Annotated in this window: 56 protein-coding genes and 3 pseudogenes; 28 read left to right on the top strand and 31 right to left on the bottom strand. The window is 64.2% G+C overall.

Annotated features, from left to right (window positions below; genetic code table 11):
* Nucleotides 1–101 precede the first annotated feature (101 nt).
* Complete coding sequence (locus HNS03_RS18770) at nt 102–1,157, top strand: tyrosine-type recombinase/integrase (protein ID WP_367197604.1); 1,056 nt, start codon at nt 102–104, stop codon at nt 1,155–1,157.
* 79 nt (nt 1,158–1,236) lie between these two features.
* Here HNS03_RS18770 and repC read toward each other — a convergent pair whose 3' ends face one another.
* The 8 genes from repC to HNS03_RS18730 all read right to left on the bottom strand — a co-directional run bounded on the left by repC (nt 1,237) and on the right by HNS03_RS18730 (nt 12,472).
* A complete protein-coding gene (gene repC / locus HNS03_RS18765) occupies nt 1,237–2,454 on the bottom strand; it encodes a plasmid replication protein RepC (protein ID WP_367197543.1) in 1,218 nt (405 codons plus the stop codon).
* A gap of 204 nt (nt 2,455–2,658) precedes the next feature.
* Nucleotides 2,659–3,708: a plasmid partitioning protein RepB gene (gene repB / locus HNS03_RS18760; RefSeq protein WP_367197542.1), complete on the bottom strand. Its 1,050-nt coding sequence runs from the start codon at nt 3,706–3,708 to the stop codon at nt 2,659–2,661.
* A gap of 758 nt (nt 3,709–4,466) precedes the next feature.
* Nucleotides 4,467–5,684: a plasmid partitioning protein RepA gene (repA, locus tag HNS03_RS18755; protein ID WP_367197540.1), complete on the bottom strand. Its 1,218-nt coding sequence runs from the start codon at nt 5,682–5,684 to the stop codon at nt 4,467–4,469.
* 629 nt (nt 5,685–6,313) lie between these two features.
* Entirely contained in the window at nt 6,314–6,709 is a 396-nt protein-coding gene (locus tag HNS03_RS18750; protein ID WP_367197538.1) for a DUF2958 domain-containing protein, read from the bottom strand.
* A 634-nt stretch (nt 6,710–7,343) separates the two neighbouring features.
* Nucleotides 7,344–8,021 carry a hypothetical protein gene (locus tag HNS03_RS18745; RefSeq protein ID WP_367197536.1) on the bottom strand — a complete coding sequence of 226 codons (678 nt, stop codon included), beginning with the start codon at nt 8,019–8,021 and terminating at the stop codon, nt 7,344–7,346.
* 107 nt (nt 8,022–8,128) lie between these two features.
* Entirely contained in the window at nt 8,129–8,773 is a 645-nt protein-coding gene (locus HNS03_RS18740; protein WP_367197534.1) for an outer membrane protein, read from the bottom strand.
* A 136-nt stretch (nt 8,774–8,909) separates the two neighbouring features.
* Nucleotides 8,910–9,770: a hypothetical protein gene (locus HNS03_RS18735; RefSeq protein WP_367197533.1), complete on the bottom strand. Its 861-nt coding sequence runs from the start codon at nt 9,768–9,770 to the stop codon at nt 8,910–8,912.
* 158 nt (nt 9,771–9,928) lie between these two features.
* Entirely contained in the window at nt 9,929–12,472 is a 2,544-nt protein-coding gene (locus HNS03_RS18730; RefSeq protein ID WP_367197531.1) for a DNA topoisomerase, read from the bottom strand.
* 328 nt (nt 12,473–12,800) lie between these two features.
* Between HNS03_RS18730 and HNS03_RS18725 the strand changes: the two genes are divergently transcribed.
* The gene (locus HNS03_RS18725) at nt 12,801–13,199 is read left to right on the top strand and encodes a hypothetical protein (RefSeq protein ID WP_367197530.1); all 399 of its coding nucleotides are present in this window, start codon (nt 12,801–12,803) and stop codon (nt 13,197–13,199) included.
* 37 nt (nt 13,200–13,236) lie between these two features.
* Nucleotides 13,237–14,235, top strand: a complete 999-nt coding sequence (locus tag HNS03_RS18720) for a hypothetical protein (RefSeq protein WP_367197528.1) — start codon at nt 13,237–13,239, stop codon at nt 14,233–14,235.
* Here HNS03_RS18720 and HNS03_RS18715 read toward each other — a convergent pair.
* Nucleotides 14,229–14,732: a helix-turn-helix domain-containing protein gene (locus HNS03_RS18715; RefSeq protein WP_367197527.1), complete on the bottom strand. Its 504-nt coding sequence runs from the start codon at nt 14,730–14,732 to the stop codon at nt 14,229–14,231. The genes HNS03_RS18720 and HNS03_RS18715 overlap by 7 nt on opposite strands.
* A 15-nt stretch (nt 14,733–14,747) precedes the next feature.
* A complete protein-coding gene (locus tag HNS03_RS18710; protein ID WP_367197525.1) occupies nt 14,748–15,566 on the bottom strand; it encodes an HNH endonuclease family protein in 819 nt (272 codons plus the stop codon).
* A 109-nt stretch (nt 15,567–15,675) separates the two neighbouring features.
* Here HNS03_RS18710 and HNS03_RS18705 point away from each other — a divergent pair.
* The 5 genes and pseudogenes from HNS03_RS18705 to HNS03_RS18685 form a co-directional block, all read left to right on the top strand.
* A pseudogene (locus tag HNS03_RS18705) lies at nt 15,676–15,942 on the top strand (hypothetical protein); the annotation flags it as partial.
* Nucleotides 15,943–15,946: 4 nt separating this feature from the next.
* Nucleotides 15,947–17,353, top strand: a complete 1,407-nt coding sequence (locus tag HNS03_RS18700) for a hypothetical protein (RefSeq protein WP_367197608.1) — start codon at nt 15,947–15,949, stop codon at nt 17,351–17,353.
* A 69-nt stretch (nt 17,354–17,422) separates the two neighbouring features.
* On the top strand, nt 17,423–18,055 hold the full coding sequence (locus tag HNS03_RS18695) for a DUF2726 domain-containing protein (protein ID WP_367197523.1): 633 nt from the start codon (nt 17,423–17,425) through the stop codon (nt 18,053–18,055).
* Nucleotides 18,049–18,900, top strand: a complete 852-nt coding sequence (locus HNS03_RS18690; protein ID WP_367197521.1) for a hypothetical protein — start codon at nt 18,049–18,051, stop codon at nt 18,898–18,900. The genes HNS03_RS18695 and HNS03_RS18690 overlap by 7 nt, the downstream gene beginning before the upstream one ends.
* 360 nt (nt 18,901–19,260) lie before the next feature.
* Nucleotides 19,261–19,563 carry a hypothetical protein gene (locus tag HNS03_RS18685; RefSeq protein ID WP_367197520.1) on the top strand — a complete coding sequence of 101 codons (303 nt, stop codon included), beginning with the start codon at nt 19,261–19,263 and terminating at the stop codon, nt 19,561–19,563.
* A 61-nt stretch (nt 19,564–19,624) separates the two neighbouring features.
* Here HNS03_RS18685 and HNS03_RS18680 read toward each other — a convergent pair whose 3' ends face one another.
* The 8 genes from HNS03_RS18680 to HNS03_RS18645 all read right to left on the bottom strand — a co-directional run bounded on the left by HNS03_RS18680 (nt 19,625) and on the right by HNS03_RS18645 (nt 28,919).
* The gene (locus HNS03_RS18680; RefSeq protein WP_367197518.1) at nt 19,625–20,101 is read right to left on the bottom strand and encodes a type II toxin-antitoxin system death-on-curing family toxin; all 477 of its coding nucleotides are present in this window, start codon (nt 20,099–20,101) and stop codon (nt 19,625–19,627) included.
* A gap of 54 nt (nt 20,102–20,155) precedes the next feature.
* A complete protein-coding gene (locus HNS03_RS18675; RefSeq protein ID WP_367197517.1) occupies nt 20,156–20,374 on the bottom strand; it encodes a hypothetical protein in 219 nt (72 codons plus the stop codon).
* 800 nt (nt 20,375–21,174) lie between these two features.
* Complete coding sequence (gene pcaF / locus HNS03_RS18670) at nt 21,175–22,383, bottom strand: 3-oxoadipyl-CoA thiolase (RefSeq protein ID WP_367197516.1); 1,209 nt, start codon at nt 22,381–22,383, stop codon at nt 21,175–21,177.
* 3 nt (nt 22,384–22,386) lie between these two features.
* Nucleotides 22,387–23,535, bottom strand: a complete 1,149-nt coding sequence (locus HNS03_RS18665) for an acyl-CoA dehydrogenase family protein (RefSeq protein ID WP_367197514.1) — start codon at nt 23,533–23,535, stop codon at nt 22,387–22,389.
* Between the two features lie 37 nt (nt 23,536–23,572).
* Entirely contained in the window at nt 23,573–25,564 is a 1,992-nt protein-coding gene (locus HNS03_RS18660) for a biotin carboxylase N-terminal domain-containing protein (protein WP_367197512.1), read from the bottom strand.
* A 3-nt stretch (nt 25,565–25,567) separates the two neighbouring features.
* A complete protein-coding gene (locus HNS03_RS18655; RefSeq protein WP_367197511.1) occupies nt 25,568–27,088 on the bottom strand; it encodes a carboxyl transferase domain-containing protein in 1,521 nt (506 codons plus the stop codon).
* A 16-nt stretch (nt 27,089–27,104) separates the two neighbouring features.
* Entirely contained in the window at nt 27,105–27,509 is a 405-nt protein-coding gene (locus HNS03_RS18650) for a hypothetical protein (RefSeq protein ID WP_367197509.1), read from the bottom strand.
* A 3-nt stretch (nt 27,510–27,512) separates the two neighbouring features.
* Nucleotides 27,513–28,919: an acyclic terpene utilization AtuA family protein gene (locus HNS03_RS18645; RefSeq protein ID WP_367197508.1), complete on the bottom strand. Its 1,407-nt coding sequence runs from the start codon at nt 28,917–28,919 to the stop codon at nt 27,513–27,515.
* A gap of 179 nt (nt 28,920–29,098) precedes the next feature.
* Here HNS03_RS18645 and HNS03_RS18640 point away from each other — a divergent pair, with 179 nt between their 5' ends.
* From HNS03_RS18640 to HNS03_RS18610, 7 genes and pseudogenes are all read left to right on the top strand, one after another.
* The gene (locus HNS03_RS18640) at nt 29,099–29,899 is read left to right on the top strand and encodes an enoyl-CoA hydratase/isomerase family protein (RefSeq protein ID WP_367197506.1); all 801 of its coding nucleotides are present in this window, start codon (nt 29,099–29,101) and stop codon (nt 29,897–29,899) included.
* Between the two features lie 35 nt (nt 29,900–29,934).
* Entirely contained in the window at nt 29,935–30,420 is a 486-nt protein-coding gene (locus tag HNS03_RS18635) for a MaoC/PaaZ C-terminal domain-containing protein (protein ID WP_367197505.1), read from the top strand.
* Nucleotides 30,417–31,556: an acyl-CoA dehydrogenase family protein gene (locus HNS03_RS18630; RefSeq protein ID WP_367197504.1), complete on the top strand. Its 1,140-nt coding sequence runs from the start codon at nt 30,417–30,419 to the stop codon at nt 31,554–31,556. The genes HNS03_RS18635 and HNS03_RS18630 overlap by 4 nt, the downstream gene beginning before the upstream one ends.
* Nucleotides 31,556–32,005 carry a hypothetical protein gene (locus HNS03_RS18625; RefSeq protein WP_367197502.1) on the top strand — a complete coding sequence of 150 codons (450 nt, stop codon included), beginning with the start codon at nt 31,556–31,558 and terminating at the stop codon, nt 32,003–32,005. Before HNS03_RS18630 ends, HNS03_RS18625 begins: the two co-directional genes overlap by 1 nt.
* A gap of 62 nt (nt 32,006–32,067) precedes the next feature.
* A pseudogene (locus HNS03_RS18620) lies at nt 32,068–32,289 on the top strand (NADH:flavin oxidoreductase/NADH oxidase); the annotation flags it as partial.
* 89 nt (nt 32,290–32,378) lie between these two features.
* The gene (locus tag HNS03_RS18615; RefSeq protein WP_367197607.1) at nt 32,379–32,534 is read left to right on the top strand and encodes a hypothetical protein; all 156 of its coding nucleotides are present in this window, start codon (nt 32,379–32,381) and stop codon (nt 32,532–32,534) included.
* Complete coding sequence (locus tag HNS03_RS18610; protein WP_367197606.1) at nt 32,535–32,666, top strand: hypothetical protein; 132 nt, start codon at nt 32,535–32,537, stop codon at nt 32,664–32,666.
* Nucleotides 32,667–32,713: 47 nt separating this feature from the next.
* Here HNS03_RS18610 and HNS03_RS18605 read toward each other — a convergent pair whose 3' ends face one another.
* Both HNS03_RS18605 and HNS03_RS18600 read right to left on the bottom strand, forming a co-directional pair.
* Nucleotides 32,714–34,684 carry a TRAP transporter permease gene (locus tag HNS03_RS18605; protein WP_367197501.1) on the bottom strand — a complete coding sequence of 657 codons (1,971 nt, stop codon included), beginning with the start codon at nt 34,682–34,684 and terminating at the stop codon, nt 32,714–32,716.
* 113 nt (nt 34,685–34,797) lie between these two features.
* The gene (locus HNS03_RS18600) at nt 34,798–35,757 is read right to left on the bottom strand and encodes a TAXI family TRAP transporter solute-binding subunit (RefSeq protein WP_367197499.1); all 960 of its coding nucleotides are present in this window, start codon (nt 35,755–35,757) and stop codon (nt 34,798–34,800) included.
* A gap of 299 nt (nt 35,758–36,056) precedes the next feature.
* Here HNS03_RS18600 and HNS03_RS18595 point away from each other — a divergent pair, with 299 nt between their 5' ends.
* Genes HNS03_RS18595 through HNS03_RS18585 form a run of 3 tightly spaced genes read left to right on the top strand, consistent with a single transcriptional unit; the run spans nt 36,057 to nt 38,595 of the window.
* Complete coding sequence (locus HNS03_RS18595) at nt 36,057–36,842, top strand: enoyl-CoA hydratase-related protein (protein WP_367197498.1); 786 nt, start codon at nt 36,057–36,059, stop codon at nt 36,840–36,842.
* Between the two features lie 35 nt (nt 36,843–36,877).
* Entirely contained in the window at nt 36,878–37,687 is an 810-nt protein-coding gene (locus tag HNS03_RS18590; protein ID WP_367197496.1) for an IclR family transcriptional regulator, read from the top strand.
* Between the two features lie 2 nt (nt 37,688–37,689).
* Nucleotides 37,690–38,595: an IclR family transcriptional regulator gene (locus tag HNS03_RS18585; RefSeq protein WP_367197495.1), complete on the top strand. Its 906-nt coding sequence runs from the start codon at nt 37,690–37,692 to the stop codon at nt 38,593–38,595.
* A gap of 36 nt (nt 38,596–38,631) precedes the next feature.
* Here HNS03_RS18585 and HNS03_RS18580 read toward each other — a convergent pair whose 3' ends face one another.
* The 5 genes and pseudogenes from HNS03_RS18580 to HNS03_RS18560 form a co-directional block, all read right to left on the bottom strand.
* A complete protein-coding gene (locus HNS03_RS18580) occupies nt 38,632–39,399 on the bottom strand; it encodes a CoA-transferase subunit beta (RefSeq protein WP_367197493.1) in 768 nt (255 codons plus the stop codon).
* Nucleotides 39,396–40,367: a CoA transferase subunit A gene (locus HNS03_RS18575; protein ID WP_367197491.1), complete on the bottom strand. Its 972-nt coding sequence runs from the start codon at nt 40,365–40,367 to the stop codon at nt 39,396–39,398. Before HNS03_RS18575 ends, HNS03_RS18580 begins: the two co-directional genes overlap by 4 nt.
* Nucleotides 40,367–42,508, bottom strand: a complete 2,142-nt coding sequence (locus HNS03_RS18570; RefSeq protein WP_367197489.1) for an acetate--CoA ligase family protein — start codon at nt 42,506–42,508, stop codon at nt 40,367–40,369. Before HNS03_RS18570 ends, HNS03_RS18575 begins: the two co-directional genes overlap by 1 nt.
* 304 nt (nt 42,509–42,812) lie before the next feature.
* Nucleotides 42,813–43,093, bottom strand: a pseudogene (locus HNS03_RS18565) (ATP-binding protein); the annotation flags it as partial.
* A 193-nt stretch (nt 43,094–43,286) separates the two neighbouring features.
* Nucleotides 43,287–43,505 carry a hypothetical protein gene (locus tag HNS03_RS18560; RefSeq protein WP_367197488.1) on the bottom strand — a complete coding sequence of 73 codons (219 nt, stop codon included), beginning with the start codon at nt 43,503–43,505 and terminating at the stop codon, nt 43,287–43,289.
* Between the two features lie 51 nt (nt 43,506–43,556).
* Between HNS03_RS18560 and HNS03_RS18555 the strand changes: the two genes are divergently transcribed.
* From HNS03_RS18555 to HNS03_RS18540, 4 genes are all read left to right on the top strand, one after another.
* Nucleotides 43,557–43,844, top strand: coding sequence for a hypothetical protein (locus HNS03_RS18555; protein ID WP_367197486.1), 288 nt, complete (start codon nt 43,557–43,559; stop codon nt 43,842–43,844).
* A gap of 3 nt (nt 43,845–43,847) precedes the next feature.
* Entirely contained in the window at nt 43,848–44,648 is an 801-nt protein-coding gene (locus HNS03_RS18550) for a hypothetical protein (protein WP_367197485.1), read from the top strand.
* 477 nt (nt 44,649–45,125) lie between these two features.
* Nucleotides 45,126–45,485, top strand: a complete 360-nt coding sequence (locus tag HNS03_RS18545; RefSeq protein ID WP_367197483.1) for a hypothetical protein — start codon at nt 45,126–45,128, stop codon at nt 45,483–45,485.
* A 94-nt stretch (nt 45,486–45,579) separates the two neighbouring features.
* Nucleotides 45,580–46,563, top strand: a complete 984-nt coding sequence (locus HNS03_RS18540; protein ID WP_367197482.1) for a replication initiator protein A — start codon at nt 45,580–45,582, stop codon at nt 46,561–46,563.
* A gap of 807 nt (nt 46,564–47,370) precedes the next feature.
* Here HNS03_RS18540 and HNS03_RS18535 read toward each other — a convergent pair.
* The gene (locus HNS03_RS18535; RefSeq protein ID WP_367197480.1) at nt 47,371–47,991 is read right to left on the bottom strand and encodes an acyl-homoserine-lactone synthase; all 621 of its coding nucleotides are present in this window, start codon (nt 47,989–47,991) and stop codon (nt 47,371–47,373) included.
* Nucleotides 47,992–48,083: 92 nt separating this feature from the next.
* Nucleotides 48,084–48,806, bottom strand: coding sequence for a LuxR family transcriptional regulator (locus HNS03_RS18530; protein ID WP_367197478.1), 723 nt, complete (start codon nt 48,804–48,806; stop codon nt 48,084–48,086).
* Between the two features lie 115 nt (nt 48,807–48,921).
* On the opposite strand from HNS03_RS18530, the gene HNS03_RS18525 reads away from it, so the two are divergent.
* From HNS03_RS18525 to HNS03_RS18510, 4 genes are all read left to right on the top strand, one after another.
* Nucleotides 48,922–49,569, top strand: a complete 648-nt coding sequence (locus tag HNS03_RS18525) for an AAA family ATPase (RefSeq protein WP_367197477.1) — start codon at nt 48,922–48,924, stop codon at nt 49,567–49,569.
* A 1-nt stretch (nt 49,570) separates the two neighbouring features.
* Nucleotides 49,571–49,798 (top strand): hypothetical protein, encoded by a 228-nt coding sequence (locus HNS03_RS18520; RefSeq protein WP_367197475.1) that lies wholly within the window; start codon nt 49,571–49,573, stop codon nt 49,796–49,798.
* A gap of 247 nt (nt 49,799–50,045) precedes the next feature.
* Nucleotides 50,046–51,638: a type IV secretory system conjugative DNA transfer family protein gene (locus HNS03_RS18515; protein WP_367197474.1), complete on the top strand. Its 1,593-nt coding sequence runs from the start codon at nt 50,046–50,048 to the stop codon at nt 51,636–51,638.
* Between the two features lie 4 nt (nt 51,639–51,642).
* Nucleotides 51,643–52,008 (top strand): hypothetical protein, encoded by a 366-nt coding sequence (locus HNS03_RS18510; RefSeq protein ID WP_367197472.1) that lies wholly within the window; start codon nt 51,643–51,645, stop codon nt 52,006–52,008.
* Between the two features lie 8 nt (nt 52,009–52,016).
* On the opposite strand, the gene HNS03_RS18505 is transcribed toward HNS03_RS18510, so the two are convergent.
* Entirely contained in the window at nt 52,017–53,687 is a 1,671-nt protein-coding gene (locus HNS03_RS18505) for a relaxase/mobilization nuclease domain-containing protein (protein ID WP_367197470.1), read from the bottom strand.
* A complete protein-coding gene (locus HNS03_RS18500; protein ID WP_367197469.1) occupies nt 53,677–54,219 on the bottom strand; it encodes a hypothetical protein in 543 nt (180 codons plus the stop codon). Before HNS03_RS18500 ends, HNS03_RS18505 begins: the two co-directional genes overlap by 11 nt.
* A gap of 428 nt (nt 54,220–54,647) precedes the next feature.
* On the opposite strand from HNS03_RS18500, the gene HNS03_RS18495 reads away from it, so the two are divergent.
* Nucleotides 54,648–54,800: a hypothetical protein gene (locus HNS03_RS18495; RefSeq protein ID WP_164516654.1), complete on the top strand. Its 153-nt coding sequence runs from the start codon at nt 54,648–54,650 to the stop codon at nt 54,798–54,800.
* 94 nt (nt 54,801–54,894) lie between these two features.
* On the opposite strand, the gene HNS03_RS18490 is transcribed toward HNS03_RS18495, so the two are convergent.
* Nucleotides 54,895–55,110: a hypothetical protein gene (locus tag HNS03_RS18490; protein WP_367197467.1), complete on the bottom strand. Its 216-nt coding sequence runs from the start codon at nt 55,108–55,110 to the stop codon at nt 54,895–54,897.
* A gap of 384 nt (nt 55,111–55,494) precedes the next feature.
* Between HNS03_RS18490 and HNS03_RS18485 the strand changes: the two genes are divergently transcribed.
* Nucleotides 55,495–55,767, top strand: coding sequence for a hypothetical protein (locus HNS03_RS18485; protein WP_367197465.1), 273 nt, complete (start codon nt 55,495–55,497; stop codon nt 55,765–55,767).
* 121 nt (nt 55,768–55,888) lie between these two features.
* On the opposite strand, the gene HNS03_RS18480 is transcribed toward HNS03_RS18485, so the two are convergent.
* On the bottom strand, nt 55,889–56,254 hold the full coding sequence (locus HNS03_RS18480) for a phosphoglycerate kinase (RefSeq protein WP_367197464.1): 366 nt from the start codon (nt 56,252–56,254) through the stop codon (nt 55,889–55,891).
* Between the last annotated feature and the right edge of the window lie 470 nt (nt 56,255–56,724).

The following is a 56,724-nucleotide window of genomic DNA, read 5'->3' as shown; positions in this document are numbered from 1 at the left end:
CCGGAAGAACCGCGCCTCAGACGTCGTTCTGAAAACGCCGGTGCCACCGGCGTAGTGTAGAGGGGACCAGGATGAAGGATCAGGAGCGGCCGCCGCGGCCGATGCCAGAACAGCTGCCGGCCGGCAATGAGGTGGGATTGACGCAGCTGCAGCCGTCGTCAAAGGGCCCTCCGCGGCGGCTGGAGGAACTCTCGGATCGAGCCCGTGAATATGTCGAGGCGGCGAGCTCTGCGAACACCAGGCGCGCCTATGCGTCTGACTGGGCCGTCTTCGTCGCATGGTGCGAACGCGAAGGGTTGTCTCCCCTCCCCCCGGATCCGCAGGTTGTCGGGTTGTTTATCACGGCCTGCGCCTCTGGCAGCGCAGACCCAAGCAAGCGGAGGCACGCAGTGTCCACGATCGAACGGCGGCTTTCGGCGCTGGTTTGGCATTATCGTCAGCGCGGGATGCTCCTCGACCGAAAAGACCGGCACATTGCGACCGTTCTGGCGGGTATCAGGAACACGCACGGGCGTCCGCCGGCTCAAAAGGAGCCAGTAAGGGCGTCAGACCTGCTTGCCATGGTGGCTACGTTGGATCTCGGCAAGCTGAGGGGCCTGCGGGATCGGGCAATCTTGCTGTTGGGCTATGCCGGCGGCTTTCGCCGTTCAGAAATTGTTGGTCTCGACGCGGGTCCAGATCAGACGGAAGATGGAACCGGATGGATCGAGATATTCGAGCAGGGGCTCATTGTCGTCGTACGAACCAAGACCGGATGGCATGAGGTCGAAGTTGGTCGGGGGTCGTCAGATCGTTCGTGCCCCGTTGCAGCCATCGAGGAATGGCTCAGGTTTGCCAGGATCGAGCATGGTCCACTCTTCCGCCAGGTCACCGCAGCTGGAACGAAGGTCACGTCAGATCGAATGCACGATCGTCACGTTGCGCGCTTGGTGAAGCGGTTGGTTATCCGCGCGGGTATCCGGGGCGATCTTCCAGAGGACGAGAGAATTGCTCTTTTTTCCGGGCATTCCCTCCGTTCTGGCCTGGCTTCATACGCCGAAGTTGATGAGCGCTACGTTCAGAAGCAGTTGGGTCACACGAGCCCAGGTATGACCCGGCGATATCAGAGGCGCCGAGATCGATTCCGCGTCAACCTGACGAAAGCCGCCGGGCTATAGTGGGGCGTCGACATACTCCACTCCGCCATGTTGGGAGCTCCCAACAGACAAATGGCGCCCCGCGAACTGCCGGCGGCGGTCAGACCGCTGTCGGATGCTCTGTCAAACGCGATCTCAGCAGTGCCATCACCATCGGTGTTGCGCTGAAGCACCCTGCCCTCGCGCGGTCCGTCAGCGCGCGCAGGTAACCGCCCGCGTTTCCGATGCTCTCGCCCTTTTGCAGGATTGCCGCAAGTGTCACCGCAGATTGGCGGTGGCCGAGGACATCTCTCGCTTCGTGCCAGGCACTGGGACTGATCCCTAGCATTGGACGGGCGAGCTCCGCGGCGTCGAACAGATCCTTCCACTCTCGGATTCTGCCCTCTTTCGTCATGTGGCCGATGTCAGGACAGGCTTCCAGCACGATTCCAAGAGGCAGATAGCGGCCATCCAATTGCTCAGGCACTCGTGGAGGTGACGCTGCGCCAGCTTCATCGTTCTTCTCATTGCTGTTTTCAGATTCATGTAGAAGGTCTGGATTTGAATTCTGTATGTGCCGCTCACTATGGCTGGCATTGCCGCTCATTTCGTTGGATTCCGTAAGGGATTCCAACACATCAAGGATCTGTTGTTTCAGATCGTCGAGCTCATTGCCGATCGCTATTAGGTCTTCCATCGTGGCCCGACGGGGCACATCGCCAACGATCGCGATGTACGCATCTCTGACGCGCGCCCAATCACCAGGAGCGCCTTCTTCTACAGCGCTCTCGATGAGCGTTCCAACGTCGCGACGGAGGATCGAAACGCGCTCTCGGGCCGCCTTATGGGCTCGCCGATCGGCACGGATGGCCTCGGCCATATCGCGGAATTCGTCGACCCGGGCGAGGACCGGTGTGATGTCGAACCCAAATGCCTGCTCGACGCGGCCCTGCCCGTCTCGCCGGGCATATCGCTTGCCGTTTGGGCTGTCTCGCCGGATCACCAATCCAGCGCCAACGAGAGCCGCGAGGTGCCGGCGGAGCGTGCTGGCCGGCATTCCGTTCGCTCGTGCCGCCAGCTGCTCGTTGGACGGCCACACGATGAGGTCGGCATCGGACGTCAGGTCTGTGCCAGGATAGAATGTGAGCAGAGCACCAAGGACAGCGAGTGAGCGGTCTGAGAGGCCGAGGCGCTGCCGGGCCTCTTTTATCTCCTGAAAGATGCTCCATTTCGAAATCGAGCTGTCCGAGGACAGGTCTTCGCCGAACGAAAGGGCAGCGAGGTGGGCGAGCGGCATTGTCCGCCGCCCAAAGGGCGTCGTCGCGTAGTGAGGTGTCATCCTCTTCACCTTGATTCAGGCAAAAGAAGCCGGCTGCCGGAACGACGACGTTCCTGCACACAACGCTTGACTGCGATTCGCGGAAGTGTGATGATTCTCAGAGTTGCCAGACTGCTGAGAAGGGCTTCCGGACGTCGTTCGGGGGCCTTTTTCTTTTGCTAACCCACATGAGGCGCTGTTGGGAGTTCCCAACCAGCGCTGTGTTTAGCCGTCTGTCGTCTCGTCTCCTCCTTCCGTCTCGCGAAGAAATTCGCTGTAGAGCTCGTCCAGCCGATCGGCGACATACTCGCCGAATTCCGGGACGGCCTTTTCATCGAACTGGACGATTAGGCGGTTCGAGGCCTTCTTGATCTGGGCCCCGGCCATTCCTTCCGGCGTTTTCCAGTTCCGATGGCGATTGGCGTCGGGCGCGGCCGGCTGCTGAGCAGCGGCGGCAGCAATCTCGGCAAAACGAAGATCACTGTCGAGTGCGTCTAAGTCACCGCTCGCGGCACGCGCCTGAGCTCGAGATAAGGCGCCCTGCCCCTTGAGTTCCTCAGCGAGCGCAGCCCACCGCGGGCGGCCGACTTTCCGGGCTGGGCCGATGCGAAGGATAAGCTCACCCGGGATGGTCTTGGCGATCGAGAGATACCGGCTCAGGTCGCCTTTGTCCGTGGAGAGCGCCGCTCCAATCGTATGCCGGTCAAAGCCGGCCTCTTCGAGCCGGAGAGCAAAAAGCGCCCGTTCGATAAAAGTGAGGTCTGACCGGTCGGAGTTCTCCCGGCCCTGGGCGATCACCAACTCCTCGTCCGACATATGTCGGATGATTGCCAAGACGTGCCGATCCAGGCGTTCTGCCGCCCGGAGACGACGGCGGCCATACACCACCTGGAATCGGTCTTCGCTTTCCGGGTGAGGCCGGACCAGGATCGGGACCTGCTGTCCCTGATCCCGAATGCTCTCAACGAGCTGCTCGAAATCGGGATCGTGATCGACATGCAATCGGTCAGCTACGGATGACTGATCAATCCGACCAGGATCCAGCTCGATCACTTTGTCGCCGGCTGACAACTGCGCGCGCAGCTCGTCCGCTTCCTGGCGCCAATTTGCCATCTCGTTGAGCGACGTCTGCATTTCACGCAAGGCTCCGGAGCGCGGCCTAGGGGACGTCGTTGCGGGTGCCGGCGAGCGGGCAGTGGGTGCGCCGGAGCTGGGCGCGCGCTCATGCTGTCCGGAAAATAGCGAATTGAGCAGATCTTTGCGCTTGTTGGTCACTTGATCATCCTCGCGCGTAAACGCCGATCCCGCTGTTGGGAACTCCCAACTGACGATTGCGTCGGAGCATTCAACCAGGGGGAGGGGACCCCGATCCGTGCCGCGGACACTGGCCGATCCACCTCGCTCGAGCCTTCGGCCGTGTTGGGAGATCCCAACAAACGCCCGCGTTGGGATCTCCCAACTGAGATCCCCCTCGCCCGGTCGGAGATCAGCGCGCCCGACGCGCAAGTTGGGAGCTTCCAACTGCGCCTCGACATCGGGCGGGCGGAGATATCCGAGTTATGAAACGCCGCGCGTTCAGCCGGCGCTAGATCTGGCGTCCGGATCCGATCCCACTGTTGGGAGCTCCCAACTGACGATTGCGTCGGAGCATTCGGCCAGGAGGAGGGGACCCCGATCCGCGCCGCGGATACCAGTCGATCCACCTCGCTCGAGCCTTCGGCCGTGTTGGGAGCTCCCAACAAACGCCCGCGTTGGGAGCTCCCAACCGAGATCCCTCTCGTCCGGTCGGAGATCGGCGTGCCCGACGCGCAAGTTGGGACCTCCCAACTGAGCTGTACCATCAAACGGAAGGGCACATCCGCGACCTCAGCGGCCCGGGAGCCGACCGACGTCGCACGAAGCATCTGCCGCCGATCCAGCTGTTGGGAGCTCCCAACAGCACCCGGACGGCCGAGGCTAATCGGCCCCACCCTGATCCGGTCCACTTGGTTTGATCGGTCAAACATTCCTGCTTCCCGAACGCCTTTCAACCGCTAGGGGCGGCCCCACGCCTTCCGCACGAGGCCCTCGATTTCGCCATTGACAGAATCCAGCGAGTCGAGCGCCCGGTCGTACGTCGATCGAGTGAAATTCTCGCGCCCCACTTCGTAAAGGGTCTGCTTCGTCAAGCCGGCGTCAGAGACGGCAGCGGACTTGAGCATCGGATTGATGAGGACATGGTCTCCGAGCAATCCACGCAGGAGCGACACGACCTTTGTCTGGGGTCCGTCTTGGGGCTCGTAGCGCGTCACCAAATATCGAATGAAATCGTATTGGAGACTGCCCCCAGCTTCCCGGACAACCCCCAGCAGGTCCCGAGCCATTTGGAGGAATTGGGACATCGACGCGACGTCCAGCATCTGCGGGTGCACTGTAATGACGACCGAGGTAGCCGCGCACAGCCCCCCCAGCGTGAGGTAGCCGAGCTGCGGCGGGCAGTCGATCACGACCACGTCGTACTGGTCTGCAACTTCGTTGAGCGCATGAGCAACCCGGGCGAAGAACAATGTGTCCCGATCGCGACCACCCCTCAGGGCCGTCGGCGTGGTGTGCTCGAACTCCATCAATTCCAGATCGGCCGGCACGAGATGGAGACCGTCGAAGTAGGTCTCCCTGACGATCGAAGCGAGCGAGACGCGCTGCTCGTCGTATCGGATCGCTCCATAGAGCGTCTCATTGGGGCCGACATTCACCTCAGGGACGACCCCGAGGAGCGCTGACAGGCTGGCCTGCGGATCCAAATCGATTGCCAGAACACGGTAACCGTGGAGAGCAAAATACTGGGCCAGATGGACCGAGGTCGTGGTCTTGCCGGACCCACCCTTGAAGTTCGTGGTGGCGATCACCTGCAGGTGTTCGCCTTCGCGGCGATGCGGGACATAGGTCGTCGTGTCGCGTCCTCGCGCATTTGAGGCGAGGAGGTGCCGTATCTCATTGATCTGAGCGAGGCTGTAAAAGCGTCGACCATTCGCCTTGATCTCGATCTCTGGCCCTTCGCCGGCGATCGTCATCTTACGCAGGGTGGAATCGGACACGCCGATCAACCGCGCGGCCTCGCCGGAGGTGAACTTGCGGAGCGTCTTCTCCGACGAAGGTGGGAAATAGAGCTCGGCCAACTCCTGGAGTTGGGAGGAAAGGAGCTCGGCATGCTCACCGATGGTCACGTCCGGCGGCGCGAGGTCCTCGTCCAAGATCGTGTCTGCTGTGCTCACGGTTCGTAACCTCGGTCACGGTAAAAACGATAAAAACGGGCAATGAGCGTGACGATAGCTAATGTGCGTGCCTGCGCAAGAAGTTTTGCGTTAACGAAGTCTGAACACCGACCGCGGGGAGAGCAAGAACAAGAGCGCGGAGAGCCCGAAAACGGCGCTGTAATCAATGGGTTACGGTCCACGCGCTTGACGCTATCGCTGTTCCATCGAAGGTAGAGTTGTTCAGAATGATGCTGCTCCGCCCCTAAGTGAGTCGGCCGGAACGGACGATATCGGAGGCCGAACAGGCGAATCGCGGGGGCTGGGATTCGCGCAAAGCTGCAATGCTTGGAGCTCCGCCGACAGCGACAGCAGATCAACGTCGTAGCGCGGTCCGATCGGTCCAGCCGGAGAGAGGACCAGTGTGCCTCCCTGAAGCGCCCTGGCGGCCCAAAGCAGTGACTGCAGGTGATCGTCGAGGGCGTGTTCGAACAGTAGCTGGCGCCGATAGGAGAGACAGACCACGGGGGCGTTCGCAAGCGTGGCGCGGATCTCGAGGGAAAAGCGCACCCACGCAGTCCGAGGCCGCCGGCCGATCTCTCGGGCGGGATGATACTGTCCCGCCACGGAGGCAGGGCTAAGGGGCGCGGTCATGGCGACGGATCGGGCGAGCAATCGCCGGTCGTGAGAGAAGAGTCTGGGATTTGACGTAGTTCACGCGCCCGACCGGCGTAGGCGGAAAGCGGGCCGTCGGCCTCCCAGTAGCGATCGCGTTCCACGAAGGTTTGCGAACTTTCGGACCCCTCGGCCAGCTCTGTCAGGGAGACATAACCCAGCTCCGGTTCGCCCAGCCCCAGATCGCAAAGCCCAAAGGCCACATTTTCTTCGGGGTCAAACTCGGTCAGGAGCCAGGTGGCAGACGCGTAAGGGGTGAAGAGCTTAACGACGGGCCAGTGGTCGATCGCGCTGTCCTTGGCGAGGGCCTCGCCGCTCGCTACGTAGTTCGCAATGAGGCGATCGCGCTCCGTGGCGGTGAAAAATCTCATGTCGGCACTCCCATTCGTTTCGGGAACCATATTTTGTTTTTCGCATACCCAAAGGGCAAGAGGCTTGGCGGCCGCGGGACAGGAGCACCAGGCGATCGCCCAATCCACGGTGAATTGGTGCGGATGCGACTTTCTCAATAGTGACTGATTTCCGCTTCGCTGTAGAATAGCCGGGAGCTGCGGTTCATCGTGGGCCGGTGTTTGGCGAAAGTCGCCGTCGAGGTGGGAGTAGCAGCGTGTCAGTGGTCGCGACCAGGTCGATCGTGGCGCAGGCTGCCTCAGAGCGGCCTAAGCGGCCCGTGGATCTGCCTTCGTCCGAAGACCTCAAGTACATAACCCCGGATATGGTCCGGGATGTGGGGCTTTTTTTCTTCGGATCACGGTGGAAGACGGACATGGCCGAGGTCATGCGGGTCGACGCCTCAACGCTTTGGAGGTGGCTGAACACCCACGGTGTGCCTGGCCCGGCTCAAACCTGCATTCTGTCCTGGTGCGACGAGTGGAGGCAGACTGGTAGACCGCCGGCGATAATTGAGGCCCAAAGAGCGAAAAGCCGGCGGCCAAAATGACAAAGCCCCGGGAGAGTGTCCCGGGGCTTCGGTAGTGTCGCCGGATATGGCGCGAGCCGAAATCGTCAATGCGGCTCGATATCTTCGTAGTCGCCGGCGGGTTCCCGCGGGGACGGATCCGACTCCCGGTCCGCGCGGGTGGTCTCGGCCGCCTGCGCGGGCCGGACAGCCCGAGCCTTGATGGTGTCCTCGAAGAGGTGGAATCCGGCCCGATAGGTGTCGTCCTTGTCCTTGACGCGCGTCTGGTGGCCCTGCGCCTCGATGTGCACGTCGCGCCCCTTGTTGATCACGTCCAGGATCTTCGTCGCGCGATCGCCAAAGATCGAGATCCCCACGCCGGGCTTCCCCTCGCGCGGCACGAACGCATTCAGCCACGGGACGTCACCGTCCGAGACGCCGTTGCGCACGTTCGTCAGGATCCCGGCGATCGTCTCCGGGCCGGTCGTGACGACGCTGAGGCCGCTCTTCGCGGCGAGGGTGCCGGTCACGACCGGACGCTCCTTCGCGGACTCGGCGACGAGGGCGTCGATGCGATCCTGGCCAAACGCGATCAGCGACCGCTTGACGTTGTTGTCGAGCTCGATGGTGGCCATCGCATAGGGCTTGCCGTTGCTGGTGACCAGCGGCGAGCCCGCTTCGTCCTGCGTACGGATGTTGGTGATCGGGCCGCTGTAGCCGGTCCAGATGTCCTTTTTCTCGGAAGCCCGCTGGCGGTCATCCTTGGCGGCGGTGGTATTGGTCATGTCTGTACTCCTCGATCGTTTCGGCGGTGAAACAAAAGCAGTCTACGGACAGGGTGTGAAAACCCCAAATCGTATTGGTTTCGCGCGCCGCCGTGGTAGAGGCGAGGTTAGAAGTGCACGCCGAACCGCGCTTTCAGGGTGTTGGTGCTGTTGTCGACGCCAGAACCGCCGGCGTCGAAACTGAAGCTGGTGTAGCGGTACTCGACGCCGGCGGTGAACCGCTCGGTGATGAAGGCTTCCGCCCCAACGCCGGCCGCCCAGCCCACTTGGACGTCGCCGATCGACACTGTGTCGATGACAGCCCCGGTCGGGTCGTAGTTCGTGTAGGTGTCGTCGAAGCCGCTGAAGGCGACGCCGGCGGTGCCGTAGGCGAGGAAGCGGTCGATCGTGAAACCGACGCGCCCACGCATCGTCGTCGTCCAACGGCCGGCGGTGTCGAGGGTGGTGCTGCCGAAAGGCATCGCCGACGTCTTGGTGTCCTCGCCGAACTGGTAGTCGAAGTCGGTCTCGACGCCGTAGACGAACCGATCCTCCTGCCAGTTGAAACCGACATATGGGCCGAGAACGATCCCATTGTAGTCGTGAGAGAGCTTGGCGCCAGGAGCGACATCGAGATCATAGGAATTGAAGCTGTAGCCGAGGCCGCCGCCCGCATAGACGCCCGCCCATTCATCGAAGGCGCGGGCGGAAGGCGCTGCAGATAGTCCAGCGACGGCAAGCGCAGTGATTGCAATGACCGAAGTGCGGGTCATGTCGTATTCCCTTTTTCGCAGAGCTAAACGCGACACGGTAGACGCGCGCCGGGCATAATGCATGGCTGTGCGTCGAGAGAATAGAACTTCTCTTCTGTTTTTCGCATTTCCGACGTGATTGCAGTGGAGTGAGGCTCTACGGAGACGGCGTGTCGTCGGAGCGATCGAAGCCGAGAGCTCGGCGGCACTGGTCAACAAGATCATGTAGTTCGGGAGTGGCTCGATCCGGGCCCGCAGACGGCTCCCGACGCACCGCCTCTATCGAGACCCAGGACAGTCGGTCAATCGCTCTTGGGAGGATACAGACGATGCCGCCATCGTTGCCGTTGCGGAGCAGCACCAGATCGACGGCGTTTTCCTCAAGGCGCTCGAAATTGAGTGATCTGGGTCGCACGAAGGGAGTCGAGTGGGCGATACGTGGCGCGTCTCTGAGGTCGGCCACTTTGGCACCTGGTAGAGCGGCAACCGTCAGATACCCGGTAACGACGTGATCTGCAGGCAGAAAAAAACCTGGATCGGCGGTGCCTTCAAGGCGACAGGTCGCCATGAGGTGGAGCGTGGAGCCAGGCACTGCGGGATAGCCGAGTTGATTCAGATAGCCAAGGAGCTGGCGATAGGTGGGTGTGTTCCCCGTTCGCTGTCGACGCTGGAGCAGTGGATGCCCTTCGAGTCCCGGCGGGGGCGGGATTTCGCCGGCAAACTGTTGGCTCAGCCGCTCGAGAGAAGGGCTGGCGCGTTCGATCGGCCGGTCGAGGTCGAATTGATCCTCAAGGGTCAGTGTGACGGTTACCGCAGCTTGTGGAAGATTGGCTTGTGCGAGGCGTGCCGAGCCGTAGGCCCAGATTTTTCCTCCCGGACGATGCATGTGGATGGGGTCGGCCGACGAGGCGCTTGATAAAAAAATGACCTCGGGAGGCCCTAGTTCGGTCGAAGATGACTCACCGATCCGGCTGATGACGTAGCGAGGATCAGGGCCACCGGAGCGAAGTCCGCCCAAAGCGCCTCCCAGAGGTTCTGTTGGTGTCTGTGGGAAGCGGTTTGCCTACCCGTCTGGCACATCATGCCGACGATCGTCGCCACTAACAACCTGGGCGAGCGAAACAAAAGGGCTGCTCATCGAAATCCGGGGGGCGGCCGAAAGCGCGCGCAGAGGTTCTACTTTCGCCCGCTCGGTCGGCGTGTCTTCTTCCTGGAGGACGGCCCTTGCATGTTGCTGTCGATGAAGGAGGAACATTCCTTCCTAGACTGGCGAACGATGTCGGGAAGGTCGATGCCGCGGTCGCCGGCAATCTGGATCGCCAAGGCGAGCTGTTTTTCCGTCGGTGGAAGTGCAGGGGCAGCGGATTTGACCGCGTCGATCCACTTGGAAAGGCCCTGGCGGTTGTTTCGAGCGCTGTCAGGCAATGGCTTTCCGGTCTGTTCGGAAAGCTGTTCGGCGTATTCGAGTTGTTTCGGGGAAGGAGGAGCCTGTGTTCGGTGTTGTTCGATCCAGCTCGAGAGTTTTTTCGAGTCGGTTCGGGCGTCCTCCGGAATTGGCATGTTGAGCGCCGCGGAAAGCTGCTCGGCGTAGGCGGACAACTTCTGGGATGGAGGGAGAGGCGGGCGGTTGCCGTCTGCGTCGGCCGCTGGCGCGTGCTTTGTGATCCAATCGTTCAAGACGGCAGCGTTGCGGCGGGCGGCAGCAGGAAGCTCAATGCCGTAGCGCTCAGAGAGCATCTTGGCGAAGTTGAGCTGTTTCTCGGAGGGCTTACGCGTGGAGCCTCCGGCGGAAATCTGCAGGTTGTTGGCTTTTGCGGTCTCGACCAAACGGGCAATTGCACGGGCCGCCTCGTCGGAAAGTTTCCGAACGGCGTCCTGCGCTTCCAGTTGGCCCTTCTCGACGCCGGCGAAGAGGGTTTCCCACAAGGCGGTCCGTCCGGGATCGGCGATCGCCGGGATGCTCTGATCGATCAGCTTGAAGAGTTGGAGGCCGGCGTCTGTGGGATGAATCTGTTTGGCCTTCTTCTCGAGTTGGCCCTGTTTGAACAGACCGGCGATGATGCTGTCCCGGGTCGCAGGCGTGCCGATGCCGCGCGCGTCCTTGAGAACGGCGCGCTGCTTCGGGTCCGTGACGAACCGCCAGGCCTGCTCCATGGCGATGATGAGACTGCCTTCCGTGTAGCGGGCCGGGGGCTTCGTCTTCTTTCCGTCGACAGCCGTATCCGTGACGCGGACGATTTCCTCGTGCTTGGCATGAGGGAGTTCGGCTGTGTCGTCTTCGGTGCGCCCGAGGATCGCGCGCCATCCGAGGTCCTGCGGTACGGAGCCGGTAACGGCAAATTCCCATGCGTGGTTCGAAAATGACACGGCGATCGATAATCGCGTCTGCCGATAGCGGTAGTCGGGTGCGAGAGCAGCGAGGTAGGAGCGGGCGACCAAATCGAACAACTTCATCTCGTCAGCGTCGAGCCGGCCGACAGCTTGGGCGAGGCGATCCGCGATGTTCACGTTGGGGACAATCGCATGGTGGGAAAGGCCCGCCAGCGCTTTATCGGAAAAGTGGCCGGACTTACCCTTCCGCACTTGCGGCGGCGCCACGAGAGCGGCGTGTGCGGCGTACTGCGGGAGCGAGCCGAGAGCGGTTGCAAGTGGTCCGGTGTCGGCTATCGCGTTCTCGGGCAGATACCGAGCCTCGGCGCGGGGATAGGTGAGAACCTGGTGCTGCTCGTAGAGGCTCTGGGCCACCGCGAGGGTATGACTGGCGCTCCAGCCGAAGCGGGCGGAGGTGGCAGCCTGGAGAGCGGGAAGATGGTACAGTTTTGGAGGGGACTGGCGCTTGTCCGACTGGACCACGGACAGGGGACCCCGGTGGCTGGCGGCAGCGGCCGAGAGTCGATCGGCAACGGATTTGTCGGTGATCCGCCCGGACAGGGGATCGGCGAGGGCATCTGGCAGGGCCTCCTGATCCGCTTCGTCCTGGCCTTGGTCGGACTGATCGATTCCGTCCTTGCTCTGTTCTCCTCGCAACGCCTGCGGGAGATGGGTGCAGGTGAGAACGGCCGGCCCGCCGGAGGTGGCGACGGTCGCTCGAACCTCAAAATAGTCGCGGGGAACGAAGGAGCGAATTTCGATCTCCCGACGGCATACGATGGCAAGCGTGGGCGTCTTCACGCGCCCGATGCCGATCGCGCCTTTCGCGCCGGGTGGTCTGAGGGTCACCGTAGCGGCTCGGGTGAGGCTTAGGTTCGTGATCTGGTCGGCCTGTTCCCGCGCGACGCCCGACGCATACATGCCGGCAAAATCGGAATTGGGGCGCAGGCTGGAGAAGGCCGCCTGGAGCGTTTTCGGATCTTCGGCGGTGAACATGGCGCGTTGGACGTGACCACGAAAGCCGAGAAACTCGAGGATTTCCTGGCCGATCACCTGACCTTCCCGATCGCAGTCGGTGGCAATGATCACCTGATCGGCGCGGCCGAGAGCTGCCCGAATGCGGTCCAGGGCTGCGCGTGCGTGCGCTTCTTTCACCGGCACCTTGCCGTAGAAGCGGCCTGGGTGAAGCAGGTCGATGGTCCAACGGCCCCAGTCGGGGTTTTCTTCCTCGGGCAACTTGAGACGGACGATGTGCCCCGCAGCTGGGAGCACAGGACCGTACCGGTCTCCGATAGCGGCTTTGATGTTGCGCGCCTGGCTTGGTTTTTCGCAAATCACGACTGATGGCATGGGTTGACCTAAACGCGGAATTCACCACGGGTTCGCGGTGGAGTTGATTTCGCTATCGATTTTTTCAGAACCGTGTTGCAGAGTAAAGAAGTCCTAGAACGGAGGCGGCTTGGGGCTCGAAGGAAAGTCGGCTCGGTACGGGAGACTTGGTAATACCCAAGATTTCGGGGGTAAGAACATGTACAGTGCGAGTGCTGGAATTGACAACGATCAAGAGATCCTGCGGGGCCCGGGTCTCAACCGAATTTCATCGTCTCCGCTCATCCTAAAAGATCCGCAGTCCTTCGCAGCCTCCCTCGAACGAGCGGATCTCAGCTTCGGAGGGGAAATGCGGATCGGCTTGACCGACAGCGGATATCAACTGGAGGTAAGCGGCGAGGACGTCGACGGCATGCTCTGGAATTTGGAAGAAGGAGCGTGGGCGGAGCCGGAAGAAGTGGCGGATGGCTTAGGGCCGTTGATTGTTCCTGGGGCCGTGGTGTCGTTTTTCGGCGTTTGCTTCGGCCGAAAAAAGGACACCTTCTTCACGGTGATTACAGTCGAACGGAATGCGGCCGGTGAGGTGTTCGCCGACATCAATCGGCGTCGGTATTCTTGCGATGCGCTCGAGGCGGATCGGTCTTCGCAGGTGGTCATGTCCGTTTCGAATCGTCCGCGGTGTCCGGTGGTCGAGTTGGCGACATCCGACCGGACATCGAGCGTGATCCACTTTCGCCCCGGTGCGTGAGCTGGCCGGTCCTCTCGGGTTGGAGAGGTGGATCTCGATGTTGCCGCCGAGCCCCTGTGATGGGGCGGCCAGGTCTTATTGGAAGGCCTGGATCGAAGGCGAGGCCGTTGGCTACTCCCTGGGTGTTTCGAAATCGGATCGCGCTCGCCGTCCATCGGCGGGCGCGCTTGCGTTGGTCCGTGCGGAGATCGAGGAATTCGGCGTTTCACATGTTCGAGCCGTCGTTTCGTCAGGAGGCCACCATTGGTCGGAGCAAGAGGCCGAGCAGTGGTTCTCTGCGTTGATCGGCGAAGGCGAGGCGAGGCATCTGCCGGTTAGGCGAGAAGGGTGGGATCTCCCGCGCCTTGAAGAGTCGTTGAGCTCAGTGAGCGGAGAAGATCGTTCAGAATTTCTCGCTTTATTCGAGCGGGCAGGGCTGTCGGCCGACCAGGTCGGTGGCAACCTTGGTTGGGAGGATATCTGCAAGTATGCGCTTGCGAGAGCCCGGTGGGACGACGGGTATATGACCCGATTGTCGGCAGCTCTGGGCGAACGTGAAGCAACGGCGGAGGCGGAAACGCAAGCGCGATCGGCGGTGACGTCCCTGATCGGGCGCTTGCCGACGCCGCGGTGGCGTGGGGATATCTGGCCTACAATGCCGGTGCGGTACGAGTGGCAGACCGACGCGCCCGCTCAGAGGGCGTTGGAAGGGGTCTACAGGACGCTTTCCGAATGGGGTTTCTCCGGCGGTGAAGGGGAGCTCAACTCCCACCCGTTCGGAAACCTGAATCCGCGAGCAAAGCTCACGATAGAGGATGTCTGCGCTCGACTGACATTCCTGCACTTCGTGGCTGGAGAGCCGCTTCATCACGCGTTGAAGGATGTGCTGGCAGAGGCGCGGTGGGCGCGGGTGGTGCAGTCCGGACTGGATCGGGAGCTGGCCCGCGACTTCAATCGCTTGTTCGTCGAAGGTCCGCTCAGGAGCATCGCCGATTTGGCCTCGGCGGCTCGGGAAGGCGGAACCTTCCCGAGCGCAACCGCGACAGCTTGTCAGTAGGTCTCGTCGGCGACTTGGCCGGTAGCGCCACAGGTGTTGCCGGCGGGGACATGGGGCACCGCGCCGTTGGTCGGACACAAACGGGCGGCAACATCCTTCACCAGATTGTAGACAGTCCGCTGGTCGTCGGGCGAAAGGTCCTTCGTAAGACGAGCGATTTTGAGGCTGACGTCCGACAGGACAGCCGGATGATCCGCTGCGGCAAGATCATCGGGGAAAAAGAAGGTGTACGACACCTCAAGCACATCGCTGAGTGCAGGCAACCGATTGGCGGCGACCCGGTTGAGACCGCGCTCGTACTTCTGGATCTGCTGAAAGGTGACACCGATCCGCGTGGCAAGATCTTGCTGGCTGATCCCCAGCTCGATGCGACGGCTGCGGATCATTGTGCCGATGTAGGCGTCGAGCGTCGTTGCGGCGCGCGGCGGAGCATCGGCGAGGGTATGGTGACGCTTGGGCGGCTGCGTCGCGGGGCTGGTCATTGCTTGGGCGGTCACGACAACAATCTCCGGCTAGTTTTGGGGACAAGTGCCCAGTGCCCTTTCGAGGGCCTGTTTTTCGGCGGGATCCACCGAGAGCGACCACCGCAGTTTAACGGCGGTCCACATCCGGGCGTAGGCGCAATGGAATTCCTCGTTGGGGGGGAGCCACTCGGCTGGGTCTCGGTCACCCTTCGAGCGATTGGCCGAGTTGCTGACAGCCAGGAGAGCCCATGGCTCATCGACGCTGTTTGCATAGGCGGCCTTCTTGTCGCTCGACCAACGGGCAGCTCCCGATCGATTGGCTTCCGCAAGCGGAACGACATGGTCGATGTCCAGATCTCCGGGATCGTCTACGAAGGCGGCGGTGTAGGGATCGTACCAACGGCCGGTCGCAACATGACAGTCGGAAAAGCTGGGGGCGACCAGGCTCTCCTCGGCAAGCACAAATGCGCGAGTGTCGTAGCATCCGTCGGCGTCCTTCAACCACACGCTCCAGTCGTCCCGATCGTACGGATCGTGGGCAGGGGGAGCGACGACGAGGCGGTCCAAGTGCTCGAGCTGTATTCCTGGAACGGCGTGGCCGCCGCGGGAAGGAAGATCGGACGATGTCGTCCTGGTGTTGCGTCCAGCAGTCCGGTCGGTCCTCGAAGCGGTCTCGATGTTCTGTTGGACCTGTAGCCTCAGAGCAGCTCGATTTTGTGGACTGTCCGGAAAAAGGAAGGCAGCGCCGCTCGCCAAAAGCGCGGCGAGAAATGCCAGCAGCGCGAAGAGCGCCACACGCCGGGCGCGAAGATTGTTCCGCGCTGCCCGCTTTCGTTCATCCATCACCCGCTGCGCGATCGCTGTCACTCATGTGCTCCGGCTTCAATCGAGAAGTAAGGGAAAAACGCTTTTTCGCAAAGTGCAATCCATGGTAGGAGGAAAAAGGAATTCCGATTAGGAATGAAGACAATCCTCCATGGATAAGCCGTCCAACAGGTTCGACGAGCTGTTTTCTAGGCAACCGGGTGAGAATGCCGATCCGCGATGGGGTGTCCGACGGGTCGGTCGGCCGGAGCGGACAGCTGAAGAGGTTGTGGATTCCCACGGCCGCCTGGGTGAGTTTGCCAACTTCATGAGATGGCTCCGCGGAGCACGGGGGCTGAGCGGAGCGGAGGCAGCGAAGCGTGCAGGCTTCTCCTCGCCGCGTCGGCTGGGAGCGTACGAGGGCAGGAGCTATCCGCGCGGGGATGCGATCGCAATCCTGGCCCAGGTGTACGAAGTGCCCATGGCAGAGCTGGCCCAGGTCACGATCTTCTACTCAGACCCGGACATGTATCAATGTCTGTGGGGGGATCAGACCTGCACGCTTCACGAGGCTTTTCGAAGCGCCATCGGCGCCAGTTGATGTCTACGATGTGACGTGGGAGCCAAGGCATATGACAGCAGAATCTGTGTTCAAGATCGGGCGGACGATGCGGCTGTTTGCCGGGGTGGCCGCCGCTGGGCTGGCGGCCCTAGCGGCAGGTCCGGTGGCCGGCCAGTCCGAGGGAAAGCGCGTGGAGAGTGCCCCGGCCGCAAAGGTCGCGCCGTTGCCGGTCGACGGCGCAGAGTATGCCGGCAATATCGGCGGACTTGATGCGTGGCGCCGTCCAGGGGCGCCCGCACTCGCGTTTCTGGCACCGGATGGCAGAACCGTCGTCATCGGATTCGCATTCACCGGGGCCGGTCGCGATTTGACGGCCGCCTTTACCGGCGGTGAACCGCAGCCGCTTGCGGCGATGTTTCCTCAGACGGTGATCTCGGGAGACCAAAAGGCTATCGCAAATGGGCTCGGCGCGGCGGCGAGCAAGCTTGACCTCGGAGAACCTCACCTGAACGACCTGGCCGAACGATTGGCGCGGACATCGACACCAGAGGAATATCAGAAGGTCCTCAAGGACTGGTCGTCTGAACTCAGCGAAAAGAGCGAGCCCTCGGGCGGAAGCGGCTCCGGTCAAATCCGGGAGGATGAGATAACGCCCGGGATCGGGTTCGATGCAGCTCAGGCGCCTGAGGTGAACGTGGCGGCTAAGTCCGAAACAGCGGCGAGCGGTTCGGCGGCAACTGCAGAGGGCGCAGTCTCAGGCAAGAGCGTTCTCGAGCGTCTGGAGCGGGACGGGTTCTGGTTCAGTGTAGGCGCGACGGAGGATGTCCCGACAGTCTATGCCATCGTGGATCCGGAGTGCCCCTATTGCGCTCGCTCGATCGAGATGCTCAGCGAGCGAATCCGGGGCGGCCGGTTGCAGTTGCGAGTGCTGTTGACGCCGGTGCTGTCGGAGGCGTCTGTGGGTAGAAGCTTGGCGATCCTTGAGTCGGACGATCCAGCCGCGACGCTGTTGGAACACGGGATCTCCAAAGCGAAATTCGGGCGCTCCGAAGTGGCGCTTCCGAACAAAGGATCGATCCCGGCCGAAGCGGCAGAGAACTTGCGAAAAATACTGCGGAGCAACGCCGGACTGGCGAGCGCTCTGGGTGTCGAGGCTGTGCCTTTCTTCGCCTGGTCCGAAAACAATGTGCCGCGGACGCTGATGGGAGCACCGTCGGACGCCGCGGCCTTCGACGGTGCCGATAGCCTTCCAGCTTTCTCAAGAGATGCAGAAGCTGTTGGCGAATAGAAAAGCTTGGGGTTTTCTCAAGGCCGAATAGAATGGGCGCAGCACTCTCAAAACCTGCGGGAGATCCGGATGCTAGAGTTCGTTCCAGAGCTGGAGATGAGCGTCCCATTCTTGGCGTTGATATTGGCGATTGTCGCGAGCTCGGCAGCACTACTCAGCACCCGCCGAATGATCACGGCTGCCCTGGCACGTCGTGCTGTTTCGTACAGCTATCGGCCGGTGATGACGAAAAGTGAGTTCTCCTTCCACCTAAAACTCAGTTCCGCCCTCCACGATTGTGATGTCTGGCCGCGGGTTGCCATGAACAGCCTTGTGAAAAAAGAACGCGGTCGTGCCCCTATCGGAAGTGAGGAGCGCGACGTCTGGGCCGGGATCCACGTCGATTGGGTCATTGCGCGGAACGGCCGGCCGTTCGCGGTCGTCGTGCTCGATGATCGCACCCAGCACCTCGCGGCAGCAAAGGCGCGCGCGGAGTATCGGGACGAGATTCTGTCGCGCGCCGGTTACCGGGTCGTCCGGTTCGCAGGTGCTCACCAGGATCGCGAGCAGATCCGACGACGGGTCATCCCAGCCGCCGTTCGCCCGGTGCGTCAGACGGCCACCAAATCGGGGAGTCAAGAGAGGCGCAGCAACACGATCGCCGGCCGTGAGCGGGACGGAAGATCGAGCGATGAAGCGATTGAGGGCAGAGACGTATGGTAACGTCGATCGGCCGGAACGCTGATCGCATCGCCGACATCATCCGAAAGACCACTACTGCGGCCGAACTGGCCAGCGGTCCCCTCTTGTTTCATGGCACCCTGGCGAAGGTCGACGGTGCGCTTCGCCCAGGCGGGGATGGCGTGTTCTGGACCGCGGACTCGTCGACCGTTGCGCAATCGTACATACCGGCAGCCGGCGTTTCGGCGATCGTTCCCCAGTGTCTGGATTGGGAGCTTGGTAGCCGGTTTCCTCCGAGCGCGGGCGATGACTTGCTCACACGGGTCGCTTGTCAGTTAGCGGGCTGCACGATCGAGGATTTGCGCATTGAGACGGATTCCGTGGGTCGAACAACGTCCTATCGGATCGTCGATGGATGGCCGTGCTACCGAGATGTGATGGAGCATCTCGCGAGCCTTGGCTATTCGTTCGAGCGGGGTTGGGCTGAAGTGAAGCTGAGACGCGAGGAGATCATGCCCGCTTCCTGGTCCGAGCTGGGCAGTCTGGTGATCCTGCATATCCCGGAGATCGATGTCGTCGATATCAGCGGGGGGCGAGAGGGCGATCTGCTGGAGCCGCAGCACCTGGCTCTCTCGCGGTTCGACGAGGCCCGCGCATGCGATGCCGATGCGATCGCCATAAGCGACTTTCTGCAGTCCAAGACGCTGGGAAACGTTGGCCATCGCGCGATTGGACTGTTGCCTCGAGCGCTGGAGCGGGCCGAGTGGCTGGTTATTCCGGCGAGACGGTTTGAATTTGACGGGGTCGACGAGCTGTCGGAGACGATCACCTCGGAGCTCGCACAGCTTTGGGAGGACTTGAGGGTAGAGCCCGCGTTGAGGCCCTAATCGCCGTTCAAGTCTCACGCGAGCGCCAGATAAACAGAAATACTAATCTGCTTCGAACTTTCATAAAACGCGCGTATATTAGAGCAAGAGCCAATATAACGCGAATAAGAGCGATCGGAGCAAATTATGGCAGCTGACGCAACTGTGACGCCGATCAGTACCGCGAAGAAAAACAACACAAAGAGCACTGCCGGCAGGGCAAGCCCGAGAGAAGGGACTGGTCGGAGGACGCAAAAGGCAGGGCAGCGACGTCCGCAAAAGGCAATGAGAAAACAGAAACGGCTTTCGGTTGCCGTCTCGGCTGTTGCCTTCGTGCTCTTGACCCTGTCGCTCGCGCACTTGGCACACGGAATTGCGATCGTGACAGGTGCACCCCTGTGGGAGTGCTGGGCGTTGGCCGTCGGCATCGATATGGGATTCGTCGCGCTCGAGCTCGCGGTGATCGGGACCACGAACCAGACCCGGGTCAAGGTGAGCCAATTGGCCTGGCCGGCGATCGTCTGCACGCTCGCCCTCTCAGGCGCGATGAACGCTTTCACGTTCGCGGAAGGGGCCGGCGGTGGCTGGCGAGTGTATCCGGCAGTGGGGCTGGGGCTCGCAATTCCAGGCCTGGTCTATGTACTCACCAGGATCGCCGGAACGATGTATCTCGAAGCGCGCTGAGCGATGCGAGGCGCAGAAGAGCCTGACTTCGCCGGGCGCGCGATCGCCAGTCTCGTGTGACCTAAGGCCCCTCGGGGCCATCGGTGCCGAGGGGCTCCCGACCCGCTGACTGATCGTGATCGACCAGAATCCGGTATGTGTCGTCGGGAAAGACTTTCTGGCGGAGCCAGTCGTCCATATCGGACACCCCTGCCGACCCGTCGGCGAGGGCGAGGACGCGATCGGCCGCGTCCACGGGATCGGTTTTGAATGATAACCCGTTGATGGCGAGAAAAGTCGACATCGCGCCGTATGCGGCCCGCTTGTTGCCGTCGACGAAAGGATGGTTCGCCACCAGTGCATGGCAGAGCGTTGCGGCCAGCCGCACGACGTCGGCTGCTTCGTCGTAGGCGTGGACGGACTGAACGCGGCCGATCGCGCTTTCAAGCATTCCGATGTCGCGCAGGCCAGCTCCGCCGCCGAAGCGGCGAAGCTGCAGATCGTGAATGACCACGACGTCTTCTACGCTGAGAAATGACGGGTCGCTCTGATCGGTCATAGCTCGCTCACGGAAAAATGGCGGAAGACGTTCGCATGCGGTGCGGCAAACCGATCAGCTCGCGAGAATCCGGAAGACGTCGGCATCGTCGTCCATCCGCTGGTTCATTGCCGCGATGATTTGCCCGCGCCGGCTGTGGCGCGGAGCGATCACGAGACCTTCGGAGCCGGTTCCGATGACGACCTCGTCGTTCGGTTTCATGTTGGCGGCCGCCAGGGTTTCGCGACTGAGCACCACCCCATAGCTGTTTCCGACCTTCGTGATTTTGGGCATCAGCCTCTCTCCGAGCTGCAGTGAAGTACGCACATTCGTAATTACATCGAGACTTGGACGCAAGCTCCTTCATTACCTTTTTCGCGTAGCCCTGTTAGCCTGCTCCCTCCAGTGCGGTGCAAGGACGGAGATCCCAGTCATGCCGATCCGGTTGCTCTACGCAAAGCTCATAACCTGAAGGTCGTAGGTTCAAATCCTACCCCCGCAACCAACTAACTATCTGAAAAGATAGCGATTTTCCGAAAGCCCCGTTCTCGCCGAACGGGGCTTTCGGCGTTTTTGGCACACTTTTGGCACAGTCAGGGCCAACGCCGCTCGGATTGTGCCAACGATTTTCAACATCCGAGCTGCGCCATTTCGATCACAAAGAGCGTCGGCAGCGGCAAGTGCGGGCTGGAAGACAAGTTCTGGCAGGATTTCTATGAGGGTGTGAAATGACACATAACCTTGGACTGTCGGCGTCCGATATCCGCGACCGGCCAGGCATAATCCTGGAAGAACATGACACATTTCCTTGGAATAATGTGTCACGATCGGACTGTTTCGGGATGCGTTGTCCCCGTCCGGTCATGATCGCGGAAGAGACGTATGATGCGCGGGGCCCGATGGACCGCGTGTAGCCAGATCCGGACCATCCGACCTTGGCCGCCTATTGCCTATTCTTAGCCATTCGGCGACCTCACAAGTCGCGTCGACGCTACGCCTGAGTACTACCTCGACGCCGCCAGTTTCGTTCCGATCACATGATAGTTGACGCGTCTACGAGCCGTGGCATCGTGGCGGTTCCTGGGTGATCTGCGTCAAACTCTTTCGATCACGGTCGCGATCCCCTGGCCGACGCCGACGCACATGGTGCAGAGCGCGTAGCGAGCCTGGCGGCGCTCCAACTCGTAGAGCGCCGTCGTCAGCAGCCGCGCCCCCGACATGCCCAGCGGATGGCCGAGCGCGATCGCGCCGCCGTTCGGGTTCACATGCTCCGCGTCGTCGGGCAGGCCGAGCCGGCGCAGCACCGCCAGCGCCTGGGAGGCGAAGGCCTCGTTCAGCTCGATCACGTCCATGTCGGTGATCTTGAGGCCGAGATTGGCGAGCAGCTTCTCCGACGCCGGCGCCGGGCCGATCCCCATGATGCGCGGCGGAACGCCCGCCGTCGCCATGCCCAGGATGCGCGCGCGCGGAGTCAGGCCGTTGGCCTTGGCCGCGGCCTCGGAGGCGACCAGCAGCGCCGCCGCCCCGTCATTGACGCCCGACGCGTTGCCGGCGGTCACCGTGCCGCCCTCCTTTCGGAAGGGCGTGGGCAGCTTGGCCAGCGCCTCCGCCGTGGTCTCGGGCCGGGGGTGTTCGTCGACCTCCACGAACAGGGGATCGCCTTTGCGCTGGGGAATCGCCACCGGCGTGATCTCGGGCGCGAGGCGCCCGGCCTCCATCGCAGCCGCCGTCCGCTGCTGGCTGCGCAGCGCGAAGGCGTCCTGATCCTCGCGCGTCACCGCGAAGTCCTGCGCCACGTTCTCGCCCGTCTCCGGCATCGAATCGATGCCGTATTGCTCCTTCATCAGCTTGTTGACGAAGCGCCAGCCGATCGTGGTGTCGTAGATCTCGGCCTTGCGGGAAAAGGCCGTCTCCGCCTTCGGCATGACGAAGGGGGCGCGGCTCATGCTCTCCACCCCGCCGGCGAGGAACAGCGCGCCGTCGCCCGCGCGGATCGCGCGCGCCGCCGTGCCGAGCGCGTCCATGCCGGACCCGCACAGGCGATTGACGGTGGCGCCCGGAACCTCGACCGGCAGGCCGGCCAGCAGGGTCGCCATGCGGGCGACGTTGCGATTGTCCTCGCCCGCCTGGTTGGCGCAGCCGAAGATCGCGTCGTCGACCGCGCGCCAGTCGAGCTGCGGGTTGCGCGCGGCCAGCGCCTTGATCGGAACGGCGCACAGATCGTCCGCCCGCACGGGGGCGAGCGCCCCGCCATAGCGCCCGATGGGCGTGCGGATCGCGTCGCAGAGATAGGCTTCGGCCATGGATCAGCTCTCCTTCAACATCTCGCGAGCGATGATGAGCTGCTGGATCTGCGAGGTACCCTCATAGAGCCGGAACAGCCGCACATCGCGATAGAAGCGCTCGACCGGATAGTCGGCCATATAGCCGGCGCCGCCGTGAATCTGGACGGCGCGGTCCGCGACGCGTCCCACCATTTCCGAGCAGAACAGTTTGCAGCAACTTGATTCCAGCGTGACGGCCTGGCCCGCGTCGCGCTCGCGCGCCGCGTCTCGCACCATGGACGTCCCGGCATAGAGTTCAGTCCGGCTTTCCGCCAGCATGGCCTGGATCAACTGGAATTCCGCGATCGGCTGGCCGAACTGCTTGCGCTCCCGGGCATAGGCGAGCGATTCGTCGAGCAACCGCGAGGCGGCTGCGCAGCAGATCGCCGCGATATGGAGGCGCCCGCGATCCAGCACCTTCATCGCGGTCGCGAAGCCCCGCCCGGGAACACCGCCGATGATGGCGGAGGCGGGCACGCGGCAATCGTCGAACATCACGTCGGCGGTTAGGGTGCCGCGCTGACCCATCTTCCGGTCGGGCTTGCTGACGATCAGGCCGGGCGTGCCCGACGGGACGAGGAAGGCCGACACCCCCTTCGCCCCGCGAACCGACGGGTCGGTCCGCGCCATCACCGTGAAGAGACCGGCAATCGGCGCGTTCGTGATATAGCGCTTGGTCCCGTTCAGCACATAGGACTCGCCCTCCGACCGGGCGGAGAGCGCGACCGCCGCGGCGTCGGAGCCGACATCCGGCTCGGTCAGGGCGAAGGAGCCGACAACCTCGCCCGAGGCGAGGCGCGGCAGCCATTCCGCCTTCTGCTCCGCCGTCCCGTCGATGATGATGCCTTGAGAGCCGATACCGTTGTTGGTGCCGATCAACGATCGGAAACAGGGCGAGGCCCGGCCCAACGCGAAGGCGATCTCCACCTCCTCCGCCATCGACAGGCCGAGGCCGCCATGCGCCTCCGGGATCGACAGGCCGAAAAGCCCCAACTCGCGCATCTCACGCACGATCTCCGGCGGGATCGCGTTCTCCTCCTCGACCCTCGGTTCGACGGGAATCAAGCGTTCATCGACGAACCGGCGAACCGTATCGATCAGGTGGGTCAGGGTTTCCGTATCCAGTGCCAAGCCTCGGCCTTTCCTTGCTTCCGCGAGGGCCCGCGCGTCAGGCGCCGGCCGCCTCACCCGCCTCTCCGATTTGGATGAGGATCTGTCCCGCGCGCACCGAGGTGCCGACCGCGCAGTCGATCGCCGCGACGATGCCATCGCGCGGCGCGGCGATCGGGGTCTCGAACTTCATCGCCTCGACGATGGCGAGCGTATCGCCGCGCGCCACGGCATCGCCGACCGCCACCTGTAGCGCCACGACGACACCCGGCATCTCCGAGGCGACGGCCCCGTCACCGCCCGCCGTCCCGTCGAGTGCTTCCAGCGTGCGCTCAACCCGGGCGCGCGTGCCGGCGATGGCGATCTCGATCGCATCGGCCCCGACGGCCGCGGCCCAGGGACGACCGCCGAGCATACCCCGCACCAGATCGCCGTCCCGATGCATGGTCACGCTTCGCAGCCGCACGGCCCCGCCGCCGCCCTCACCGCCGACATCGATGACGGCATGCGCGGCATCGATCGCGCGAAGCCGCGCGATACGCCATTTTCCGTCCATAACGAAGCCGATCCGCCCCATGGGCGCCGCCGGGTCCAGCACCCCACGATCCCCCAGGACAGCGCCGCGCCAGGGCGAGGCCATCTCCTCCGCCTTCGCCGGACAGGCCAGCGCCGCCGCCGCGACGGCCAGGATGTCGTGCGCGTCCGGCATCTCGACGAGACGCGGCAAGGCCTCATCCACGAAGCCGGTGTCCGCGCCATCCGCCTGAACCACCGGATCGGCGAGCAGACGAGCGAGGAAGCCGAGATTGGTCGTCAGCCCCAGGATCGTGGTCTCCGCCAGGGCCGCGCGCATCCGCGCGAGCGCCGCGTCGCGATCCGCGCCATGGACGATCAGCTTCGCGATCATCGGGTCATAGTCCGGCGGCACGCTGCCGCCGACACGGACCGCGCTTTCCACCCGGATGCCCGCCGGCCAGCGCAGCGCGGCGACGGTTCCCGGGGCTGGGCGGAACGCCGCCGCCGGGTCCTCGGCATAGAGGCGACATTCGACGGCATGACCGCTTGCGTGGATGGCCGCCTGCGTGCGCGGCAGCCCCTCTCTCGCCGCGATGCGTAATTGCCATTCAACCAGATCAAGTCCGGTGATTTCCTCCGTCACAGGGTGCTCCACCTGAAGGCGGGTATTCACCTCCAGGAAGAAGAAGGCGCCGTCCGCGCCGACGATGAACTCGAACGTCCCCGCATTGCGATAGGCGATGGCGCGGGCACCGCGAGTCGCCGCATCCAGCAGGCGGGCCCGCAGATCGTCCGACAGGAAGGCGGCCGGCGCCTCCTCCACCACCTTCTGGTGACGCCGCTGCAGGGAGCACTCGCGCTCGTGAAGATGGACGGCCTCCCCCTTCCCGTCGCCGAAGATCTGCACCTCCACATGGCGGGGCGCCGTCACATAGCGTTCGACCAGAAGGCGCCCGTCCCCGAAGCTGGACCGCGCGGTGCGGATGGCGGAGTCGATGGCCGCGTGCCCGTCGCCGGAGCGGATGACGGCCATGCCCTTGCCCCCGCCGCCGGCGACCGGCTTGAGCAGCGCGGGAAAGCCGACCTCGGCCAGCGCCGCCTCGATCGCCGAGGGATCGTCGCTCGCGCCTTCCGATCCGGGGACCGTGGGAACCCCGGCCGCCGCCATCAGGCGCTTGGCGGTCGCCTTGTCTCCCATGTCGGCGATGGTCTTGGGCGTCGGGCCGATGAAGGTAAGCCCGGCTGCCTCCACCGCCGCCGCGAAGGCGGCGTTCTCCGACAGGAACCCATAGCCGGGATGCACCGCCTCGCAGCCGGTATCGCGGGCGACGGTGATCAGCTTCTCCGCGTCGAGATAGGACTGCGCCGCCGCCGCCGGTCCGATCGGGATGCTGGCGATTGCACCGTCCAGATGCGGGGCGTCGCGATCCGCTTCCGAATAAACGGCGACATAGTCGATGCCGAGACGCCGACAGGTACGCGCGACGCGGCGGGCGATCTCGCCCCGATTGGCGATCAGGATACGTCGAAACATGGCCTACATCCGGAACACGCCGAAGCGCGTCTCCTCCTTCGGCGAGCCCGCCGCCATGGCGAGCGACAGGGTCAGCCAATCGCGCGTGTCCGCCGGATCGACGACCGCGTCGACCCACAGCCGCGCGGCGGCGTTGACCGGATGGCTCTCGCGCTCATAGGCGGCCAGGACGGGCGCCTCCATCGCGCGGCGGTCGGCCTCGGTGAAATCCTGACCCGCCTTGCGCATCTGTTCCTCGCGCACCAGGCCCAGGACGGTCGCCGCCTGCGCGCCGCCCATGACGGACGTCCGCGCGTTCGGCCACATCGCCATCAGGCGCGGCCCGAAGGCGCGGCCACACATGGCGTAATTTCCGGCCCCGTAACTGCCCCCGATCAACAGGCTGAATTTGGGAACGCGGGCGGTGGCGACGGCGTTCACCATCTTCGCCCCGTGGCGCGCGATGCCCCCGGCCTCGTAATCCCGTCCGACCATGAAGCCGCTGATATCATGCAGGAAAAGCAGGGGAATATTGCGCTGGCAGCAGAGTTCGATGAAGTTCGCGGCCTTCTGCGCGCTCTCCGAGAAGAGCACGCCGTCATTCATCACGAGTCCCACCGGATAGCCGCCGACGGCCGCCGTGCCGCAGATCACCGTCGTGCCGTAGCGGGCCCGGTACTCGTCCAACCGGCCGGCGTCGATCAGGCGTTCCAGGATAGCGCGCGCGGGCATGCGCTGGCGGCTGTCCACCGGGATCAGATCGGCGATTTCGGAGGGCGCGCGAAGCGGCGCCCGCGGGGTCAGGGGCGGCGGCGGCAAGGGGCGCGCCGGCCCGCGCGCCACGATCGCCCGCACCAGGGACAGCGCATGCAAATCGTCGCGCGCCAGATGATCGGCCACGGCCGATTGGCCGGTATGGACCGCCGCCCCGCCCAATTCCTGGGCGTCCACGACCTCCCCCGTGGCGGCGCGGACCAATTGCGGCCCACCGAGATAGATCGTGCCGTTCCCCTCGACGATGACGGTCTCGTCCGCCATGGCGGGCACATAGGCGCCGCCGGCGGTACAGGCTCCCATGACCGCCGCGATCTGCGGCAGGCCCAGGGCCGACATCTCCGCGATGTTCCGGAAGATGCGGCCGAAATGATGCGCGCCGGGGAAGAGGTCCTGTTGCATCGGCAGGAAGGCGCCGCCGGAATCGACCAGATAGAGGGTGGGCAGACCGTTCTCCCGCGCGATCTCTTGCGCGCGGACCTGCTTCGCCACGGTGAGGGGATAATAGGTGCCGCCCTTCACCGTGGCGTCATTGGCGACGACCATGGCCAGCCGCCCCTCGACCATGCCGATCCCGGTCACGATTCCGGCGGAAGGAACGGGTTCCTCATAGATGTCGTGGGCGGCGAGTTGGCCGACCTCCAGGAACGGCGTGCCGGGGTCCAGCAGATGGGAGATACGCTCCCGCGCGGTCAGCTTGCCGCGCGCGCGGTGACGCGCCAGCGCCTTTTCCGACCCGCCGGCCAGTGCCGCGGTGTGGGCCGCGCGCACCGGCGCGCGGTGACGCTCATATCCCTCGGGCGGCATGTCGGTCGCCTCCGTCGATGATGCCATGCCGTCCGGCGCGTGCGGGGGATGGGTGGCCATCGCTAGGCTCCCGCCCCTCCTCGACGACAGCGAGACGCAACAGCCCGTTGCCGAGCGCCTTGCCGGTCTGGTCGAGACGCAAGGTCCGGGTCGCCCCGCCGCCCAGCGCGTTGCGCATGAGGACGACGACCGCCTCGATATTGTCCATCGGGTGGACCTCGACCTCGCCCTTCACCCAATCGCCCATCAGCGCCTTGACGGCCGCCGGAGTGACGCTGCGCAGCAGGGCGGGATAGTCCTTGGGCGATTTGGCGATGACGCCGACGGAGATCACGTCGCCCTTGTCACCGGAACGAACATAGGCGATGTCGCGGAGTAACGGCATGACTCAAGCCTCCAGGATATCGATCGTCTGGCGCACGGCGTCGCGGGACACCAGGGTGGGCCACAGGCCGAAGACGGGCCGGGCCTTCTGGGGCGTCCCGAAGGACGTGCCGCCCGGCCCCATGATCCAGAGCTGCGAACAGGCGCGGCGCACCTTCTCCGCCTCGTCGCGATCCTCGGTATGGACCGCCACGCGCAGACCGACCTCCGACGGGTCGTAGTCTGGCCGGGGCGAGGCAGGGCCGTGCAGCATATCGACGCCGACCAGATCGAAATGCATCTGATCCGCCTCCAGGCCCAACCGCTCGAAGCGTTGAAGCAGGGTTTCCCGCGCCTTCTCCGCGCGCTCCAGGGCATGGGGCCAAGGGAAGAACAACATGCCTTCCCCAATCCAGCCATCCTCGTAGCCGATGACGAGCTTCAGGCGTTCCGGACGCGGATGGCCGGTCATGTTGGACAAGCGCACGCGATCCTTGCCCACCTCCTCGATCCGAACGGTCGTGAAGTCGGCGATACCGTCGGGCATCAGATATTGTTTCGGGTCGCCTATCTCGTAGGTCAGATGCTCCTTGACCGTGAAGGTGTCGACACGCCCGCCGGTGCCCTCCAGCTTGGTCACGACGGCCGTGCCGTCCGCGTCGAACTCCACGATCGGGAAACCGACCCGGCCCATATCCGGCATCTCGTCGAACCGCGAGGACATGCCCCCCGTCGTCGCGGCCGCGCATTCGACCACATGGCCGATGGTGATCGCGGCAGCGATCCGGTCGGCGTAGGCATCCTCGTAGCGCCAGCCGAACTCATGCATGATCGGGCCGACATAGAGGGCATTGTCCGAGACACGGCCCGCGATCACGACGTCCGCCCCCTCGGCGAGCGCCGCCTGGATGGCCGAGCTATCGGTATAGGCGTTTGCGGCGACGATGCGGTTGCGGATACCGGCCAGATTGCTCTCACCGGTATCCATGTTCTCGAACACCGCGCCGGAGCCGAGTAAGTCGTCGAGCGCGCCGAGAAGATCGTCACCCTCCACCACCGCGATGCGCATGCCGTCGAGGCCGAGTTCGCGGGCAAGCTCGCGGATGCGCTCCGCCGCCGCGCGCGGATTGGCCCCGCCCCCGTTGCAGACGAGCCGCGTCCCCGAGGCCTTCGCCAACGGCAACAGCGCGCGCATATGGGAGGGCAGATCGGGGATATAGCCCTTGCGCGGGTCCTTCAGCTTCTGGCGCTGGAGAAGCGCCATCGTCAGTTCCGCCAGATAATCCATCGACATGTAGTCGAGATCGCCGCGCTCCAGCAACTCGACCGCAGGGTCGAGCGCATCACCCCAAAAGCCGGAGCCAGCCCCGATCCGTACCTGTCCACCCATATCCTGCACCATGTCCTTCCAGTTCCATCGGGCCAGTTCCATCGGGCGTCGCGCCGCCCGCGCGTCCACCATCGGCATGATTACTATTTCGGAACCATGTTCCGCAAGATGGAAATTTATTTGACGCTTCGACGGCCCTTTCATACTCTTCGGCACATCGGACACCGGACCGTGCATGCATGCGAATCCGGCGCCGCCGGAGGCAGGAGGACCACCAAGCCATGCAGATCGAAGGGGATAAGGACGACGCACCGCCCGTTCGCGTCCAGGTTGCGGACGGGCTCGCGCGGGTCACCCTCGACCGGCCTCGTCGGCTGAACGCCATTTCCATCGACATGGCCAATCGGCTGACCACGCTCTGGGAGGAGCTCGACATCGACGCGGCGGTGCGGGTCATCCTGCTCGACGCGGCGGAATGCGGCGCCTTCTGCGCGGGCATGGATTTGAAGGAAATGCATGCGCTGCGCGCCGCCGGCGACGATCCGTTGGCCCGAATGGCCGATCCGTTCCAAGACCGCATGCGCGCGGTCGTGAAACCCATCGTCTGCGCCCTATCGGGGGATTGCCACGGCGCCGGCGTCCTGCTGGCCATGGGCGCCGATATTCGCGTCGGCATGGCCGGCGCGCGGATGGCGATCTCGGAGGCGCGATTCGGGCGCGGCACCGGCTGGGCCGTCCCGCTTCTCTGGATGGTGCCGCAGCCGATCCTGGCGGAGATGACGATGACCGGAGACCCCCTTTCGATGGAGCGGCTGGCAGGCCATGGCTTCATCAATCATCTGGAGCCGGATGCCGATGGCGTCCGGGCCCGCGCCCGGGCGATCGCGGAACGGATCGCCGACAACGCGCCACTCTCGGTGCGGGCGGCCAAAGCGAGCCTCGCCGCCGGCATGGATCTCGGATGCGCCGCCGGTCTGGCACGCGCGGCCGACATTCACCGACCCGTCTATTTCAGCGCGGACGCCGACGAAGGCGCGCGCGCCTTCGCAGAGAAGCGCGCGCCGCGCTGGACCGGCCGATAATCCCTTCGAACCCCGTACCGAACGACGGAGCCCCCATGATCGATCACCCCTTCCCGGAACTGGAGGTCGGACAGGTCAAGACCTCTCGCGGCCGGACCCTGACCGAAACAGACGTCGTGAATTTCTGCATGCTCACTGGAAACTGGCTGGAGATCCACGCCAATACCGAATTCGCGAAATCGGCGCTTTACGGCCAACGCCTGGTCCAGGGCTCGCTCGTCTTCGCCATCGTCAATGCATTGATCCCGTTCGATTCGACCGTGGTCGAGGCCTTCTATGGCGTCGATCGCCTCCGCTTCCTGAAACCGAGCTTCATCGGCGACACGGTTTGGGCGCGCACGAAGATCATCGATCTTCAGGCGAAGAAGAACGGAGCCGGCGTCGCGGTCAGCGAGCTGCTGGGCGTCAATCAACGACACGAAACGATCCTGCGCTGCGAATTCAGCCTTCTGATCCGCGGCCAACGGCTGACCCCGACAGGATCCGACCCCTTCTCAAGCATGGAGTTCCCGGAATCATGAACTTCCTCACCAGCGAACAGAAAGCCTGGCGCGAGACCGTCGACCGCTTCATGGAGAACGAGATCACGCGCGATTATATCCGCGAGCACGACATGGAGCGCGCCTATCCCTACGAGGCCTATGAGCGGATCGCGGCCGAGGGTTGGCTGCGCCTCCTCATCCCGGAGGATCATGGCGGCTTCGGGGGCGACATCTTCGACTACGCGCTGATGTGCGAAGGGTTGGGCAAGTTCGGTTTCGACTTCGCGACATCCGTCCTGGTGCCGACCTTCACGGCGATGAACATCGTCAAGTTCGGCACGGACGCGCAGAAGGAGGCCTATCTGGAACCCTTCATGAGCGGCGCGATCCGCTTCTCGATCTCGATCTCGGAACCCAGCGCCGGCTCGGACGCGGCCGCCACCCGCACCCGCGCGCGCCGCGACGGCGATTCATATGTCATCAAGGGTCAAAAGCTTTGGTGCAGCGGCGCGGCGGCGCGCGACGTGAAGATCGCCATGCTGGTACGCACCGATCCCGACGCGCGGAAGCACAAGGGCCTGTCGGTCCTGTTGGTGCCGAACGATACCGAGGGGCTGGATATCCGCAAATTGCCAACCCTCGCGCGGCGATCCACCGGCACGACGGAAATTTTCGTCGACGATGCGCGGGTGCCGGCGTCGAACCTGTTGGGCGCCGAGGGCCAAGGCTGGGAGATTATCACCGACCATCTGGAACTGGAACGCATCGCGGTCGCGGCCGCCTATGTCGGCAACGCGCAAACGGCGGTCGACGACGCACTGCGCTATGCCCATGAGCGCAGCCAGTTCGACCGCGCCATCTTCGACTTCCAGGTCATCCGGCACATGCTGGCGGATATGCAGACCCAGGTGGATGCCGCCCGGCTTATGGTCTACCGCGCCGCCGAGATGGCCGCGCACCAAGAGCCCTGCGCGAAGGAGGTCGCGATGGCGAAGCTGTTCGCCTCGGAGACACTGCAGACCGTCTCACGCAACGGGATGCAGATCCTCGGCGGCCATTCCATGCTGCCGGAGGCGGATATGGAGCGCTATTTCCGCGAAGGCATGCAGTGCACCATCGGCGGCGGCACCTCGCAGATTCAGCGCGCAATCATCAGCAAGGCGATGCGTATTTGATGACGCCCGCCCTGTTTGAGCCGTTCCGGCTGCGCGACCTGACATTGCGCAACCGAATCGCCGTCTCGCCGATGCAGACATATTCCGCGCCGGACGCGCTGGCCGGCCCCTGGCATCGGGCTCATCTGAGCCGCTTCGCCGTCGGCGGGGCGGCTTTGGTGATGGTGGAGGCGACGGCCGTCACACCCGACGGACGTTCCACCGCCCTCGACCTGGGCCTGTGGAACGACGGCCAGGAAGCGGCCTTTGCCGCCCTGGTGGAGAGCGTCCACGACGGCGGCGCGGCGGTCGGTCTGCATTCAGCATGCCGGGCGAAAGGCGGCCACGGCCCCGCCTTGGGAAGGGTTCGGGCCCGTGCCGCTCGCGCCCGGGCAGATCGTGCACGGGCCGGACGAACGCCCGGCGAGCACCGGCGGGCATGCGCCGACACCGCTGGACGAGGCGGGTAGCGCGCGCGTGATAGACGCCTACCGGGACGCGGCGCGCCGCGCCGACCGCGCCCGGAGTCGACATGGTCGAGATCCACATGGCGCACGGCTATCTGCTGCACAGCTTCCTGTCGCCGCTCTCCAACGGCCGGACGGACGCTCATGGCGGGGACCTCGACAACCGTCTGCGTTTTCCCCTGGCGGTGGTCGAGGCCGTGCGAACCGCCTGGCCGAAGCATAAGCCGCTCGCTTGCCAGATATCCGCCGTCGACGGGATCGATATCGGCTGGACGATCGAAGAGTCGGAGCATCTCGCGCGGCATTTGAAGTCGGCGGGCGTCGATCTGATCGACTGCTCCTCCGGCGGAATGCCCATCCCCGGAAGGAGATGGTCGTGCCCCGGGCCCGTGGCTTCCAGGTGCCCTTCGCCGAGAGAGTGCGCGAGGCCGTGCCGATTCCGACCATGGCGGTGGGCCCGATCACCGACCCACGTCAGGCCGAGGCCATCTTCCGTGACGGCCACGCCGACCTGGTCGCGATCGGCCGGTAGATGCTGGTCAACCCGAACTGGGCGAACAACGCCGCCACGGCACTGAAGGGAACGGCGGGCTATTCGCTCTGGCCGAAGCCCTTCGGCTGGTGGCTCGCCCGCCGGGAACGCGCCACGCACACCCGGGGCTGACCCCATCCGAGCCCATCTAGGGGCACTGGCCGCGAACCCGCCGCACGCTATCGCGCGTCCTCTTTGGCGTCGACTGCGGCTTCGGCGTGCCGCGCCGCCGATCCGTGCAACCAACTCATCGCGGCGACGGCCGCGAAGACGATGAGACCGGCCGTATCGGTCCAGATCGCCGGGTAGAACAGCATACCGCCGCCGACATAGAGTATGACGCGCATCGGCCATGTCATCCGGCCGAGAAGATAGCCCGCCGAAGCGCAGGTGATCGACACCACGGCCAGGCCGGTCGCGGTGGTATCGTAGATCACGTCGAACGCCGTCCCTTCCATCAGGACGCCCGTGCGGAAGATGAAGAGGAAGGGGACCAGATAGAGCGCGATCGCCATCACGACCGCATGCCCCGCGACCTTCCAGAAGTTCTCGCCCGCGATCGTCGCCGCCGCGTAGACGCTGGCGCAGACCGGTGGCGTTATTGCGGACATGATCGCGAAGTAGAAGATGAAGAGGTGTGCGTTCAGCGGCTCGATCCCCATATTGATCAGGATCGGACCCGCGACCGCCGAGGCCAGGATGTAGGAAGCCGTGGTCGGCACGTCCATGCCCAGCAGAATCGCCAGCACCGCCGTCAGGATCAGCACCAACACCAGATTCTCGTCCGACAGCGATAGGATGAAGCCGGAGATCTTCACGCCCGCGCCGGTAGCCGTCAGCACTTTGACGACGATCGCGGCGCAGGCCAAAAGGACGGCCACCATGGCGATCGCCTTGCCGCCGCTGTAAAGCCCTTCCAGGATTTCGCCGAGAAGCGTCCGGTAGGTTCCGATCAAGCCGCGCGGCCCTTCCTCGAGCAGACACCGCACGGACCGGACGACCAGCAAGGTCCCCAACAGCACGAAGACCGCGACCGACCCGGAAAGCGTCGGTGTGTAGTCCATCGCCAGCAGGGCGATCAGGCTGACGACCGGCAGATACATCGGCAGCGCGGTATAGGGATCGACCAGCTCGCGCCAATGGGGCATCTCGCTCGCCGCCAGCGGGCGGATGTCGAGGCGCCGCGCGCTCATCCCGACGCTGAACCACAGCACGGTGAAATAGAGCAGCGCCGGAATTATGGCGGCCGTCATGACCTGGGAATAGGGGATGTTCAGGATCTCGGCCATGATGAAGGCGCCTGCGCCCATGATCGGCGGCATGATCTGCCCCCCGGCGGAGGAGACGGCCTCGATCGCGGCGGCGAAACTGCCGCGATAGCCCGCGCGGCGCATGGTCGGGATGGTGACCGGGCCCATGGCCATGACATTCGCGACGGCGGAGCCCGTGACCGTGCCGAACAGCGCCGAGGACACGGTGCAGACCTTGGCCTGACCGCCATAGCTGCGCCCGGCGATGATGGTCGCGAGCTTGATGAAGATCTCCGTCGCGCCGGTACTGAGCAGCAACGCACCGAGGATGATGAAGATCGCGATCACCCGCGTGCCCATATCGACCATGTAGCCGAAAATGGTCTCGGTCGAGGCGTAGTACGTTTCGATGAAGGTGAGCAGCGAGACCGGCGGCGGCTGCCACGTTCCATCGATCAACTGATGACCGAACAGATAATAGCCGATGCCGAGCAGGGCGAGCAGCGGCAGGAACCAGCCGATCGTGCGACGCGCGGCCTCCAGCACGATCACGACGGCCGCCATGCCGAGAAGTCGGTCCGACCAGGTCAGATCGACCATGAAGTCGGAAAGGCGCGTGGCGCTGAACGCGACATGGAAACATACGTAATAGCCGGCGAGCGCCAGCATGATACTGGCGAGATCCGCGAGCAGCGGGTGTTTTCCGCCCCCGGCGCGCAGCCTGATGATCAGGAAGATCGACCCGAGGCCGAGCCCCAGGAAGATACCGCGCTGGATCAAAGGCTCCAGGGAGCCGAAGAAGGCGGTGTAAATCTGAAAGACGGCGTATGCGACAAGGATGACTCGAAGCACGCGGTCGATGCCGGAATGGAGACGACGCTCAGGCAGGTTCTCCGCCATGTCGGTACCCTTGCACTATGCTTGTTCGCGGAACGACGCGGTAGGATGCGATGATCCGCCACCCGGCCTTTGCATAACGGCCGGGCGGCGGGCACATCGACGATCGGGCACGCTTACTGTGCGGCTTCCCAATAGGACATCGCGCCCGGATGGACGGCAATGCCGATATCGCGGGTCGACAGGATCGACTGACGGAAGTCGTAGTCCTTGAGCTGCGGCCACACGTCAATCAGGATTTGCTTCTTCTGATCGATCGCCTGGGCAATCTTACGTGCGGTGTCTTCGTCCATCAGGGAGAGACGGGTCGCATAGAGGATCGGCACGGACGGGGTCACGACCTCCGGGTTCCCCTCGATGAAGTCGGCCGGCAGGGTCGTGAAGCCGACTCCGGGGATGTTCTCCTTCACCATCTTCTGCTCATCCGGAGAAAAGCCGAGGATACGCATGTCCACCGAGGTCAGAAGTTCCTGAAGCGTGGCGTCGACCCGGTTGGCGGCGGCGTACTTGCTGTAGCCGACGATCTGCTTGTTCCGGACCGCCTCGATCGCATCGGTGATCGTGCCGTAGATATATTCGGGCTGCACCCCGAAGAGCTCCAGGCTCTGCGTCATCAGCAATTCGCCGCCACTGCCGCGAATGCCCGGCGCGAACGCCTCGCCGTCGAGTTCGGACAGCATCGTAATGCCCGAATCCTCGCGCACCGCGACGTTGATGACCGAATCCGAATAGGGGTAAAGCGCGACGAGATCGTCAACCGCCTTGCCCTCGAATTGGCCCAGCCCGTTGCGCGCCTGAACGAAGACGTCGCCCGCGACCAGGCCGAGATCGATTTCGCCGCGGGTCAGGCGGCGCACATTGTCGACGCTGGCCCCGGTCTCGACCACCGAAACGGTCGTGCCGTCATTGTTGGCCTCGATCGCCTGGGCCATGGCGACGGCGATTTGATAGTGGCTGGACGTGGCATTCGTGGACCCGAGCGCCAGCGTCTTCGACTCCGCGTTGGCCACGTTGAACATGCCGGCCGCGAGCAGAAGCGCCGCCCCGGAGATTGTATAACCTAGTTTCTTGAACACCTGTTTTCCTCCCGTAGCTGATCGCAATCGATTGCTTGGCTGTCTTGTTCGTATCGGACGCCGCGAGACGCCCGACACCCGTGTTCGCGTCCTCAATCCCGATCATCCGCCCAAATCATCCGCAACGGACGGCACGGAAACGCGACGTACAGTGTTTTCCAGCGTTGGAACCATTGCATGAGCCAATGGCGAGACTCAAGCATTTTTTGGAATAGAATTCCGCATTGTGAACTTTCATCGATGACTGCTACTCTCCCCACCGACAAGAAGACCCAGTGTTCCGATAGGGAGTGGATCGCATGGAAGCGGACGAGATCGTCCTGTTCGACGTAGCGGACGGCATCGCGGAGATAACTCTGAACCGGCCGGAACGGCGCAACGCCCTGTCCGTCGCCGCAGCCGAGCGGCTCGACGATCTGTGGGAAACGGTCGACTCGCGCGACGACATCCGCGTGGTGATCCTGACGGCGGCCGCCTGCGGGACCTTCTGCGCGGGCATGGATCTGAAGGAGGCGAGCGAACTGCGTCAATCGCGCGGCGTGGACGTTCTCACCCTGCTGCGCGACCCTTTCCACCAGCGCATGCGGGCGGTTCGCGTGCCGATCATCGCCGCCATGACCGGCCATTTCGCGGCCGGGGGCTTCATGCTCTCCCTCAACGCCGACATTCGCGTCGGGTTGGCCGGAACCCGTGGCGGAATCACGGAGACGAAACGGGGGCGGGGCTCGCCCTGGGCCATGCCGCTATTGTGGCAACTGCCCCAGCCGATGCTGATGGAAATGGTCCTGACTGGCGACCTTCAACCGATCGAGCGGCTTCACGCGCTGGGCTTTGTCAATCATGTCGAGCCGGACCTGGCGGCGGTCCATGCCCGCGCCCGCGCCCTCGCGGAAACCATCCGCGACAACGCCCCTCTTTCCGTCATGGCCGGCAAGCAATCGATCCTGAAGACGATGGATGTTGGTTGCGCGGCCGGCCTTGAACACGCACAACAGATATACGAACCTGTCTATGCGAGCGAGGATGCGCGGGAGGGGCCCCGCGCCTTCGCCGAGAAGCGCCCGCCGGTCTGGAAAGGCCGATAACAATCGACCGGACCGTCCATCGAGGATATCCCGACATGCCGCCAGCGAGTGCCAAGGAGACGTCCGAACCGACGGAGGTGGTCTCGCTGACGCGCGGGTTGGCGATTCTGCGCGCCTTCCATGCGATCGACGCGCCGCTCGGTAACAAGGAGATCGCGACCCGGACCGGTCTCGCCAAGGCGACCGTCGCGCGGTTGTCCTATACGCTGGCGCAGATGGGTTACCTGCGACAGGTCGGCCCGCACGGACAGTATCATCTGGGCGACAAGGTTACGCATCTGGGGTATGCGCTGTTGCGCAGCCTGCCGGTGCGCCGTGTGGCGGAACCGTTGATGCAGGCCCTTGCCGACAAGCATGAGATGTCGGTCGCGCTCGGCATCGGCGATGGCACCCGCATGATCTATCTCCACTATTGCTCCGGCCCGGAGACGGTGACGATGCGGCTGCGCGTCGGCTATCTCGTGCCGATGGCCAGGACGGCGATAGGGCGGGCCTATCTCTGGGCGCTCGACGACGAACGCCGCCAGGAATGCATCGACGCCATAAGGTCGGAGGCCGGCGAGAACGCGGACAGTGTCGAGGCCGAGCTCCGCGCCGAACTCGCGGCCGTCGAGGAACGCGGCTTCTCCGTCTCCTTCGGCTCGTGGCGGCGGGATATCTTCGCTGTCGGCGCGCCCGTCTGGCTCGACCAGGGCCATACGATCCTGGCGCTGAATTGCGGCGCGCGGCGTCTGGGCATGGATCGCACGAAGTTCCACGAGACCCTGGGGCCGGAGTTGCTAACATTGTCAAGCGAAATCAGCCGCCGCATGGATCAAGTCGGCGCCACCTTCTGGAACGAATGACGATGAAGGCGGACAGGACCGACCAATCGAGCAATGGGCGCACGCCCGAAGCCGACGGCGAGGACGAGCCGCCGCGCCGACGCGTGCGCCGCCGCCGCCAAAGCGGGATCGTCGCCAAGGACCGCGACTTCGTGAACACGCTCGGCCGCGGGCTCCTCGTGCTGGAGGCGTTCGGGGCCTCCGAACAGGTCTGGATGAACGGGATGGAGGTGGCGGAGCGGGTCGATCTGCCGAAGCCGACGACGTCCCGTCTGCTTCAGACCCTGAAGTCGCTCGGCTATCTGCATTATTCGACGCGACGGCGGCAGTATCGCCTCGGCACCTCGATCCTCGGCCTCGGCTTCGCCGCGCGCGAACCTTTCAGCCTGGGCGATCTGGTCCGACCCTATCTGAGCGAACTGGCGGACACCTTCAACGTTCACGCCTCGCTCGCCGCGCGCGACCAGCTCGACGTCATCGAACTGGAAGTCACGCACAGCACGAAGACGCTGATGACGCTCCGCCTCGAGGTCGGCTCCCGCATTCCGCTCGCCGGAACGGCGACCGGCCACGCATTGATCGCCCCCCTGCCGGAAGCCGAGTTGAACTACCTCTACACCCTGCTGCGCGAACGCCACGCCAAGCATTGGGAGGAGATCAAGGCCAATATCGAGACCGGCCGCCGGGAGGTCGCGGCGCAGGGCTATACCACCGCCCAGTCAAGCTGGTTCACCGACATCAACGGCGTCGCGGCGCCGTTGGTCTTTCCGGGGGGCTCGCCGGTCTACGCGCTCGCCTGCGGAGCGCCGGCCCGCCACCTGAACGCCACCCGGCAACGGGAGATCGGCCAGCGGCTGGTCGACATGACGCGGGAGATCGAGCGGCATCTCCAGGATGGCGATTTTCGCGACGAAGCGAACACGCCCTGAGCCGACCGCCGTCCGACCTACCCCGGGCGCGTCCGGTCAATGGCGCAGTATGCCGGCCGTGTCCACCTTCCGGCGGAGAAGATCGAGCGTTTCGGCATCCGGCAGATCGGTGTCGGGCACGCGGTCGGGCAGGCCGAGCGCGAAGCCGGTCTTGGCGACGACCTCCTCCACCGAACCCCACGGATGGACCGACTTCAGGCGCATGGTCAGGCTGTCCGGATCGAAATCCATGACCGCAAGGGGCGTCACGCACAGGGCGGGCCCGCCCTTCAGGCCAGCCGCTTGGAAGCTATCCGGTCCGTCGAGATAGCCGGGCGAGGTGATGAAATCGACTCGGGGAACGAAGCTTCGCGGCGAATGCGCGTGCGTGCAGATATAGAACCGCCGCGAAGTCCCGGCATAGGAGATATTCGCCGCGCCGGGGCCGCGCATGCGCGGGCGGTCGATCGTCCCACCGATGAAATGCAGATTGATATTGCCGAAGCGGTCGATCTGCATGCCGTTGTGGAAGAAGAAATCCAATCCGCGATGCGAATGGCCGAACAGTTCCAGGAAGGTCTCCGCCCCCTCGCAGGCGCCGAGCGCGCGGTCGTCGAGCATCGAGTCCCAGAGCTGCCTCGGCCGGGGATTGACGAACATCTCGCCCGCGATCTGGATGTTCGGTGCGTGCATGTGCCGGGCGAGCATGATGGCCGCCATCGGAATCGCGGCGGACGCGCCGGCGGCCCCCATCTCCCCGTCCTTGAGTTCGCGGGAGAGGACGAAGGCCTGAAGTTCCGCCGGGGTACAGCTTGTATCGGTCATAGGCTCGCGGCCTCCCGCTCCAACGCCGTGAGATGCTCCTCGCCGCCGATCGCCTCGAGATAGTCGGCTTGCGTCGCGGGCACATGGACGACGCGGTTCAGATAGTCGGCGAGGCCATAGCCCGCTCCCCCGCTACCGTCCCGCCCGGATTCCGGCCCGCCATCGCGCCGGGCCCGGCGCGCGGCCTCGGCCACGTCGGCATAGGTCTCGATATGGGCCTCGTCGATGCTGTAGAGCGGGAAGCTCCCTGTCGGATGCGCGCCATAGGGCATCTCGACCACCGCATCGACATAGATGCAGGGGATCGTCGTTTCCCGCGAGCGGGCGACGATATCCTCCGTCGAGACCAGTCGGTCGACGCTGACGATCACGCGTTCGGACGCCCGCGCCATCATCTGGTCGGCATAGGTCATCGTCGAGAGATGGCGGATATTACCGTATCGATCGCCTTCCTGGGCATGCAGCAGGGCGAGCTTCGGACGGATCGCGCGGGTCGCGAACAGAGCCTCGCCGGTGAAGGGACAGGTGATCTCGGCCGCGAGCGGGTTGTTCCGCGGCACGTCCGATCCTTTCCAGGCGACCACCGGCTGGAAGGGCACGCCATGGGCGGCGGCCATCAAACCGCCCACGACGGACAGCGCGTCGACGCAATGGGCGCGCACCGTGCCCGCCTCCACCGCGCCGCGAAAGGCGGGGCACATTCTGGTTTCCAGCGTAACCGCCGGAAGGAAGGTTTCCGCCACGCAATCGGCCGCGATCAGGACATCCACGTCGAACCCGGATCCAGGCGAGGAGACGAGCTTCAAATCCCGCCGGCCGCCACGGATTACCTCGCGCACCAGGGCGCAGGGACGTCCCTGCTTGAATAAGCCGCCCAAGGCCAGCAGATCGGCGTCGCCCAACCATGCCGCGATCAGGTCCCCCAGCGCCTCGGGCGGGACCAGCTTTTCCCTTCGACCGGACGACATCACGTCCCCTCCTCATAGGCGAACACCGTCGCGTCCAACGCCCACACGCCCTCGCCGGCCGCGCCGACGCCGACGGGATTGATCTCGACCCCGGCGAAATCCCGGCCGAGTCCGGACGCGAGGCCGGCCAGGTTCTCCAGGAACGCGACCAACGCATCGACATCCAACGCGGTCTTGCCGCGCGCGCCGTGCAACACCTTGCCGATGCGGCACGCCTCGATCATCGCGCGCACCTCCCCGGCATCCATCGGCAAGAGCCGGACGGCGGCATCCTGCATGATCTCGGTCAGGATGCCGCCGGCGCCGAAGGTGAGCATCGGTCCGAATTCCGGATCGAGGCCGAGGCCGACGATGACCTCCGCCCCCGGACGGACCGTCTCCCCCAGGAGAAATCCCTGGAAATCGAGACCATGCCCGTCCGCGCTCTCCGACATCGCGGCGACTTGCGTGCGCAGGCTGTCCGCGTCCGGCACGCCGACGGCCACGAGACCGAACTCCGATTTATGCACCACGCCGGCCGCAATGCCCTTCAACGTAACCGGATAGCCGACATCCGCCGCCGTCTGCAGAACCGCCTCCACGTCGCGCCCGTCCACGAAACGCTCGGCCGGGAACCGGACGCCCAGTGATTTCAGCATCGCCTTGCTGCGTGATTCGTCGAGCGCCGGGCCGCCCTCCTCGGCGCGTGATCCGCCCGTGCCCCAACCCGCCGGCCGTCCCTCGCGCAGCAGTCGGGAGGGGGCGGCCCGGCTCTCGGACGCAATGGCGACACCGGCGACGGCGGTGGCGAAGCTGTCCACCCGGCCGAACACCGGCACCTTGTCCGTGCGCAGCGCCGCGAGCGCGTCAATATTGAAGATTTCCGACGGCCAAATGACGGAGACGGGCTTGCCCGTCCGCGCCCGCGTCCGCGCGGCCGCGGACGACACCCGCTCCGCCCAGGCGGGGACGATGGGCGTGTTCGCGATGACGACCCCGTCGATCGCCGGGTCGTCGGCCAATGCATCGAGGCATTCGGCATAGCCCTCGGCGGTTCGGAATGGGGTACCACCGACATCGATCGGATTGCTGGCGCTGAGAAAGGCGGGCACGTGATCGCGCATCCGCGCCACCGTTCGAGCGGACGGCGCGGGCAACGTGACATGTCCTCCCTCGGCCAAGGCATCGGCGACGCAGCCGCCATAGCCACCGGAGATCGAGATCACCGCCATGGTCCGGGCCACGCCGCAGCGCGCGGCGTAGTTGGCGATGGGCAACAGATCCTCGATGGCCGTGACGTCGATCCAGCCGAGTTGCCGGACGGCCGCGGCATAGGCATCGCGCGTGCCGACAAGTGCGCCGGTATGGCCCGCCGCCGCGCGGCGGCCAACATCGGACCGACCGGCCTTGTAGACGACGATGGGCTTCCCCGCCTCGCGGGCGCGGCGCGATACGGCGATCATCCGATCCGCCTCGCGGAAACTTTCCACGTAAAGCGCGATGACCTTGGCCGACGGATCGTCGATGAGATGTTCGATGCAATCCACCAGACTGGTCACCGCCTCGTTTCCGGTCGAGATTAGGTGACTGAGACCGATGCCGTTGCGGACCGATTCCTCCAACAGCCCACTGCCGAGCGCGCCGCTCTGCACGACGAGGCCGACATCGCCGACCGGCGCGAGTTCGGCGCTTACCCGACTGGTCGAACTCAACGCGATCCGGTTAGCGAAATTGACGTAGCCCGTGGTGTTCGGACCCAGCATGACCGCGTCGTGGGCGCGGACCAAACGCGCGATCCGCTCCTGGTCGCGTGCGCCCTCCTCCCCGGCTTCGGAGAACCCGCCCGTCAACACGACGAAGGCGCGCGAACCGAGCGCCAAGCCCTTCTCCACGACCGAATAGACATCGGCCGCCGGGACCGAGATCAGCACGCAATCCGGCGCATGCGTCAATTGAGAGAGGTCGGTGACGCTGTCGACCCCGTCGATGGAGGCCGGCTCGCGGGTCACGATATCGATCCGGCCCCGATAGCCATGCACGCGCAGATGATCGAAAACCGCGCGCGCCCCGACCTGGAAGGTGGCATTCTTCGTGGACACGCCGACGAGTGCCACGTTCTTCGGATTGAGCAACTTTTCGATGGTCACGACACTTCCCGACATCGTTGGAAACCTTGTCGGTTCAGAATGCCCATCTTTCGCCACCGATCAAGAAAAATAAAACAGCGTTCCGCATAATGATCTTCACAATGGACATCTCCAAGGTAACCACGGACTCACCAATGCGGCGCCGCTTCCTGGCGCGGCGCAAGCTCTATGAGGTGGAGAAGAGTTCTGGCTCGGCGATCGAGGCCGAGGGGCTCCGGTGTCAACGCCGGACTAAAAATGCCTCAGTTGGCCGGAGTAAAATGCATCACTTGTGATCGAGAGAGGGCCCCCGCGGGGGCCCTCTCTCGATTGCGGATGGTCAGTCGTGGTCGGCGTTCTGTGATCGTCCTTTAGCCTGCTTGAGGCGGAAGCTTTCGCGTTCATCTCGAGGATGTGGACGTGATGCTTCAGCCGATCGAGGAGCGCGCCGGTGAGCCGCTCAGAGCCGAAGACGGAGGTCCATTCGTCGAAGGGCAGCTTGCTGGTGACGATGGTCGAGCCGCGCTCGTTGCGCTCGCTGAACACCTCGAATAGTAGCTCGGCGCCGGTCGAGGAGAGCGGCACGTAGCCGAGCTCGTCGATGATCGGCAGCTTGTATGACCTGCGACCCATTCTCTCCTCCACTTCTCAGGAAGCCTCTTCCGGGTCAGGCACGGTCGTTCCGGTACGCGCGGCGGATCGCCCGGCTGGACTTCGCTAGCAGACGGGTCGATGACCGCCAGGCGCGCCGCGATCTCCAAGCGCTGTCGAGTCCAAATTTTATGCGTCAGGATTCCCAAGGTTATGTGTCATTTCAGAGAAGGAGTGCGAGATTGAAGGCTTGAGGCACAAGCGCGGTTTCAAGCAGAACGAGATAACGGTGGAATTCAACGACGCGGCGGAATTCGTCGAAGGGGCGGGTCAGGCCGGCAGCGATGACGATCGGGCCCCGACCTGGAAGCAGCGCGCCGACGAAAAAGCGCGCCATCACCGGCCGGGACAACGGCGGGGCAAAAGACGTGATTATAGTCAAACATAACCCCATGCCTGAAGCATGGCAAGCAATGAAGAGGCGGACAGTGGTATGACTGATAGACCCGAAGACCAGTCATCACCATCACAAGGGCCGCGGTTGGGGCGGACCGCTCAGCCTTTCCGCACCACTGATGCCGCACATGCGATTGTCAAGGCGGCCGAGCGACTCGACTGGGATATCGACGATGTCGACAGGTTTGCCCGGCAGGTGCAGCATGTCGAATACGGGCTATCCGCTGAAAACGAATTCGCTGCCGTTCTCCGCTGGCTTGGATGGTGCAGTTTCGTCCACCGGCTGAGTGAAGTCGCGCTCGAAGATGAAGCGCGCAGCCAGTAGGTCGTGCCCGACCTGCTTGCTGTCTTCCAGACAGGCGGCGAGACGTGCAGCGCCGTGATTGAAGTCAAGACGACGGAAGATACAGTTCTAAAATTCAAGACCCGGTACTTGCAGCGCCTGAAGGAATATGCCGCGCTCCTGAACCAGCCGCTCCTGATCGCCTGGCGTCCACGGGACGTCGGGTTCTGGATACTGTTCGATCCCGCCATCGCCGAACCTGCCGGTGAGGATTCGGTAACGGTCGGCTTCGAAAAGGCAATCAAGAACGATCTGATGAGTGTTCTCGCCGGTGACTACTATCTCGTCCCGAAGCAAGGTGCCGGCCTGCGGATCGAACTGGAGCGCGTAGGGGAGAAAGAGCCGACCGCTGACGGTTATCAGGCGGTATTCCGGGTGTCCGAGGCATACCTGCACGATGCGGCCGGTGAGCGAGGCGCGGACGTCCCGAACGCGCTCGTATGGGCAATCTTCTCGACCCTCACGGATCACCAAGAGATCAACGACGATGTTATCGTCCAGTCGTTTGTTGCGTCCGGGGGCATGACACGCGCCCAGCTCATTCTGCGAACGGCCGTCGGCTTCTCCCTCAATGAAGGCGCGCGCATCCACTGGAGACAGGTCGGCACGAACCTGGACGCCATCCTGCGATGCGACGACCTGCTGCGCGACGCCCAGGCTCATTTCGGGACGTTCACGAGCTACATCTTTTACCAGCAGCCGCAGATTATGCCGTCACTCCTGCCGGACGGTTGGGCCGGTCGCTCGGCTGGATCACCGGCAGTATCGAAGGACGATGGCGATTAGCGCAAGGCGCTACAGATCTGTAACCGCGCATTTGGCACACTCAACTGCATACGAACCCAGGCTGTGCCAATGATCCTCAACATCCGAACTGCGTAATACGCGTGCGTGCAAGAGGTGCCGCGGTCGCGGTCCTGTCCCTGAATGCGAAGGGGCGGTAGGCCGAGACACTCACCCTCCATCGCTTGATGGAATACGATTGCGAGGCGCACACGATCTGACTTTGGCGCGGACCCTGGCCGACGACCCGCTCGACGGCAGCGGCGTCATCAGCCTGAGCAGGGGCCTCGATGCCGAGACATTGTCCGGGAGCGTTATCGCAGCGAGCGGGCACATGATGCTAGGTTACGCGCGCGACAATGACGGTATCGGCCTGACGGCGTCGGGGGCGTTGAATCGCAGGTTCCTGGCCTGGCCTGGGCCGTCGAAGCCTTCGAATGGGCGGGCTACGAGCCGGCCGAGGTTTAAGCCGTCAACAAGGTGGTCGACGAAATCGACTATCTGCCCGGCCGGTACCTCCACGAAGTCATGAAGCGCCGGAAGCTCATGCGCAAGCACAAGGACCGGCTCCTACTCTCGCCGGCGGGGCGCGACGCGCTCGATCGGCCCGGCCTGGTGCAGGCCGAGCTCTTTCCCGAGACCTTCAGGGGCCGCTATCTTCCGAGCCTTGATGCGGCTTCCATGGGGGATTTCGATCTCTACTTCGGCCTGCTCGAACCGGCGGCAACGGACAGTCGCCGTTTCGATGCCGACGGGTATCGCTATCGCCCGCCGCCGCTGTTCGACCGCTTCGTGGATTTCCATGTCGCGGCCGACGGCGGTTCCGACGCGACACACTGACCGACACCCTGCTTGTGTGGAATTGTTTTCGAGCGGAGCTGTGCTGTGATAACTTGATTTGGAACAAAAAACGAACTTATAGGTAACGAGTTGAATGAAACACGCCGAAAAGATGGGGGAACGCCCCAAACATCTTACGACGCTCAAGCAAACGCAGGAACGCTTACGGAAGACCGTTCCCGGCGCTACGCCTGTCTCTTCTCTGGGCACGCCGCCGGCAAACGATAACCAGCTCGATTTCTTCGTCCCCGCCCTCCACGACATCCCGGTGAAGGACGGGGTCGGCTTGATGGATATCGCGGTCTTTCGCCTGTCGCGACGCCAAAGGCGGAACGCCGAGATTCTGCGTCATGAGACGAACAAAGCCGTGATCGAGGTGTCGAGCGGCGCCTACGGGATGGCGACAATCGACGACTACGACATCGTCTTGATGGCGATCTCGCATCTGGCGGATGCCGTAAAGCGCTACCGCCAGGGCCGGGGTCCGAAGCCGGGCAAAGTCTTTCGGCCGCACAGCGCGGAGGTTCTCAAGTTCCGCAGGTCGACGACGGGAGGGAAGCAGTACGCGGACGTTGAGCGTGCGCTCGACCGCCTCAACACCACGCGGATCAAGATCACCGGCAAGAACCGGCACAGCCGGCTTCGAGATTCGGATGGGTTCGGACTGATTGAGCGGTATCGCGTCGTCAGCCGGACGGACACCGGCCGCATCGGCCTCATCGAGATCACGATCCCGGATTGGATCTACGACGGCGTGATGACGCACAAGACGCCCGAGATTCTCACCGTAAATCCGGACTACTTCCTAATCCGCGGCGGGCTGGCCCGCTTCATCTATCGTCTGGCCCGCAAGGCTGCCGGTGTTGACACGGCGTCGTATTCCTTCCGGAGCATCTACGCCCGAAGCGGTTCCACGAGGCAATACAGGAAGTTCTGTTTCGATCTGAGATGCTTGATCGCGGCCAATGACCTGCCCGACTACCGCCTGACGGAGATACAAGGCCAGGACGGGCCCATGCTTCATATGGCGGCCTGTTTCGGCACGCCGACCCTCGAAAATCGGGCCACTGACTCGTGACACTTGAAAGCGTCGTGGCAGGCGTCCGCAAGGTACAGCGGATTTGCCAAGCCACGGCGCGGGGCAATGGGCGGCGTTCTCCCCTAGTTGCCGGCCGGCGAGGGCTGATGCACTCAAGTTTCATGGGACCGCGCGCACAAGGAACTCCCGATCGGATTGGATTAGCTCCTGGGCGAAGACGCTGTCCGGAGTCCGCGTCCGCAATGTACAGCCCGTGTTGGCCGCTGGGTCTTCGTCCTGTGGAGAACATGTACCTTGCGGACGTTGGGCCGTACCTTGCGGACGTCGTCGTGTACCTTTCGGACGTTCGACCGTACCTTGCGGACGGGGTGCCTTCTGGAACCCCCGGATTGACTGGCTTTCGGCGCGCGAATTCCTCTAAAACCATTAAAACAAATTAAAACAACTAAAACCGGGTGCCTGTGGATAAGTTCCGGCCAAGCGTTCAGCAAGTATCGTATGGAGCGGCGAAATTCCAGATCGGGTTCGAGATTTTGTTTCAGACTTCCAGCGCCGGGCGGTGCGGCTGCCGCTTGATTTGCTTGGGAATGACGGTGTGTTTCTTGGCGAGGCGGGCGCTGACAGCATCGCCGGTTGCCGCACCATCGCAGCTTCATGCCGGGTGCCAGCCGGCATAGCCGATGGTCGGGTCCGGACACCCGCGCGGCCGCAACATGGCTTGGCTCTTGAAGGATAAGCGGCCTGAGCGGCCGCTGTGTTCATTTCTCGGATTGTCGAGGGGAAATCCCCTGCGTGCAGGTCTCGACGCATCAGAACGGGCTTTGAGGCCGTCTGAGCGCCACCGTTCTAAGCCACGGCGAGATCGCCTTTCAACTCGTGCAGATTCCCGATGACGGGACCGCTGGCGCCGGCGCGCTTGCGCACGCGCATGAGATACTCCCGTGAGACGGTCAGCCGCTCGGCCGCCGCGGTATCGGTGCCGGTCTCGACGGTGCCCCCGAGGCGGCGGGGATCCCAGCCGGCACGGCGCATGATCGGCTCCATCCGAACATCCGAGACGGAAACATAAGCGCTCAGCCCGCGATCGACGCCGAACTCCAGCATCGCGGCCATCAACAGGGCGGCGATGTTGCGGGGCGCGCGGCCGTGATCGGCGCAAAAGCGGGTGCTCTCCCAGATGCGCGCATCGCGCGGCGGCTCTCCGTCGATGAGGCTGGCGAACACGTCCCCGAGCAGATAGGGACCGGTCGTCGGCAGAAGGCGCGTGCACGCGTCAACGCGGCCCTCGACGTCACGGTGAACGATATAGTGGGCGTCCTGAATGTCGAACTGGTCGATCTCCAGGCCGTTGATCACCGTCACGCCCCAGCGAAGGCGCTCGCTGAAGACCTGACGGCGGAGTTGGTGCATGGACGCCAGCGCGTCCCAATGCAGATGGGCGTTCTCTTGCGATATGATGGACAGCACATGTCTTCCTCCCTTGGTTGCTCGTGGCGTCCATAGAGGGAGAAAGATCGAGATTTGTCATCCCGGTAAACGTACGGGGGCAATGGCCTCTGTCACGGGTTGATGAGCCCGCTCATCGTCGCGCGCAGCACGGCCTCCATGCTGTTCGCCGTACCGAGCTTCCGGCGGACGTTTTCCATGTAGTGGTGAACGGTGCGGCGGCTGATCCGGAGGATGGCCGCGATCTCCCACATGCTTTTGCCCTTGGCGTACCAGAGCAGGCATTCGCGCTCGCGCGCGGAGAGCTGCATCGGCGCTTGGCGGGCGCGGCCGAAGCCCCCGAGGTCGCGCAGCGCATTGTGGAAGGCCAGGGAGACCAGGTGCACCTCGGGACCGGTCTCGATCATGAGGCGAGCGAGACTCTCCGGTGGCTCGTCGGTCACCATGGAGGCCATGGCGAGCGCACCATTGGGACCGTGAATGGGAATGCCCACGCCTTCCGCGACGCCGAATTCAGCGGCTTCGTCGAACATGCGTTGTTGGTCCGGCGTCGGCTCGATGCCGAAGGAGAGGGCGCTCCACTGGAACGGCGTCACCTGACGCGGTCCGAGACGCACGACGGGATCGATCAGGTGATAGCCGCTGGCGGCATAGTGCGTGTGCCATTCTTCGGGGTAGGTCGTGAAGATGAGCGGTTCCTCGTCCACGATGGTGTCCGCATGAACCACCTGATAAGCCCACTCCCGAAAGCCCAGATCGGCGAGTGCCTGAGAAAACAGATGCTCCAGCTCCGCCGCATCTCGTGCGTGCCGGATTTGATCCAAAAAACTGAACACAGGGGTCTTTATTCAACAATCCTCCTTTTCTTTTTTCTTATGGAAATTGACGAAAGAAATAATTGATGATTTACTGAATTATATATTTAAGAGAATAAGTAACGGGTATTTTGATTTGATTATTGGAGTTGTTTCCCAGAAAGGCGGGGTCGGCAAGAGCACGCTGGCGCGGCTGGTGGCGCGGGAATACGCGCAGGCTGGCTGGCGGGTGAAGATCGCCGATCTCGATATCCAGCAAGGCACGGCGTTCAGTTGGCAGGCCCGCCGGCTCCAGCACGGGCTGGAACCTGTTGTCGCGGTCGAGAGGTTCGGGACCGTTGCCCAGGCCATGCAGGCCGCCGGCGCCTATGACCTGATGGTACTCGATGGGCCGCCGCACGCGAGCATGGGCACGCGGCAGATCGCGGAAGCGAGCGATCTCGTTCTCCTGCCGACGGGACTGGCTCTCGACGATCTGGAGCCGTCCGTGCTGCTTGCCCACGAGCTGCGCAAGGCCGGCGTCGGCGCAGGCCGGATTGCCTTCGTGCTGAGCCGTGTCGGGGACAGTGAGGCCGAGCTCGACGAGGCGCGCACCTATATCGCCCAAGGCGGCTATCGCTGCCTGAGCACGACACTCCCGGAGAAGACCGCCTATCGCCGCGCCAGCGACGAGGGCCGGGCGCTGACCGAAACGCGCTTCGCCTCGCTCAAGGCGCGGGCCGATGCGCTTGTCCAGGAAGTCGTCGACCTGCTCGAAACCAACGGCGAGCGGGAGGCTGCATAGCATGACGAAGATCGCTCCACCGAACCGCACGACCAAGGGCGCACCGCCGGCGATGAGCGAGACGCTCGACAATCTCGATCGGCCGGAAGCGGCGGATCTGAAACCGCTCAACTTCAAGGTGCCGGCGGAGTTTCACCGGGAGTTCAAGGCGCATGCCGCCATTCACGGCATCTCGATGGTGGAGCTGCTGAAGGAAGGCTTCGATCTGGTGAAGGCGCGCAAGGGCTAAACTATTCATTATTTGTATAAATGACGAAATCTTCAACCCGGTAAACATACGGGTTTGTAAATCGAAAGTGCGGCCACCAAATAAATAATGTCGCCGAATCCCGCTGGTTATACAAGTCACAGGGACATTGAACGGGATCCGGCGACATCTCTATTCTATTTATTATCCATTCCGATTTCCAGACGTCAGCGAAATAATTTTAGACGCGTGACATAAGCCCTCGGTTATACAAGGAGGGACATATGTCATGTCATTCATTCGTCTATTGTGGCGGACGCTGCGGTTCGCCGTCTTCGATCTCCCGAAATGGATTCTCATTCTCGCGGGACTCTATCTCTTTCTCCACTACGCCGCCCACACACCGTTCGGCGGCGCGCTCATCGCAGGATTCCTGCTGCTCGTCTGCCTGCCGGTCCTGGTCGGGCTGTGGCGCTATTTCCGCCGGCCACGTCAGGCCTACGGCTCGGCGTCATTCGCCAGAGGCAAGGAACTGCGCAAGGCGGGGCTACTCACGTCGACCGGGCCGATTATCGGCAAGCGCGACGGCCGGTTCCTACGCTATGAGCGGCCGGGCCACCTGCTGACCTTCGCGCCGACGCGCTCGGGCAAAGGCATCGGCGCCGTCGTGCCCAATCTTCTCGATCATCCGGGCTCGGTCTTTGTCACCGACATCAAGGGCGAGAACTATCGCATCGCCGGCGGCTACCGGGCGGAGCTCGGGCGCGTCGTCGTCTTCGCGCCGTTCGATCCGACGATTTCGAATGCCTTCTACAATCCGCTGGATTTCATCCGGGTCGGCACAGCCAGCGAGGTGGATGACGCCCGTCTGATGGCCGAGATGATCGTCGCCGCGAAGGCGGGCGAGGCGGATCACTTCGAGCGCGAGGCGCGCACCCTCATCATGGGGATGCTGCTTCATTTCGCCCGTGACGTCGAACCCGAGCTCCGGACACTCCACCACCTCCGGGTGATGCTGATGCGGTCGGACGAGGGCTTCGTGAAGGTGCTCGAAGGCATGCGGGGCTCGGAGAGCGCAACCGCGGCCCGGGTCGCCGAGGGCTTCTCGCAGAAAGAGGAGCGCGAGCGCTCCAGCGTCGTCTCCACCGCACAGGACAGCATGTCGATCTTCGAGAGCCCGCAGCTCTCGGCCATGACCGCCAAGACCACCTTCGACTTCGAGCGGATGAAGGATCGGACCTGTTCGGTCTTCGTGATCGTGCCGCCGGAGTTCGTCTCGTCCTATCAGCCGTTCATGCGGTTGATGGTCGGCATCGCGACGGCAGCCATGAGCCGCAATCCGGACGTGCCCGACACACCGGTCCTGTTCCTGCTCGACGAGCTTCCGGCCCTGGGGCGCATGCGGCCGGTCGAGGACGGTATCGGTTACCTCGCCGGGTACGGCGTGCGGCTCTGGCTGTTCGTGCAGGATCTCGACCAGCTCCAGAAGACCTACGCCAAATGGCGCTCGATGATCGCCAACTGCGCCGTGCGGCAGGCCTTCAACGTCCAGGACCCGGAGACGGCCAACATGCTCTCCAGCATGCTCGGTCAGCGCACGGTGAAAGTGCACAGCGGCGGCCGTTCGGGCCGCTTCCCGCTGCTCGGCCTGGTGCATGCCTACAGCGAGGGGGAGAGCGAGACGGGCCGGCCGCTGCTCTCGCCGTCGGAAGTCACGCTGCTGCCGGACAGCCGCATGCTGGTCTTCGTCCAGGGCTGCCGGCCGATCCTTGCCGAGAAGATCCGCTACTACGCCGACGCGGTGTTCCAACGGCGCCTGAGCCGGCCCGCCGAGGCGGCCAAGCGCGCCGGTTCTTCAAATCCAGAAATAACGAAAGGGTGATTTCATGAATTCGTTCCATAAGCATGACGGCGGCCTGCTGGTCGCCATCGCAATCTGTCTGATCGGCGTGGCGGGGAGTGTTGGCGTATTGGCCGCGCAAGCCGAAGGCAAACGGCCCCCGGCGTCGCTGCCGGCCTGTCAGGATAGCGAGATGCTGGGTCTCGTACGGCAAAGCCTCGACACCGGGGATCAGCTCCGCGTCATTGGCCTGCATAGCCCGCGTGAGCTGCGCGTCAGCGAAGGCGGCGATCTGCGCACCTGTGTCGTCGATGTCGTGACCGACGGCGGCGCGCGCCTGACCAGCTATATGATCGGCTGGGAAGACCGGGCGGCCGCAGTGCCGTTCGTCGCCGGTGAGCCGCTCGAATAGCCGGCCCGTCAGTCGATGTCGATTTCCAGGCCGAGCGCCTTCTGGCGCTCGCGCTTGCGCTGCCGCTCCAGACTCCGCTCCTTGGCGCGCAGATAGGCGCGGTGAAGCTGCTCCTTGCGCTCGTCGGCAAACCGGCTCCGGCGGATCGCCTGTTCGGTCACCCGCTCCAGCGCGCGTGAGCGCGCCGCGATCTTCCGGATCATGATCTTGCGCAGCTCCTCGGGCGTGCCCGCCACGCCCTGAAGCATCCGGTAATCGTGAATCGCGCGACTCTTCCGCTCCCGCGCCCGTTCGAGCTGGACGCGGGTCCGCTCCAGATCGTTCTTGGCCTCACGCCACTTGCGGCGGCGCGCCCCGAGATAGCGGGACAGGCGCTTGGCCTCCTGTCGCTCCGCGTCGCGCCATTCGCCGACGCGGGTGCCGCGGGCCTCGCCGAGCACCAGCGGGTTCTCCTTCACCATGCGTTCGGCCTCGGCCTCGCCATGGGTCCGCTCCAGAATGTCCCAGGCGCTCTTGGCCGCGTAGGGATCGCGGTAGACGCCATCGAGAATGCGCAGCAGGCTGACGGTGCGCTTGCGGAACCATTCGGTGTTCGTCTTCTCCCGCTCCTGAAGATACGTTTCCTGGCGCTTGGCATAGTCGATCCGGTTGCGTCCCCGCCGGTAGGCGGCGTCGATCTCCGACCAGTAGCGATAGTCCATGTCGAGCTGGTCGAGCCGTTCGACCGGGTTCAGCCTCGGCGGCAGCGCGTCGTCGTTCATCAGGCGCTCGACGGTCCGCTTCTCGGCGGGCGTCATTCCCTCGGTGTCGACGCCGGAGGGGTCCTCGCGCCGTTGCGCGAGCTCGCGCGCCCGCTCGATCAGGAAGTTGCCGTAGGTCTGCTCGAAGCGGGCCTGGAGGCGATCGCGCCGCACGCCCTTACCCATCTCCGAGAGCTTCGCGTAGCCCTCGCCGTCGGTGATGATGAGGCCTCGGCCCTTCATCTCCAGGGTGAGCCCTTTGTCGTTGAGCCGCTGCGTCAGATCCTTCCACGAGCTGGCCTGCCAGAAGTCGTCGCGCAGCAGGGCGCGCAGGCCGACGATGCGGCCCTTGCCGAAGCGCGTGCGGGCTTCGCGATCCTCGCGCCGTGCCTGCCAGTATTCGGCATCGGTCGGGGTCGGCTCGTTGTCGATCTCGTGCTCCCGGCCGTACTCGCGATTGCGCAGCACGTTGAGCCCCAGCTCCCGGGCGCGCGTCTGGACGATCTCGGCGAGGCGGGTGCCGTCCCGGTGCCGGCTATAGGCCTTGTGGCGGGTCGGGTGGATGCGGTTGACCAGAAAGTGCAGGTGCGGGTGGTCGGTGTCGGTGTGGGAATAGACCAGCGCCTGATGCTCGCTCAGCCCCATGTCGTCGAGCACCTTGCGCGCCACGTCGCGCTTGACCTCCTGGGTCACCTTGCCGGCCTCGGCGTCCTTCGGATCGAAGGTGATGATGAAATGGTAGGCGGGCGTCTTGCAGCGGCGGCTCTTGGCGGCCGTCGCCTCCATCACCGCCGCCGCGGCGCGCGGATCGGTGGTGTAGAGATTGTGCCCCTCGACGAACTCGACCCGGTCGGGGGAGAGGCCCTTGACCTGACCGGCCAGGTAGAGGCTGGAGGCCTTGAAGCTCTCCGGCTGGCGCTTGGGCACCTTAAACCGCATCGCTCCCGTCCGGGGGCGACCCGGTCTCCGGCGGCGGTTGCGACACCGCGTCGTGGATCGGCTTCAGGACTTTCTGCACGGCGATGAGGGCGTCGTGCACCTCCTGGAGGTCGAGCTCCTTGCCCATGTTGGCGCGCCGGGCCAGCGCGTTTACCCAGTGGCCGGCGGCGTTGATCTTCTCCAGGTGCGCGTCGATCACCGGCGTCTGGTCGGACCGCCCTGACACCGCCTCCACAAGTTGGCCCCCCACATACTTCGCCCAGTCCTCGTAGGTGGTCATGCCCGTCGCGTCGGCGAGCTGACTCAGGTTCGTGGCGATCGAGGACAGCTCGTAGAGCAGCGCCGTCATGGCGCGCTCGCGCGGCGGCTTGGCCCTGGGCTTCTTGCCGGTCAGCATGGCGCGGGCGTACTCGGCCATGGTGACGCCGACCTCCTGGGCGGCGCGCTCAAGGTCGCGCTTCTCGACGGGGGTGAGCCGGACACGCAGATATTCGGTGCGGCGCTCTTCCGGCTTGAGCGGCGGGCGGGCCATCAGCGGCGCCCTCCGCGTGCGGCGGGCAGGCCTCGCAGAGCAAGATTGACGGCGCTTGAGACCCCGTGAGGGGGTCGAATGTCGCGGAAATTGTTGTACCCCAAAAACTCTCGACGGCTCCCTGGGGAGCCTCGATTCAAGAGTTTTTGGGGTACAACATCCATCTTGCCTCCCTACTGAAGTTACACTTCTGCTCACCTCTTTATGGGGCCAACTTCCAGCGGGAGCAAGATTCACACTGACAGGGCAGTGACTTAATCTCTATCGGAACCAACGGAATACTAGCCGAGATTAACCTCGCCGACAAGTTTCAATCGCTCTCAAACACAGACAATAGCCGCCAACGCGCCTTGTCCCCCGGTCAGGCTACGACCTATCGGCCGCCGCCATAAGCCCCCGGATGAGAAACCAACGGAGGGAATGGCCCGATGTGGACATACGTAATCCTCGGGCTCGCCGGCGCGGCGAACGTGGCCGGTCTGGTGGCGGCGCAGACGCCGCCGTTCAAATGTCTGAGCATGTTCGGAATCGTCGCGGCGGCCGTGGCCGCGATGCTCGTGCATCACCGCCGCCGGCGCTGAGATCGGGAGCGGGCTCGGCGTGCAATGACGCTCTTGAGCGCCCGGCCGGGGGCCAGCCCCGCCAACGGCGTAGGCCGTCGGCGGGTCGGCCAGTTCAGGCGGCGCGTTGGCGAAGCTGCGGGTTGCTGTCCAGCATCGCGATGACGCAGCTCCACGGGGACAGGCCGGCGTCATAGGCGGCGGCGATGTCGTGCATGTGGTCCGGGCCGAGCTCTTCGCCGCTCTCGATCAGGAGCGCGTCCTCCACCTCGATGACGAACTCGTCCCAGCTCTGCTCGGCGAATGTGTCGATGGCGTTCAGTCGGTTCATGGCTTTCCTCCTTCCGTTGGTTCCGTGCCGCGTCGCCGCGGCCTTCATGGGCGACGAAAAGCGGCCGGCCGAGCCGTCCCGAGCGCACCGTCAGGCTGTAGCGGGAGCGGAGGACGCGGAGGCGCGGCTTTGTTGTCTCGCGAGGAAGCCGGCGCAGCCGGCGGGGAAGAAAGCCGTGACGACGCGTTGCGCCGGGCGGCGCCGGACGCAGGTTCGCCCAGTGAAGAAGGCCGCTTGCGACGCCGGAACCCGGCGGACGAGGGAAGACATCGACGATCGTCGAGACCATCGCCGGGGGCAGAGCGGACGTGGGCGTCGGCGTCAGGTGAGGCGCTTGCGGTCGAGGTCAGAAGAGGAAAGGAACCACATGGAGGATTATCGCCGATGACGACAGCCCAAGACCCCGTGAGCGTCCGCGTCAAAGCGGGGCTGTACGAGTTCACCTTCGCCCTGTCGCCGAATGAGCTGGACGAGGCCGTGGCGCGCGCCAGGCGGTGCGGCCTGACCTTCGATGCCTTTGTCCGTCGGAAGATGTTCGGGCCGGATCCCGAGCGCCGTCTCGGTATCGCCGAGGACTGGCCGCTCAATGCGCGGCTGATGGGTTGGCGCATTCACCTGCCCGAGGGCGTCAGGAGCCGTTTGCGCGCGAGCGCATAAGCGAGCAACATCGTCGGCAGACACTGGCGCCAACCGTCCGGCTAAGAAGACGGCCGCCGCCTGCCGAGCCCCACACGCGAAAGCCGCCTCCGGAGAGGCGGCTTCGTTGTGAGCGGCAGCGCTACCACCAGGATGTGTAGAAGACGGTGGCGCCGGCCTCGATGAGTTCGCGCGCCTTGGCGACGAAGGTCAGGTCGCCCTCCGTCTCGGAGCCGTTCGAGGCGCCGAAGAAGAAGCCCTCCGTGTGCGGTAGGGCGCCCGCCTTGATGTCGGCCTCCAGCCGGTCGATGTCGGCCGCGGTGAGCTGCACGTTGACGCAGTTGAAGACGGGGCTCGCGCCGCCCTTCTCGCTGTAGAGGCGCTCCATCCAGCCGTGCAGGTTGGGGTGCTTGCGCCAGTAGAAGATCTCCGTGGCGCCCTCGGCGCTGAAGTCGACCTCGTCGGCGATCTGCTGGTCGGTCGCGAAAGCATACATATCCAGTCCCATGTCTCGATCCTTTCAAAGTTGGTTGTCCGTCCCGAAGGACGCGGATCGAAACGCCGGGCGGAATGAGCCGAAGCCGTCATGCGCAACACGGGACCGGCGCGGGCAGCGCATTGACGGCAAGGCGCCGTCCGGCAGAGACGCGGAATCCTTCCGAGGGACGGCAGCCGCGAAAGGGCGAGACGGGACTGTGATGGATGGCGCGGCCGAAGTGGTCGGCCGCCTGGGGCATAAAACGCTGGGATTCGCGGGTTTCGGCGGGTGCGAGATCCGTGGGTCGGCGACGGATTATCGGTCGGTACGAGACTGAGAATGCGAGACTAGGTTTAATTGGGTCTATCCGTTTGGCGTGCGATCCGGCTGCGCAGGCAAACAAGCATCGCAGCAAACACCACGACGGCGCATCCGATGGCCAGGGGCGGTACCGGTTCGCCGAGAAAGAGGGCGGCCCATGCGAGGGCCGCAAGTGGCAG

The organism is Amorphus sp. 3PC139-8 (assembly GCF_040750475.1).
In the GTDB taxonomy this organism is placed as follows: domain Bacteria; phylum Pseudomonadota; class Alphaproteobacteria; order Rhizobiales; family Amorphaceae; genus Amorphus.
Note: the sequence above shows the minus strand (reverse complement) of the source record. Positions and strands in the feature narration are given on the sequence as shown.

Bases quoted from the DNA above. Each gene is read 5' to 3' on its own strand.
- HNS03_RS18770 (WP_367197604.1), top strand. From the start codon at position 102: ATGCCAGAACAGCTGCCGGCCGGCAATGAGGTGGGATTGACGCAGCTG.
- repC (WP_367197543.1), bottom strand. From the start codon at position 2,454: ATGACACCTCACTACGCGACGACGCCCTTTGGGCGGCGGACAATGCCG.
- HNS03_RS18750 (WP_367197538.1), bottom strand. From the start codon at position 6,709: ATGAGATTTTTCACCGCCACGGAGCGCGATCGCCTCATTGCGAACTAC.
- HNS03_RS18745 (WP_367197536.1), bottom strand. From the start codon at position 8,021: ATGACCAATACCACCGCCGCCAAGGATGACCGCCAGCGGGCTTCCGAG.
- HNS03_RS18740 (WP_367197534.1), bottom strand. From the start codon at position 8,773: ATGACCCGCACTTCGGTCATTGCAATCACTGCGCTTGCCGTCGCTGGA.
- HNS03_RS18730 (WP_367197531.1), bottom strand. From the start codon at position 12,472: ATGCCATCAGTCGTGATTTGCGAAAAACCAAGCCAGGCGCGCAACATC.
- HNS03_RS18725 (WP_367197530.1), top strand. From the start codon at position 12,801: ATGCGGATCGGCTTGACCGACAGCGGATATCAACTGGAGGTAAGCGGC.
- HNS03_RS18720 (WP_367197528.1), top strand. From the start codon at position 13,237: ATGTTGCCGCCGAGCCCCTGTGATGGGGCGGCCAGGTCTTATTGGAAG.
- HNS03_RS18700 (WP_367197608.1), top strand. From the start codon at position 15,947: ATGCGATCGCAATCCTGGCCCAGGTGTACGAAGTGCCCATGGCAGAGC.
- HNS03_RS18695 (WP_367197523.1), top strand. From the start codon at position 17,423: ATGCTAGAGTTCGTTCCAGAGCTGGAGATGAGCGTCCCATTCTTGGCG.
- HNS03_RS18690 (WP_367197521.1), top strand. From the start codon at position 18,049: ATGGTAACGTCGATCGGCCGGAACGCTGATCGCATCGCCGACATCATC.
- HNS03_RS18680 (WP_367197518.1), bottom strand. From the start codon at position 20,101: ATGACCGATCAGAGCGACCCGTCATTTCTCAGCGTAGAAGACGTCGTG.
- HNS03_RS18675 (WP_367197517.1), bottom strand. From the start codon at position 20,374: ATGCCCAAAATCACGAAGGTCGGAAACAGCTATGGGGTGGTGCTCAGT.
- pcaF (WP_367197516.1), bottom strand. From the start codon at position 22,383: ATGGCCGAAGCCTATCTCTGCGACGCGATCCGCACGCCCATCGGGCGC.
- HNS03_RS18660 (WP_367197512.1), bottom strand. From the start codon at position 25,564: ATGTTTCGACGTATCCTGATCGCCAATCGGGGCGAGATCGCCCGCCGC.
- HNS03_RS18650 (WP_367197509.1), bottom strand. From the start codon at position 27,509: ATGCCGTTACTCCGCGACATCGCCTATGTTCGTTCCGGTGACAAGGGC.
- HNS03_RS18645 (WP_367197508.1), bottom strand. From the start codon at position 28,919: ATGGAACTGGCCCGATGGAACTGGAAGGACATGGTGCAGGATATGGGT.
- HNS03_RS18640 (WP_367197506.1), top strand. From the start codon at position 29,099: ATGCAGATCGAAGGGGATAAGGACGACGCACCGCCCGTTCGCGTCCAG.
- HNS03_RS18635 (WP_367197505.1), top strand. From the start codon at position 29,935: ATGATCGATCACCCCTTCCCGGAACTGGAGGTCGGACAGGTCAAGACC.
- HNS03_RS18630 (WP_367197504.1), top strand. From the start codon at position 30,417: ATGAACTTCCTCACCAGCGAACAGAAAGCCTGGCGCGAGACCGTCGAC.
- HNS03_RS18625 (WP_367197502.1), top strand. From the start codon at position 31,556: ATGACGCCCGCCCTGTTTGAGCCGTTCCGGCTGCGCGACCTGACATTG.
- HNS03_RS18610 (WP_367197606.1), top strand. From the start codon at position 32,535: ATGCTGGTCAACCCGAACTGGGCGAACAACGCCGCCACGGCACTGAAG.
- HNS03_RS18605 (WP_367197501.1), bottom strand. From the start codon at position 34,684: ATGGCGGAGAACCTGCCTGAGCGTCGTCTCCATTCCGGCATCGACCGC.
- HNS03_RS18595 (WP_367197498.1), top strand. From the start codon at position 36,057: ATGGAAGCGGACGAGATCGTCCTGTTCGACGTAGCGGACGGCATCGCG.
- HNS03_RS18590 (WP_367197496.1), top strand. From the start codon at position 36,878: ATGCCGCCAGCGAGTGCCAAGGAGACGTCCGAACCGACGGAGGTGGTC.
- HNS03_RS18585 (WP_367197495.1), top strand. From the start codon at position 37,690: ATGAAGGCGGACAGGACCGACCAATCGAGCAATGGGCGCACGCCCGAA.
- HNS03_RS18580 (WP_367197493.1), bottom strand. From the start codon at position 39,399: ATGACCGATACAAGCTGTACCCCGGCGGAACTTCAGGCCTTCGTCCTC.
- HNS03_RS18575 (WP_367197491.1), bottom strand. From the start codon at position 40,367: ATGTCGTCCGGTCGAAGGGAAAAGCTGGTCCCGCCCGAGGCGCTGGGG.
- HNS03_RS18570 (WP_367197489.1), bottom strand. From the start codon at position 42,508: ATGTCGGGAAGTGTCGTGACCATCGAAAAGTTGCTCAATCCGAAGAAC.
- HNS03_RS18555 (WP_367197486.1), top strand. From the start codon at position 43,557: ATGACTGATAGACCCGAAGACCAGTCATCACCATCACAAGGGCCGCGG.
- HNS03_RS18540 (WP_367197482.1), top strand. From the start codon at position 45,580: ATGAAACACGCCGAAAAGATGGGGGAACGCCCCAAACATCTTACGACG.
- HNS03_RS18520 (WP_367197475.1), top strand. From the start codon at position 49,571: ATGACGAAGATCGCTCCACCGAACCGCACGACCAAGGGCGCACCGCCG.
- HNS03_RS18515 (WP_367197474.1), top strand. From the start codon at position 50,046: ATGTCATTCATTCGTCTATTGTGGCGGACGCTGCGGTTCGCCGTCTTC.
- HNS03_RS18510 (WP_367197472.1), top strand. From the start codon at position 51,643: ATGAATTCGTTCCATAAGCATGACGGCGGCCTGCTGGTCGCCATCGCA.
- HNS03_RS18505 (WP_367197470.1), bottom strand. From the start codon at position 53,687: ATGCGGTTTAAGGTGCCCAAGCGCCAGCCGGAGAGCTTCAAGGCCTCC.
- HNS03_RS18500 (WP_367197469.1), bottom strand. From the start codon at position 54,219: ATGGCCCGCCCGCCGCTCAAGCCGGAAGAGCGCCGCACCGAATATCTG.
- HNS03_RS18495 (WP_164516654.1), top strand. From the start codon at position 54,648: ATGTGGACATACGTAATCCTCGGGCTCGCCGGCGCGGCGAACGTGGCC.
- HNS03_RS18490 (WP_367197467.1), bottom strand. From the start codon at position 55,110: ATGAACCGACTGAACGCCATCGACACATTCGCCGAGCAGAGCTGGGAC.
- HNS03_RS18485 (WP_367197465.1), top strand. From the start codon at position 55,495: ATGACGACAGCCCAAGACCCCGTGAGCGTCCGCGTCAAAGCGGGGCTG.
- HNS03_RS18480 (WP_367197464.1), bottom strand. From the start codon at position 56,254: ATGGGACTGGATATGTATGCTTTCGCGACCGACCAGCAGATCGCCGAC.